Origin of the sequence: Streptomyces sp. NPDC045470, assembly GCF_040646595.1 — a bacterium.
Taxonomy (GTDB): domain Bacteria; phylum Actinomycetota; class Actinomycetes; order Streptomycetales; family Streptomycetaceae; genus Streptomyces.
In genome coordinates, this window is record NZ_JBEZAN010000017.1 from 114,937 (window position 1) to 170,659 (window position 55,723).

Sequence of the window (55,723 nt, forward strand, 5' to 3'; positions counted from 1 at the left end):
GCGGCCAGCACGACGGGCAGGGTCCGCGCGCGCCGCAGCCGGGACGCACCCGTGGAGCCGCCGGTGCCGGGGGTGTACGCGGCCTTGTACGAGAGGTGCAGCAGGACCGGGACGAGGGCCACGTTGACGAGGACGGAGGCGACCTTGAGAGCACCGAGCGGGAGCCAGGTCGTCGGGATGAACAGCAGGGCCGCGAAGGGCGGGTAGGTCGCGGGGAGTTTCCACTCGGTGACGGTGAAGCCGTACAGGTCACCGCCGGTCGCCGCGGCCTCACCTTCGGCGCGGTAGACCGCTATGTCCGACATGGACAGGCTCACCAGCCGGAACACGGCGGCCAGCCCGGCCAGGGACAGCAGGAGCAGTACCGCTGCGGCGATCGTCTTCTTGTCCGGGCGCGTGAGATGCCGCGTCCACGGCCGTCTGTGCGGTAGCGACCGCGTCCCCTCGGCGGCAGACACTTGTTTGGCCCCTCCTCGTCGCCGGACGCACGCTGTCTGCGGCGACGCTAGTCGATCGAGACCGACTGTTTGTAACGGTTTCCGGTCGTCCGGATGCTGGTTGGGTATCGGTCGGGTGCTGGAGCGGGCCCGGATTCGGAAATCCCGGCGTACTCGTGGTCCGGGCTCAGTCCTCCGCGTACTCCCCGAGGAGGACGACGCTGACCGCGGCGGCGGCGAAGACCTTGACCGCGCGGAAGACGTTGCCGACGATGTGCCGCTGCTCGTGGGTGTGCTGCGCGTGGCCGGCGTCCGCGCCGAGGGCGGTGGCGCCGTGGGTCGGGTGCAGAGTGCCTGGGGTGATGGTTGCGCTGCTCATGTCTCCATGATGGTTTTCGCCAGGAGCCCGCACATCGGCCCACGGGTCCATCCCTGACCGGCCTTTGGTCAGTCCCAGGGCCGATCCCGCCCCCTACGGGAGATGGACGGGGCCGGGCGGAAGGTCAGGGGTCCGCCGGGCGGAAAGCCGGGGGCGGGACGGCCGGGCGACTGCCGGGCACGCCCTCGTCACCGCCGGCCGTCCCGCCGCGGAAATCCGTTGGCGCCCCGGATACCTGCTGGCTACAATCGCCGGTCTGCCCGCCTCCCTCAGAGCCTGAGCGGAGTGCCGCCGGCCGCACGGAAACCGGCCGGCTTCCCGCTTCACGCATCTGAACGCATCTGACACGCATCTGCAGACGCCCAGGAGTACGGACGAGTACGAGTACGCCGTCCCGTACCTCCGTGGCCGGATCCGCCGGAGGCAACACCGTGCCCTCGCACGCCCAAGACCAGGCAGCCGCCCACCCCGACCCGCTGGAGCGCGAACGCGCCCACCTCGCCGCCTCCCGGGCGGCGCTGCGCGCCATGCGCGCGGACGCCGAGGCGCTCAACATCGCGGACGTCACCGCGAACTGGGTCAACGCCGAAGTGCTCCAGGGCGAGGTCGACGCCCGCATCAAGGCGCTCGCCGACCTGGCCCACACCCCGCTGTTCTTCGGCCGCCTGGACTACCTGCACGCCCCGGGCGTGGACGCGGCCGAGGGCGCGGCGGGCGAGAACTTCTACATCGGCCGCCGCCACGTGCACGACGCCGACGGCGACCCGATGGTCATCGACTGGCGCGCGCCGGTCTCGCAGCCGTTCTACCGGGCCTCGAAGAAGGACCCGATGGACCTCGAACTGCGCCGCCGCTTCGGTTACACCGGCGGACGGCTGACCGCGTACGAGGACGAGCACCTGACCGACCCGGCCGAGGCGGAACAGCACAGCAAGCTGCTCCAGACCGAGATCGAACGGCCGCGGGTGGGGCCGATGCGCGACATCGTGGCGACGATCCAGCCGGAGCAGGACGAGATCGTGCGCGCCGGGATCGGCGGCACGGTCTGTGTCCAGGGGGCGCCGGGCACCGGAAAGACCGCGGTGGGCCTGCACCGGGTCGCCTACCTGCTGTACGCGCACCGCGAGCGGCTGGCCCGCTCCGGCACGCTCGTCATCGGTCCGAACCGTTCGTTCCTGCACTACATCGAGCAGGTGCTGCCCGCGCTGGGCGAGTTGGAGGTCAAGCAGGCCACCGTCGACGACCTGGTGGCGCACGTCGAGGTGCGGGGCACGGACGACGCGGCGGCGGCGACGGTCAAGGGGGACGCGCGGCTGGCGGAGGTGCTGCGCCGGGCGGTGTGGTCGCAGGTGCGGGCGCCGTCCGAGGCGTGTGTGGTGGTGCGCGGTTCGCGGCGCTGGCGGGTGCCGGCGTACGAGATCGAGGAGATCGTCGAGGAACTGCGGCGCCGCGACATCCGTTACGGGGCGGCCCGGGAGGCCCTGCCGCAGCGCATCGCGCACGCGGTGCTCGTACGGATGGAGCAGGCGGGCGAGGCGCCGGACGACCGGGTGCAGGACGCGGTGGCGCGCAACGCGGCGGTCAAGGCCGTGGTCAAGGAGGTGTGGCCGCCGGTCGATCCGGCGAAGCTGGTGCTGCGGCTGCTGTGCGACGCGGAGTTCCTGGCCGCGCAGGCGGAGGGCATCCTGACGCCGGAGGAGCAGAAGACGATCCTGTGGGCGAAGCCGGCCCGCAGCGTGAAGAGCGCCAAGTGGTCGGCGGCGGACGCGGTGCTGATCGACGAGGCGGCGGACCTGGTCTCCCGTACGCACTCCCTGGGGCATGTGGTGCTGGACGAGGCGCAGGACCTGTCGCCGATGCAGTACCGGGCGGTGGGGCGGCGCTGCTCGACCGGTTCGGCGACGATCCTGGGCGACATCGCGCAGGGCACCACGCCGTGGTCCACGGACACGTGGGAGGAGGCGCTGGCCCACCTGGGCAAGCCGGGCGCGCGGATCGAGGAGCTGACGCTCGGCTTCCGGGTGCCGCGCGAGGTGATCGCGTACGCCTCCCGGCTGCTGCCCGCGATCGCGCCCGACCTGACCGAGGCCACCTCGGTCCGTGAGTCCGCGGGGGACTTCGCGGTCCGCCCGGTGCCGTCGGCGGAGCTGGACGACGCGGTCATCACCGCCTGCCACGAGGCGCTGGCCAAGGAAGGATCGATCGGCCTGATCGCGGCCGAGGCCCGGCTGCCCGCCCTGCGCGCGGCGCTGGAAGCGGCGGAACTGACCGTTCTGGCGCCCGGCGAGGAGACCTCGGCCGAGGCCCGTCTGACCCTGGTCCCGGCCACGCTCGCCAAGGGCCTGGAGTACGACTACGTGGTGGTCGACGAGCCCGCCGCGATCGTCGACGGCGAGCCGGACGAACGCACCGGACTGCGCCGCCTGTACGTCTGCCTGACCCGCGCGGTCTCCGGGCTGACGGTGGTCCACGCGGCGGACCTGCCGGAGCGGCTCGGCGCGGCCGCCGGGTGAGCCGGTCCCCGTACCGGCCCGAGGGCGCCCGTGACCGGTTTCCGCACCGCTCCGAGGGCGCCTGAGGCCGGTCCCCTCACTGCGCCGAGGGCGGCGTGGACGCCAGGAGCGACTCCACGGGTCCGGGGAACCGCGCGTCGAGGCCGGCGCGGCGCAGCCGTACGGAGCGGTTGCGCCCGACGGCCCGGGGCGAGGCGAGTCCGGCCTCGCGCATGATCCGCATGGGGTGGGAGACCGTCGACTTGTGCAGGTGGTCCAGGCCCAGCCGTTCGGAGGAGCAGTCGCACTGCTCGCCCGTCGCGTAGCCCCGGAAGAGGCCCGCCGGATGGCCTTCCCCGCCCCGGCCGACGCGCCCCTGCTGCGCTCGCTCAACAGCCGTGCCCGGTACCTGGGCACTGCCGCGGGCGACGGCCGCGACGGCTGCCGCGGTCCCGGAGGAGGCGCCGGAGGAAGCACCGGAAGGGGTGCAGGAAGGAGCACCGGAAGGCGCACAGGCGCTGCGGCCCCGTACGGAACCGCAGCGCCCGTCCCCGGCCCGGCTCTAGACCGGCACCCCCTCCAGCGCCTCCCGCCACGCCGCCACGGCCCCCGCGTCCACCGGTGCTTCCCAGCCGGAGGGGCGGGCGGCGCCGCCGATGTGGAAGGCGTCCACCCCGGCCGCCAGCAGTTCCGGCAGGTGCGCGAGCACCAGCCCGCCGCCGATCAGGAGCCGCGGCCCGTAGCCGGGCTCTCCCTCCGCCGTACGGGCCCGCTCGGCCAGCAGCGTCGGCAGCCCGTCCTCGACACCGGCCGGCGATCCCGCCGTCAGGTACGTGTCGAGGCCGGGCAGCCCGGCCAGCTCCTTGCGCAGCGCGTCGCGGTCGGCGGCCCGGTCGATGGCCCGGTGGAACGTCCACCGGCAGCCGTGGACCGCGGCGGCCAGTGCCTGGACGGCGGCCAGGTCGGGCCTGCCGTCCGCGTCCAGGAAGCCGAAGACGAACTCCTCCGCCCCTTCGGCCCGCAGGGCGGCGGCCGACGCGCACAGGGCGTCGACGTCGCCCGCCGCGAAGCCGTCGGCCGCCCGCAGCATCACCCGTACGGGGATGTCGACGGCCGCCCGGACCGCCGCGACGGTCCGCGGCGACGGGGTGAGGCCGTCGGCGGCCATGTCGCTGACGAGTTCGAGGCGGTCCGCCCCACCGGCCTGGGCGGCCACCGCGTCGGCGGCATCGAGCGCGATCACCTCCAGGAGTGCGCGCTTGGTCATGGGTCCCCATTCCTTCGACGTGACGACTTCAGCAGGACTGGACGGGATGCCGACACGGACAGCGAGAGGACGACAGGTCTAGTCCAATATCCAGGGTACGGGCCGACCCGCCCACCGGGACCACAACGCCCCGGTACTCGACCGGAAACCCCCTCTTGACCTCCACCCGGGCACAATGGGCCGTATGGCTCGCACGACACCTCCGTCCGGTACGGCCCACACCCACTTCGGTGGCGGCGCCGACCCGTTCCCGGATCTGCACCACCGCTGGGCCACCGCCATCGCGGGCGCCCGGGGCGGCAGCGGCCCCGCCGACCCCGACCCGGCCCCGTACGCGGACAACCTGCTCGGCCGCTGGTCGGAGCCGCAGCGCCGGTACCACACCACCGGTCACCTCATCGCCGTACTGGACCGCATCGACGAGCTGGCCGTGCACGCGACCGACCTGGACGCCGGCGTCCCCGTGGACTGGGACACCGTCCGCCTCGCCGCCTGGTTCCACGACGCGGTCTACCGGCCCGAACGCTCCGAGAACGAGGAGCGCAGCGCCGCCCTCGCCGAGCGCGCGCTGCCCGAGCTGGGCATCGACGACGCATGTACGGCCGAGGTCGCCCGCCTCGTACGCCTCACCGCGGGCCACGACCCGGACCCCGACGACCACAACGGCGCGGCCCTGTGCGACGCGGACCTGGCGGTCCTGGCAGGAGCGCCCGAGCAGTACGCGGCCTACGCCGCCGCCGTCCGCGAGGAGTACGGGTTCGTGCCGGACCGGGAGTTCCGCGCCGGGCGCGCCGAGGTGCTGCGGCACCTCCTGGACATGGCGAGCCTGTTCCGGACGCCGTACGGCAAGCAGCAGTGGGAGCGGGTGGCCCGCCGCAACCTGACCACCGAGCTGGAGCTGCTCACCACCGGCTAGCGGCGGTCGCCGTCGCGCCGCGCGGCGCCGGCCGGTCCGTGCGCCGCGCGCGCCGCAGCGCACGGCCCTCGGCCCGGTACCAGCGGCACGCCACGACGGCCGCCAGCGCCAGCTCGACGGCATCGCCGCCGTAGTACATGACCTGCGAGGCCAGGTGCAGGTCGGCGGTGCCGAAGGAAGTGCCGGGCGGGCCCACCGCGTACAGGGACTTGGCGAGGACGGCGTGCGCCGCGCCCGCCGCCAGCAGCACGGCTGCCCGCAGGGGCATGCCGGGGCGGTGGCGTACGGGGTCCAGGGCGAGCAGCCCGAAGGAGAACAGGACACCGGCGAGCAGGATGTGCAGGTGCACGGCCGCGTTCAGCCAGGCGCTGTGGTGGCTGACGGACAGCAGCGGGGTGCGGTACAGCAGCCACAGCCCGCCGAAGTCGAGCAGGGCCGCCACCGGCGGTAGCACCGGGACCGCCGCCCAGCGCGAGCGGGTCAGGGCCACGAGCCCGCGGCGTACGGGCACGGGCGCGGTGCGCAGGGTCAGCGTCAGGGGACGGCCGAGGACCAGGAGCAGCGGCGCCACCATGCCCACGCACAGGTGCGTGAGCATGTGCGCGGTGAACGGCGGCGCGGCGCCCCAGGGCTCGGCCACGCCTGCCACCAGCACCGCACCGCCCGCGCAGAACAGCGCGTCGCGCCCGTACGGCCAGGCGTCCCCGCGGGCGCGCAGCCGGGCCGCGGCGGCCAGGTAGGCGAGGCAGCCGAGGACGGTGACGGCGGTGACGGCCGCGGCGAAGTGCGGGGGCAGGGTGGCGGACGCGCCGGACATGGCGAATGTGGATGGGGCAGAGGTGGCGGGCATGGCGGGCGTCATCGGCTGCGGGTGGTGGGCGCGGCGCGGCGGGACGACGTGGCGCGTGGAGTCGTGCGGGAGGCGCGCACCAGCAGGAGTGCGCCGGCCACCAGGAGCAGGACGGCGATCCCGTTCCACGTCCAGTCGTACGGCGCCAGGTCCACGCCGTACCGGATCTGGTGGATGCCCAGCCCCTTGTGCTGGAACGTTCCGTCGTAGAGCTGGAACCCGCCCAGCCCCAGACACAGCCCGCCCCACCACGCCTGCGGCACCAGCGTCCCGCGGCGCCGGACGTCCGCGTACAGGACCAGGCCCGCCACCATCGCGAGCCAGCTGCCCGCGTGGAACAGGCCGTCGGAGACCAGACCGACGTCCGTGGTGGACTTGTCGTAGAAGTGGTGCCAGTGCAGCAGTTGGTGGAACACCGTCTCGTCGAGGAACGCGGCCGTGCCGATGCCCGTCAGCACGCCGCTGACCACCGTCCTCGTACGCCTCATACGCACCTCCTCGCCGGACACCCCATACGGGCCTCCTCGCCGTCGCGGACCGGGCGGAGCCGCCGGGGTACCCCGGGCCGAGGGGGCAAAACGCCGTGGGGACGCGACCCGGCCATCCGTCCGGAACCGCCCGGTACCGTGCCGGGACCGGCACCGTGGCCGGGAATGTCATGGGCGTCAGCACTGTTCGTGCGTGACATGCAAGACCATCCCGATCGCACCCGCATGCCCCTGGCCGTCTACGTCCTCGGCCTCTCCGTCTTCGCCCTCGGCACCAGCGAATTCATGCTGTCGGGCATCCTCCAGCCCCTGGCCCGGGACATGGGGGTGACCATTCCCCAGGCCGGTCTCCTGGTCTCCGCCTTCGCGATCGGCATGGTGGTCGGCGCGCCGGTGCTCGCCGGCGCCACCCTGCAACTGCCCCGCCGCACCACGCTGATAGCCCTGCTCACCGTCTTCGGGCTCGGGCAGGTCGCGGGCGCGGTGGCACCGTCGTACGGCGTGCTCTTCGTCTCCCGCGTGGTCAGCGCGCTCGCCTGCGCCGGGTTCTGGGCGGTCGGCGCGGCCGTCGCGGTGTCGCTGGTGCCGGTCACGGCACGGGCCCGCGCGATGGCCGTCATGGTCGGCGGGCTGAGCATCGCCAACATCGCGGGGGTGCCGGCCGGCGCGCTGCTCGGGCAGCACGCGGGCTGGCGGTCCGCCTTCTGGGCCGTGGCGGCCCTCTCGGCGATCGGCCTGGTCGGCGTGATCGCGCTGGTGCCGCGGACGGCCGTACCGACCGGTGACGAGCGCCCCGTGCTCCGCCGCGAGCTGAGCATCTACCGCGACAAGCAGGTCTGGCTGGCCCTGATCGGCACCGCGCTGAACGGCGCCGCGGTCTTCGCGCTGTTCTCCTACCTGGCGCCGCTGCTCACCGACACGGCCGGGCTGGCCGAAGGCAGCGTGCCGACCGTACTGGCGCTGTTCGGTGTCGGCGCGCTGATCGGTACGTTCGTCGGCGGACGGACAGCGGACGCGCACCCGTTCGGGACGATCATCGGCGGTATCAGCGCCTCGGCCACCGTGCTGGCGCTGCTGGCCCTGACCGCGCACCACTCCGTCGCCGCCATCACACTCTCCCTGCTGCTCGGCATCACCGCGTTCGCCACCGCACCGGCCCTGAACGCCCGGATGTTCAACGTGGCGACCGCCGCGCCGACGCTGGCCGGCGCGACCACCACCTCCGCCTTCAACCTGGGCAACACCATCGGGCCGTGGCTCGGCGGGCTCGTCATCGGCGCGGGCTGGGGCTACCCGGCCGTCGCGTGGACGGCCGCGGCGCTCGCGGCACTGGGCGTCGCCACCACCCTCGTCGCCCTGCGGCTGCACCGTGCGAAGAGCACCTCCCGCCTGGTCGCCTCCTCGGCGGGCACGCCGCAGCACACGGCCGGAACGGTGGAAGCGGCGCACCCGGCCGAGACCGCCAGGACGGTGGAAGCGGCGGGGACGATGGAGGCGGCAGACCGGAGCTGAGGCACACCGCGTCCAGCACGCCTCCACCAGGCCCGTCCGGCATCCCGGGCGGGCCTTCGCCGTATCCGGACCCGGAGCCGACGGGGTGCCGACGCGGCACCCGCCCTCTGGCCCCTTACTCCCTCACTCCCCTACTGCCCCACCGCTCCGCTCTCCCGGCTCTTCGGGCGGCGCAGGCCCGCCGCGCGCAGGCGGCGGACCAGCTCCTTGCTGCCGATCTCCAGCGCGCCCGCGCGCACCGCGTCGGCGTGCCGCTCCGCCGGTATGTCGTAGTGATCGCCGTCGAACGCCTTGCGGGGGCAGCCGATGCGCTCCGCGAAGGCGTGCAGTTCCTCGAAGGAGGTGTCGCTGACGAGGTGGGACCACATCCGGCCGTGGCCGGGCCAGGTCGGCGGGTCGATGTAGAGCGCCACGTCAGCCTCCCCCGGTGGCGCCCAGCGAGCCGACCCGGGCCACCGAGACCGCCGTCTTGGGGCAGACCCAGTGCGGGTCGGGCCCCAACTCGGGCTCGACGTCGAGGGCGTGCGGGTCGCCGCCGTGCAGGCACACGGGGCACAGCGGCCAGCGGCCGTACCGCTCCAGGAGCGCGTCCTGGACGTCCTGCGCTATCAGCCCGGCCACGAACTCGGCGCCCTCGGGCCACTGCTCCACCCACCATCGGCGGTGCGTCACGGAGTCCTCGACCAGCGAGACGATCTCCGCGTCGGCGACTTCGCCCGCCACCAGGTCCGCGAGGACCAGCGCGCGGGCCGCGTGCAGTGCCTGTTCGAGCTCCATGCCCCCCATTCTCTCCCGCACCACCGACAACCGCTCCGGCTGCCCGCGCCGACGGCCGGCCGGCACCCGACGCCGATGCCGACACCCGGCACCCGACGCCGGCGCCAGACACCCGACACCCGGCGCCCGGCGCCCGGCGGGTATTGACGCGGACCGGCGCTGAAATTACTTTTCAACCGTGAGCCCCGACCTGAAGGAAACTTTCAAGGACTCCGGCGCCGCCGGCCGGGCCGCCCCGAGCCCGCCCGCCCCCGCGGCCCTGGCCGCCAAGGTGCGCACGCTGGCGCCGTCCATGACCCGTTCCATGCAGCGGGTCGCGGAGGCGGTCGCGAGCGACCCGGCCGGCTGCGCCGCGCTCACCGTCACCGGCCTCGCGGAACGCACGGGCACGAGCGAGGCCACCGTCGTACGGACCTCGCGCCTGCTCGGCTACCCGGGCTACCGCGACCTGCGCATCGCGCTGGCCGCCCTCGCCACCCAGCAGGCCACCGGCCGCGCGCCCGCCGTCACCGCCGACATAGCGGTCGACGACGCGCTCCCCGACGTGGTCGCGAAGCTGGCGCAGGAGGAGCAGCAGTGCCTGGCCGACACCGCGGCCGGACTGGACCTGACGCAGTTGGAGGCCGCGGTCGGCGCGCTGGCCGCGGCCCGGCGCATCGACGTGTACGGCATAGGGGCCTCCAACCTCGTCGGCCAGGACCTGGTCCAGAAGCTGCTGCGGATCGGCCTGATCGCGCACGCCCACTCCGACCCGCACCTCGCCGTGACCAACGCGGTCCAGATGCGCGCCGGTGACGTGGCCATCGCGATCACCCATTCGGGTCGTACGACCGACGTCATAGAGCCGCTGCGGGTGGCCTTCGACCGGGGCGCGACGACCATCGCGATCACCGGCCGCCCGGACGGCGGCATCGCCGCGTACGCCGATCACGTCCTCACCACGTCCACGGCGCGGGAGAGCGAGCTGCGCCCCGCCGCCATGTCCTCGCGCACCAGCCAACTGCTGGTCGTGGACTGCCTTTTCGTGGGCGTGGCGCAGCGTACGTACGAGACCGCGGCGCCCGCCCTGTCCGCCTCCTACGAAGCGCTCGCCCACCGCCACTCACCCCGTACGCCCCACCGCTGACCCACCGGCCGTACCGGATCCCGCCGGCCCGCCGCCTCCGCGCCCCCGTACAGAGCCGTACGCGCCCGTACCGAGCCGTACGCGCCCGGAAAGAGCCGCCACCGCCATGTCCTCCCCCGCCGAGTACGCACAGCTTCGCGCCCAGCTCGACACGCTCACCACCGAAGCCTTCCGGCCCGAACTCGCCGAGATCGACCGGCTGTCCACCCTGGAGATCGCCCGCACGATGAACGGCGAGGACACCACCGTCCCCGCCGCCGTCGCCGTCCGGCTCCCCGAGATCGCCGCCGCCATCGACGCCACCGCCGAGCGGATGGCCCGCGGCGGTCGGCTGATCTACGCGGGCGCGGGCACGGCCGGCCGGCTCGGCGTACTGGACGCGAGCGAGTGCCCGCCCACCTTCAACACCGATCCGTCCGAGGTCGTGGGCCTGATCGCGGGCGGCCCCACCGCCATGGTCGCCGCCGTCGAGGGCGCCGAGGACAGCAAGGAGCTGGCCGCCGCCGACCTGGACGCACTGGGCCTGACCGCCGACGACACGGTGGTCGGCGTCTCCGCCTCCGGCCGCACCCCGTACGCGATCGGTGCCGTCGAACACGCCCGCGCGGCCCGCGGCGCGCTGACCGTCGGCCTCTCCTGCAACGCGGACTCGGCGCTGGCCGCGGCCGCCGACCACGGCATCGAGGTCGTCGTCGGGCCCGAACTCCTCACGGGCTCCACCCGGCTGAAGGCCGGCACGGCGCAGAAGCTGGTCCTCAACATGCTGTCGACCATCACCATGATCCGGCTGGGCAAGACCTACGGGAACCTGATGGTGGACGTCCGCGCCTCCAACGAGAAGCTGCGGGCCCGCTCGCGCCGCATCGTGGCGCTGGCCACCGGCGCCGGTGACCCGGAGATCGAGGCCGCGCTCGCCGCCACCGACGGGGAGGTCAAGAACGCCATCCTGGTCGTGCTGGCCGGGGTCGACGGGCCGACGGCAGCCCGGCTGCTGGCCGACTCCGGCGGCCACCTCAGGGCCGCGCTGCACACCGCCCTGCACACCCCGCCCTTCGAGAGCGGCTGACCCGGCCAGGCGTCCCTCCACCACCAGTCCGTTCCGGCCAGCCCACCCGCACAGCAAGGCACCACCATGTCCGATGAGAAGAACCGCGCCACCGCCGTCGCGATCCTCCCCCTGGTCGGCGGCGCCGCCAACGTCACGTCCGTCACCCACTGCATGACCCGGCTGCGCCTCGGCGTCGCGGACCGCTCGCTGGTCCAGGACGACGCCCTGAAGGCGCTGCCCGCCGTCCTGGGCGTGGTGGAGGACGACACGTACCAGATCGTGCTGGGTCCGGGCACGGTCGCCCGCGTCACCCCGGAGTTCGCCGCCCTGGTCGACGCCGGACGCGACGCGTCACCCGCCCCGGAAACGCCGCCCGCCACACCCGATCCCACCACCACCGGTTCCACCGACTCCGCCCCCTCCCCCGCCGAAGAACTGGCCGCCCGGGGCGCCGCCCTCAAAGCCCGCCAGAAGGCCAGGAACGCGACCCCGGTCAAACTCTTCCTCCGCCGGATCGCCGACATCTTCGTCCCGCTGATCCCCGCCCTCATCGGCTGCGGCATCATCGCCGGACTGAACGGCCTGCTGACCAACTTCGGCGTGCTGCCCGCCCTCGTCCCGGCGCTGGCCGCCATCGCCTCCGGCTTCATGTCCCTGATCGCGGTCTTCGTGGGCCACAACACCGCGAAGGAGTTCGGCGGTACACCCGTCCTGGGCGGCGCGGTCGCCGCGATCATCGTGTACGCGGGCGTCGCCCAGGTGAGCGCCTTCGGCCAGCAGCTCTCCCCGGGCCAGGGCGGGGTGCTCGGGGCCCTGGGCGCGGCGCTGCTCGCCGTACAGGTCGAGAAGGCGTGCCGCAGGTACGTCCCCGAGGCGCTCGACGTCCTGGTCACACCCACCGTGACCGTGCTGGTCTCCGGCCTGGTCACGCTCTTCGGCCTGATGTTCCTGGCCGGCGAGGTCGCCACCGCCATCGGTACCTGCGCGAACTGGCTGCTGGCCCACGGCGGCGCCGCGGCCGGATTCCTGCTCGGCGGCCTCTTCCTCCCGCTCGTCATGCTCGGTCTGCACCAGGCCCTGATCCCCATCCACACCACGCTGATCGAGCAGCAGGGCTACACGGTCCTGCTGCCCATCCTCGCGATGGCCGGCGCCGGCCAGGTGGGCGCCGCCCTCGCGGTCTACGTCCGTCTGCCCGGCAACCGCTCGATCCGCAGGACCGTCAGGTCCGCGCTGCCCGCCGGTTTCCTCGGTGTCGGCGAACCCCTCATCTACGGCGTCTCGCTGCCGCTGGGCCGCCCGTTCGTCACCGCCTGCGTGGGCGGCGCGTTCGGCGGCGGCTTCGTGGGCCTGTTCCACCAGCTCGGTACGACGGCCGGCTCCACCGCCATCGGCCCGTCGGGGTGGGCCCTGTTCCCCCTGCTCAAGGGCGACCGGCCGCTCGGCGCCACCCTCGCCGTCTACGCCCTGGGCCTGCTCGTCGGCTACGCGGCCGGCTTCCTCGCGACGTACTTCTTCGGCTTCGGCAAACAGGCCCTGCCGGACCTGAACGCCACCACGGGCCCGTCGGTGGACGGCACCCAGCACCTGACGAGGGACGGCGCCGGAGGCTAGGGCGCCCCCGACCCCGCCCCCACCGTCTCCCGGCGCTCGGGCGCCGTCGGCGTGTCCGGCCAGCACTCCACCCCCGTCAGATCCGGCATCCGGGACCGGGTGAACACCGGGTCGAGGCCGGACCGGCGCTGGGCCGTGTAGTCGTCCAGGAGGCGGAAGGCGATGGCCGAGAGGGGGATGATGGCCAGGAGATTGATCAGGGCCATGAGGCCCATGAAGACGTCGGCGAGGTTCCAGATGACGCCGACCGAGCCCAGCGCGCCGAGGAAGACGACCGCGAGGACGAGGGCGCGGTAGACGGGCAGGACCCAGGCGCGCCGCGTCATGAAGCCGATGTTCGACTCGCCGTAGTAGTAGTTCCCGATCATGGAGCTGAAGGCGAGCAGGAAGACCACGGCCGTCAGCACGTGACCGGCCCAGCCGCCGAGCGTGTCGGTCAGCGCGGACTGGGTGAGGTCGGCGCCCTGCCGCCCGCTCAGCTCCGGGGTGGTCGTCAGGATGATGAAGGCGGTCATCGAGCAGATCAGCAGGGTGTCGAAGAAGACGCCGAGGGACTGCACGAGCCCCTGCTTGACCGGGTGGGTGACTTCGGCGGCGGCGCCCGCGTTGGGCGCCGAGCCCAGGCCCGCCTCGTTGGAGAACATGCCGCGCCGTACGCCCTGCTGGATGGCCGCGCCGATCCCGCCGGCCGCCAGCTCCTTGAAGCCGAACGCGCCGCCGACGATGTCGCCGAAGACCCGCGGCAGGTCGCCGAGGTTGAGAAGGACGACGGCGGTGCCCAGCAGCAGGTAGACGACGGCCATGACCGGTACGAGGACGGTCGTGACGGAGGTGATCCGGCGGACGCCGCCGCAGATCGCGACGCCCAGCAGTACGGCCAGCAGCAGGCCGACCGCCGGGGCGAACCACGACGCACCGCTGCCGGCGACGGACCCGGAGGCGACCGAGGTGATCGTGTTGGACTGCACGGCGTTGAAGACGAACCCGAAGGTCACGGTGATGGCGACCGCGAAGAGCACACCGGGCCAGCGCTTTTCGAGCCCACGCTGCATGTAGTAGGCGGGCCCGCCCCGGTACGTACCGGAGGCGGCGCCGTCGGGCTCCTTGCCGTCGCGGACCTTGTAGAGCTGGGCCAGCGCCGACTCGACGAACGCCGAGGCGCCGCCGACGAGCGCCATCACCCACATCCAGAACACCGCGCCCGCGCCGCCGAGGGTGATGGCGGTGGCGACGCCCGCGATGTTGCCCGTACCGACCCGGGCGGCCGCCGAGATGGTGAAGGCGCCGAAGGACGAGACCGGCTTGGAGCCGTCCGCCCTGGGCTGCGACTTGTCCTTCAGCACGCGCAGCATCTCCGGGAAGAGCCGCAGTTGCACGGCCCTGGAGCGGACCGTGAAATACAGACCGGCGCAGACCACCAGCGGTATCAGCAGGTAGGTCCAGAGACCGTCGTTGACTTCGACGATCAGGGAATCGAGCGTGCTCATGGGCGTCCTAGCGGGGCGTCCGGGGTACGGGGACGGCCATCGCGGAAGATCACCTTCCGGGGAGGCTCCGGAAAGTATGGCCGCCATGCCCATACCAGGACCAGCGCCGCCTTACATGCCGTATCTCACAGAAAACGACATAACGCCGGCGCGTTCCGACGACCGTCCGGCCCTCACATGGCGCAGCCGTGCAGCCCGCCGTCCACCACCAGGTCCTGCCCGTTGACGTACGACGCCTCACCGGACGCCAGGAAGGCCACCGCGTCGGCGATCTCCTCGGGCCGCGCGAACCGGCCCGCGGCCGTCTGCGCCCGCAGCTTCTCCGCCTCCGCCACATCGATGTCCGAGTCCACGAACATCGGCGTCTCGACGTAGCCGGGACTGACCGAATTGACACGGACGCGGCGCCCGGCGAGCGCCGCCGCGAGCGTCCGGGCGAGGTTGAGCGCGGCGGCCTTGGTCGCGGAGTGCAGGGTGGCGTCCGCCTGCCCGCGTTGCACGAGCGACGAGGCGTTGATGACCACCGCGCCGCCGTCCCGCAGCAGCGGGAGCGCCCGCTGGACGGTGAAGAACACGCCCTTGAAGTTCACGCCGACCGCCCGGTCGAAGTCGGCCTCGGTGATCTCCTCGAAAGGCGCGGCGGCGTACCGGCCCGCGTTGGCGAAGATGATGTCGAGGTGCCCGAAGCGGTCGCGTACCGCTTCGACCGCGGCGTCCAGGTCGGCGACGGAGGCCGTGTCGGCCCGTACGCCGAACACCCGGTCCGCCGCGCCACCGGCCGCCCCCGGGCCCGTCGCCGTCGCATCCGCAACGGCCGCCTCGCCGCCCGTCACCGCCTCCCGCGCCCGCTCCCTCAAGTGCGCCACGGCGGCGTCCAGGCGGCGCTCGTCGCGGCCGCACACCACCACCCGCGCGCCGTCCGCGAGCAGCCGCCGCGCGGCTGCCAGGCCCACTCCGCTGCTGCCGCCGGTGATCAGGGCGACGGTGTCCGCGGGGAACCGGTCCGGTCGGGCGGTCTGCCCGTTTCGAGTCGTCATGGGGCGATCGTGCCCCGTCGGGCCGGGGTCAGTGCAAGGACCGCCGTACGGAATCGGCAGCGGTGCGCCCCGGCCGTACGGAAGGCCGTACCGGTGACCGCTCGGACGGCCGTACCTGGAGGCCGCGCGGACGGCCGTACCGGAATGCCCCCGAAACGCCGCCGGGGCGGCACCCCCCTGGGAGGAGGAGTGCCGCCCCAGCGATCTGAGGACAGATGATCCGGGAGGATCAGAAGTCCATGTCACCGCCCGGCATGCCGCCCGGAGCGGCCGCGGCGGCCTTCTCCGGCTTGTCGGCGATGACGGCCTCGGTGGTCAGGAACAGCGCGGCGATCGACGCGGCGTTCTGCAGCGCGGAGCGCGTGACCTTGGCGGGGTCGATGATGCCCTCGGCGATCATGTCGACGTACTCGCCGGTCGCGGCGTTCAGACCGTGGCCGACGGCCAGGTTGCGCACCTTCTCCACCACGACGCCGCCCTCAAGACCGCCGTTGACGGAGATCTGCTTCAGCGGAGCCTCCAGCGCCAGCTTCACAGCGGCGGCACCGGTGGCCTCGTCACCCTCCAGCTCCAGCTTCTCGAAGACCGAGGAGGCCTGCAGCAGGGCGACGCCACCGCCGGCGACGATGCCCTCCTCGACGGCCGCCTTCGCGTTGCGCACGGCGTCCTCGATGCGGTGCTTGCGCTCCTTGAGCTCGACCTCGGTGGCGGCACCGGCCTTGATGACGGCCACGCCGCCGGCCAGCTTCGCCAGACGCTCCTGGAGCTTCTCGCGGTCGTAGTCCGAGTCGCTGTTCTCGATCTCGGCGCGGATCTGGTTGACGCGGCCCTGGACCTGCTCGCTGTCACCGGCACCGTCGACGATGGTGGTCTCGTCCTTGGTGATGACGACCTTGCGGGCGCGGCCCAGCAGGTCGAGACCGGCGTTCTCCAGCTTGAGGCCGACCTCCTCGGAGATGACCGTGCCACCGGTGAGGATGGCGATGTCGCCGAGCATGGCCTTGCGGCGGTCGCCGAAGCCCGGGGCCTTGACGGCGACGGACTTGAAGGTGCCGCGGATCTTGTTGACGACCAGGGTCGACAGGGCCTCGCCCTCGACGTCCTCGGCGATGATCAGCAGCGGCTTGCCCGACTGCATGACCTTCTCCAGCAGCGGAAGGAGGTCCTTCACGTTGGAGATCTTCGAGTTGACGATGAGGATGTACGGGTCGTCGAGCGACGCCTCCATACGCTCCATGTCGGTGGCGAAGTACGCCGAGATGTAGCCCTTGTCGAAGCGCATACCCTCGGTGAGCTCCAGCTCCAGACCGAAGGTCTGGGACTCCTCGACGGTGATGACGCCTTCCTTGCCGACCTTGTCCATGGCCTCGGCGATCAGCTCGCCGATCTGGGTGTCGGCGGCGGAGATGGAGGCGGTCGAAGCGATCTGCTCCTTGGTCTCCACGTCCTTGGCCTGCTCCAGCAGGGCGGCGGAGACGGCCTCGACGGCGCGCTCGATGCCGCGCTTGAGGGCCATCGGGTTGGCGCCGGCGGCCACGTTGCGCAGGCCCTCGCGGACCAGGGCCTGGGCCAGGACGGTCGCGGTCGTCGTGCCGTCACCGGCGACGTCGTCCGTCTTCTTCGCGACCTCCTTGACCAGCTCGGCGCCGATCTTCTCGTACGGGTCCTCGAGCTCGATCTCCTTGGCGATGGACACACCATCGTTGGTGATCGTGGGGGCGCCCCACTTCTTCTCGAGGACGACGTTGCGGCCCTTGGGGCCAAGGGTGACCTTGACGGCGTCGGCGAGCTGGTTCATCCCGCGCTCGAGACCGCGCCGTGCCTCCTCGTCGAACGCGATGATCTTGGCCATGTGAAGTGGTCCTCCCGGACTGGGGGTCCCCCCGGACTGCGTCTGGGGGAGGGTGGATACTCCGGACCGCGCTGGCGCCCGCGACGGACGGTTCGTGAGCTGGTGGTTCCTTGCCCCACCTGCCCGCGGACCTCACCGAGTCGGTCCTTAGCTGTCACTCTCACTCGTAGAGTGCTAACGCAATGATTAGCACTCGACCCATGAGAGTGCAAGCGGCTTGGCGGGAGCCATCCCCATGGGGGGCGGGTGCCAAACCAGGCGCGGGCGGACGACCCGCCCTCCCCCGGGACACTCCCGCCCGACCCACCCAAACACAGAAGGCCCGCGCCCCCACAGGGGACGCGGACCTTCGTACGCAGCAGTCGGTCGGCGCTTCAGCCGGCCACGCGGACCATGTCCGCCTGCGGCCCTTTCTGGCCCTGCGAGATCTCGAACTCGACCCGCTGACCCTCCTCAAGGGTGCGGTAACCGTCCATCTGGATCGCGCTGTAGTGGACGAATACATCCGCACCACCGTCGACCGCGATGAAGCCGTACCCCTTCTCCGCGTTGAACCACTTGACGGTGCCCTGAGCCATGCCTAACTCCCCTATTACTGGCCCTTGCACAGGACCGCACTCCGCGGACCCGGGTCAGACCTCACCCCCCGACAGGAGGGGGTGTGCGCCGGAACGCGTCGACCGCCGCTGAATGTATCTGTCCAACTGCCCAGCGCAACAGGTCAGTCGGACGAGAATTCTTCTCGCGAACAATCGCAAATATACGGAGAAAAGCCCATACGGCAGGGCAAGTCGGGCCGGGCAAAGCTCACCAACACGACAAATCATGTCCACACTTCGCGCACAACTTGCCGGGCTCTCATATGCGTTCGGCACGCGCTGGACGAGGAATCACCCCAACTGTATCGCCTTTAACAACACGGAATCGCCCCGTCCGCTTCGTGGCGGACAGGGCGATTCCAGCCGTCGGGCCGGGGAAGGGCCGAAAAAGATCGTTACGGCGTCCCGGGCGACCGGCTCAGCAGCCGCCGGCCACCGCCGGGATGATCGAGACGCCCGCGCCGTCCGGCGTCGGCGTCGCCAGGCCCTGCTCGAAGCGCACGTCGTCGTCGTTGACGTAGACGTTCACGAAGCGCCGCAGCTTGCCGGTGTCGTCCAGGACGCGGGCCGCGATGCCGGCGTGGTTCTGCTCCAGGTTCTGGATGACCTCGGAGAGGGTCGCCCCCTCGGCGGGGACCTCGGCCTGACCGCCGGTGTAGGTGCGCAGGATGGTCGGGATGCGGACGTTGACGCTCATGGTGTTCTGCCTTCCAGCTCGCGGGAGGAGTGCGTAAGGGCGGCGGGCGTACCGGTGGCCGCGGGCGCGGACGGAGGTACGCCGGCGCGTGTCGTGGTGTGCGGACGCGTGCCGGTGTGTGCCGACGCGTACGGGTGCGCGCGACCGCGTACGGGTGTGTACGGCCGCGCGCGGCGGTCAGCGCGCCAGGCCGGCGGCGCGGAACGCCTCCAGGCTCGGGCGGATGGTGGCCGAGGGCCCGGTCGTCGGCGCCACGGCGTCCAGCGTCTTGAGGCCGTCGCCGGTGTTGAGCACGACGGTGGTCAGCGCCGGGTCGAGCAGCCCGTCCTCGATCAGCTTCTTCGTGACACCCACGGTCACCCCGCCGGCGGTCTCGGCGAAGATGCCCTCCGTACGGGCCAGCAGCTTGATCGCGTCGACCACCTGCTCGTCGTTGACGTCCTCCACCGCGCCGCCGGTGCGCCGGGCGATGTCGAGCACGTACGGGCCGTCGGCCGGGTTGCCGATGGCCAGCGACTTGGCGATGGTGTCCGGCTTCTGCGGCCGTACGACGTCGTGGCCCGCCTTGAAGGCGGTGGAGACCGGGGAACAGCCTTCGGCCTGGGCGCCGAAGATCTTGTACGGCTTGTCCTCGACCAGCCCGAGCGCGATCAGCTCCTTCAGCCCCTTGTCGATCTTGGTGAGCTGGGAGCCGGAGGCGATCGGGACGACGATCTGGTCCGGCAGCCGCCAGCCGAGCTGTTCGCAGATCTCGTAGGCGAGCGTCTTGGAGCCCTCTCCGTAGTACGGGCGCAGGTTCACGTTCACGAAGCCCCAGCCCTCGCCGAGCGGGTCGCCGATCAGCTCCGAGCAGAAGCGGTTGACGTCGTCGTAGGTGCCCTCGATGCCGACCAGCTCGCCGCCGTACACCGCGGCCATGACGACCTTGCCCGCCTCCAGGTCGTGCGGGATGAACACACAGGAGCGGAAGCCGGCCCGGGCCGCCGCGGCGCCGACCGCCCCGGCGAGGTTGCCGGTGGAGGAGCAGGACAGGGTGGTGAAGCCGAAGGCGCGGGCGGCCTCGACGGCGATGGCGACGACGCGGTCCTTGAAGGAGTGCGTCGGGTTGCCGGAGTCGTCCTTGACGTACAGGCCGCCGGTGACGCCCAGCTCACGGGCCAGGTTGTCGGCCTTGACCAGCTTGGTCAGGCCGGGATTGAGGTTGGGCTTGGCCGCGACGTCCGCCGGGACGGGCAGCAGCGGCGCGTACCGCCAGATGCTGTGGGGGCCCGCCTCGATCCGCTTGCGCAGGCCCTCGGGGTCGCCGGCCGGCAGGTCGTACGCCACCTCCAGCGGCCCGAAGCAGGACCCGCAGGCGAAGATCGGTCCGAGGTCGAAGCGCTCGCCGCACTCGCGGCAGGACAGCGCGACGGCGGGGCCCAGGGAAACAGTGGCGGAAGTGGTGCTTTCGACGGATTGCACAGCCATGGAGGCGAGGCCCTTTCTCCTCATCTTCCTCGCGACGCACCTCGCCGCGAGACGGAATTGGCACCTTCCCGAGCCGGGAGCCTCGCGGGCCGCGTACGTGCGCGGCGACGGAGACCGGCTGGAGGGTTGCCGGGGCTTCAACGGGCCGTGTCCCTCTGCCCCTCTGGATGAGCGGTATGGCGCCGGGCCGGAGCCCAGGCGTTTGTCGCGCCGACCCCGGCATGTCCGGGGCGATCGCGTTGTTCAAGACTGTAGCCGAAGGGCCGGGCGGTTGAGACAGCCGTCCGCACCGCGAGATGGATCACATCGCTGGTCCGGGAACGAAGGAGACGCGCACGTGCTGGAAGAGGTGGAGCGCTGGCTGGCCAGCCGGTCCTGGTCGGCCGCGGACCGCCCGCTCGACCGGCTGCTGGCCGCGAAGCGCGAGACGGGGCAGACGGTCTCCGTCGTGCTGCCGGCGCTCGACGAGGAGGCGACGGTCGGCGCGATCGTCGAGGCGATCCGTACGGAGCTGATGACCCCGTCGGCGCCGCTCGTCGACGAGCTGGTGGTGCTCGACTCCGGCTCCACGGACGGCACCGCCAAGGTCGCGGCCGACGCGGGCGCGCGGGTGGTCCACCGGGACGAGGTGCTGCCCCGGCTGCCCGCGCTGCCCGGCAAGGGCGAGGTGCTCTGGCGCTCCCTGCTGGCGACCGGCGGCGACATCGTCTGCTTCGTCGACGCCGACCTGCGCGAGTTCGACGCGGGCTTCGTCTCCGGGATCGTCGGTCCGCTGCTGACCGACCCGGACGTGCAGTTCGTCAAGGGCATGTACGACCGTCCGCTGGGCGAGGCGGCGGGCCAGGGCGGCCGGGTCACCGAGCTGGTCGCCCGGCCGCTGCTGAACCTGCACTGGCCGCAGCTCGCCGGGTTCGTGCAGCCGCTCGGCGGGGAGTACGCGGCCCGCCGGTCGCTGCTGGAGCGGCTGCCGTTCCCGGTGGGCTACGGCGTCGAGCTGGGCCTGCTGGTCGACGCGCTGCACACGGTGGGGCTGGACGCGCTGGCGCAGGTGGACATCGGGGTGCGCAAGCACCGCCACCAGAGCGGCCAGGCGCTCGGCAGGATGGCGGCGGCCATCTACCGCACCGCGCAGCTACGGCTGGCCCGCGGCCATCTGGTGCGCCCGCGGCTGACCCAGTTCGAGCGCGGCGAGACCGGTTTCGTACCGCGCACCTGGGACGTGGACACCGAGGAGCGGCCGCCGATGGCGGAGATACCGGAGTACGCGGAGCGCCGGGCGGCCTGAGACGGCCGGTGGGCGGCCCGCGGCGCCCGGCCCGGGCCACGCTCCGGACGCTGCGTGGCCCGCTCCGGACGCCGCGTGAACCGTGACGTTCCGCCTCCGCTCCGCACGTTTGAGCGGATGGGTGGCGGGCTAGTCTCGCAACATGGTCTCCGAGCGTTCTGGTGCCAAGGTCCTCGTCGCGTCCAACCGCGGCCCGGTCTCGTACACGAAGGGGGACGACGGCACGCTGACTGCCAAACGGGGCGGCGGCGGGCTGGTCTCCGGACTGTCCGCGATCGGCCCGGACGCCGGTGCGGTGTGGGTGTGCGCCGCCCTCGGGGACGGCGACCGCGAGGCCGCCCGGCGCAGCGGCGGCCATCTGGACCCCGCCGACACGGGCGACCAGCACGTACGCATGCTGGACATCCCCGCCGACGTCTTCACCGACGCCTACAACGGCATCGCGAACTCCGTGCTGTGGTTCGTCCACCACCTGCTCTACCAGACGCCGCTGGAGCCCTCCTTCGACGACGGGTTCCGCGCGCAGTGGGCGTCGTACGAGGCGTACAACGCGGCCTTCGCGGACGCGCTCGCCGACGAGGCGGCGCCCGGCGCCGTGGTGCTCGTGCAGGACTACCACCTCACGCTGGTGCCGGGACTGCTCCGCGCCCGCCGCCCCGACCTGCGCATCGGCCACTTCTCGCACACGCCGTGGGCGCCCGCCGACTACTTCCGGATGCTGCCGGACGACGTGGCCGAGGCGGTGCTGCGCGGCATGCTGGGCGGCGACCGCGCCGCGTTCCTGACGCGGCGCTGGGCCGAGGCGTTCGCGGAGTGCTGCGCGGCGGTGCTGGGCGCCGAGGTGACGCACGGCGCGGACGGCGGACTGAGCGTCGTCCACGAGGGCCGGACGACGCGGCTCGGCGTGCACGGCCTGGGCGCGGACGCGGAGTTCCTGCGGGAGCGGGCGCACCAGCCCGACGTGGACGAGCGGCTGGCGGCGCTGCGCGAGCAGATCGGCGGGCCGGACCGGAAGACGATCGTGCGGGTGGACCGTACGGAGCTGTCCAAGAACATCGTGCGCGGGCTGCGCGCCTACCGGGCGCTGCTGGCCGACCGGCCCGAGTGGCGCGAACGGGTCGTGCACGTCGCGTTCGCCTACCCCTCCCGCCAGGACCTGGCGGTCTACCGCGCCTACACGGACGAGGTCGGGCGGCTGGCCGCGGAGATCAACGAGGAGTACGGCACCCCGGGCTGGCAGCCGGTCGTGCTGCACGTGAAGGACGACTTCGCGCGGTCGCTGGCCGCCTACCGGATCGCCGACGTGGCGCTGGTCAACCCGATCAGGGACGGCATGAACCTGGTCGCCAAGGAGGTCCCGGTGATCTCCGAGGCGGGCTGCGCGCTGGTGCTGTCCCGGGAGGCCGGGGCCTACGCGGAGCTGGGCGAGGACGCCGTCTGCGTCAATCCGTACGACATCTCGGCCACGGCGCGCGCGCTGCACGAGGCGCTGTCCATGGAGGACGGCGAGCGGGCCGAGCGCACGAAGCGGCTGGCCGCCGCGGCCACCGCGCTGCCGCCGGACCGGTGGTTCCTCCAGCAGTTGCGGGCGCTGGAGGAGTAGCGGCGCCGGGGCCCCGGGAGGGTCCCGGCCGCATCCGTCAGGCGGGCGCTCCCAGCCGGTCCGCGAGGGCGTGCAGCAGCGCGACGACGCCCGTCGGGCCGTCGACGACCAGGTCCGCCCGGCCTGCCAGCTCGGCGACCTCCGCGCTGCCGCTGCACACCAGCACCCCGGCCAGGCCGTCCGACCGCAGCTTGTCCACGGCGGAGTAGGCGGCGAGGTCGCCGAGGTCGTCGCCCCCGTACAGGACGGTGGTGGCGCCGGTCTCCCGTACGTACTCGGCGAGGGCGACGCCCTTGTCCATACCGGGCGGTCGCAGTTCGAGGACGTACCGGCCGGGCTCGACGATCAGGCCGTGCCGCTCGGCGAGCGCGTACAGGGGCTCGCGCAGCAGCTCGAAGGCGGCCTGCGGATCCTCGGCACGGCGGGTGTGCACGGCGATGGCGCGGCCCTTGTCCTCCACCCAGGAGGCGTGCCAGGCGCCCAGTTTGTCCAGGACGCCGGGGAGTTCGGCCTGTACGGCGGCGACGCCGGGCGGGGGCGCCGGCGCCCGTACCGTGCCGGTGGCCGCGTCCCAGCGCTCGGCGCCGTAGCCGCCGAGGACCACCAGCCGCTCCAGGCCCGGCGCGTCCGTGAAGCCGCCGAGGCGGACCGCGACGCCGGCCGGACGGCCGGTGATGACCACCAGGGAACACAGCCGCGGCGCGAGGCGGGCCAGCGCGGCCACGGCGCCGGGGTGGGCGCGGGCCTTCTCGGGGTCGGGCACGATGTCGGCGAGCGTGCCGTCGAAGTCGAGCGCGAGGACGGCGCGGCCGGGGCTGTCCAGCAGCGCGGCGAGACCGTCCCGGCCCGCTTCGGTGACCGGCGTCGGCAAGGAGTTCGGGGGGCTGCCCATGGTGACGACATTACCGGTCGCGCGCGGGCGGGTGCCGGGTACGGGGTATCAGCGCCGGCGCGGCTTCGGCGGCGGGTGCCGGGCACCGGCCGGATACGGGTGTGCCAGCGGCGGCGCGCCCCTCGGCGGCCTCCGCGGGCCCGCGGCCACGGCTGACGCTCAGCGGCGGCCGCGCCGGGCCTCGCGGACGCGGCGCAGCCGGTTGACCGTGACCGGGTCGTGGGCGAGCGCCCGCGGGTCGTCCAGCAGCGCGTTCAGCAGTTGGTAGTAGCGGGTGGGCGAGATGCCGAGCCGCTCGCGGATGACCCGCTCCTTGGCGCCCGGCCGGGGCCAGGAGCGGCGCTCGACGCCGAGCACCGCCTCGTCCTGGGGGGACAGTTCTCCTATGCCACCGCCTCCGGTGCCGCCGTCGGTGCCGTCGCTCGTCATCACCCGTCCACGATAAGGCCGCGGTACGACAATCCCCCGCCACCGGTCCGGGGGCGGGGGTGCCGGGTTGTGCGGCGGCTCACTCGGCGGTGTTGTCCGCCTCGTTGGCCGTGTTCTGGATGTCGCCGAGCACGCCGGCCGGGTTGCCGTTGGCGCCCACCGCCTTGCCCATCTTCGCCTTGACGGTCTTGCTGACCAGCGGCCAGGAGGTCTTGTCGGCGGGGTAGAACACGGCGTTGTCCAGCTGGCGCAGGAAGCTGTGCAGCTTGGCGTACTTGCTGTCGGCGAGCATCGCCTGGGAGCCGGAGGTGGTGACCGGCAGCAGGCCGTAGTGGCCCGAGAAGTCCATGACGTTCTTCTCGTCGTAGACGAAGTCGAGGAACTTGCCGACCTGGTCGCGGTGGCCGTTCTGCTTGAACGCCGTCATCCAGTCGGCGACGCCCATGGTGGCCTTGGCCTTGCCGGTGGGGCCCGGCAGCTCGACGGTGCCGTACTCGACGCCCTTGGCCTCGGCCTGCTTCATCAGGGTGGGGTGGCCGTTGAGCATGCCCACGTCGCCGGCCGCGAAGGCGTCGAACGCGTCCTGGCGGTTGAGCTTGGCCGGGTCGCCGCCGGTCAGCCCCGGGGCGACCAGGTCCTTCTTCAGCCACTCGAAGGTCTTGATGTTCTCCTTCGAGTCGATCGTGTACTTGCCGATGCTGTCGGTGTAGCTGCCGCCGCCGCTGAGCATCCACATCAGCGTCTCGGCCTGCGTCTCCTCCGGGCCCAGCGGCAGCGCGTACGGCATCTTCACGCCCTTGGCCTTGAGCTTGGCCGCGTCGGCCGAGACCTGTGCCCAGGTCTCGGGCGGGTCGGTGATGCCCGCCTCGGCGAAGAGCTTCTTGTTGTAGAAGAGGCGTCGGGTGCTGGAGCCGAAAGGCATCCCGTACTGCTCGCGCCCGTACTCCCCCGCCTCCGCGAGGGCGGGCACGAAGTCGGCCTGCACGGGGATGGAGAGCACGTCCCTGGCCTTGTAGAGCTTGCCTTCGGCCGCGTAGTCCGCGTACGCGCCGATCTGCGCCATGTCCGGAGCCTTACCGGACTTGACCAGGTCCTCGACCTTCTTGTCGACGTCCGTCCAGCTGTATACCGAGACGTCCACCTTGATGCCCGGGTTCTTCTTCTCGAAGTCCTTGACGAGCCTGTCCCAGTAGTGCCGGGAGGAGTTCGCCGCGTTGTCGCCGTAGTCCGCCGCGACGAGCTTGAGCGTGACGTCGCCACCGCCGCCCACGCCGCTGCCGCAGGAGGACAAGGAGAGCGTCATGGCCGTGGTGAGTCCCGCTGCCGCCAGGCTCAAGTACCGCCGCTGCACTGCCATTACCGCCTTTTGTCCCGAATGTTCCGTGCTTGCCGGGGAATGCCCGGTGGCTTCAGAGGTCCACCCTCAACCGACATGAACGACGAGTCTCCCCCGTTTACCCACACAAGGTCTACACCACCCCTCATTTCGCTGGCGTATCGCCTGTCACACAAGCAGGTCACGATGGCAGGGCAGCGGCCGTACGGAGCGGAACCACCCCGTCCCGGCGGGCGGGACCTCCCCGCCCCGGCCGGCGGCATCACCCCGTCCCGACCGGCGGAATCCCCCTTCCCCGGGCCCGAGCACGCCCTTCGCACGAGCGGAACCACGCCATCCCCGCGAGTGGACTAGACCTTTCGCGGCCGATCGCGCGAAACTGTTCCCGTGAGACACGTCATCGCCCTTGATGTGGGCGGCACCGGAATGAAGGCCGCCCTGGCAGGCGCGGACGGCACGCTGCTCCACGAGGCACGGCGCCCGACCGGCCGCGATCGCGGCCCGGAAGCGGTCGTCGCCTCGATCTTGGACTTCGCCGAGGAACTGCGCGAAACCGGACGGCAGCGGTTCGGCAGCACCGCCGCGGCGGCCGGCGTCGCCGTCCCCGGCATCGTCGACGACGCGCGCGGCATCGCCGCGTACTCCGCCAACCTGGGCTGGCGCGACGTCCCCCTGCGCACGCTGCTCTCCGAGCGCCTGGGCGGCGTCCCGGTCGCCCTCGGCCACGACGTCCGCACCGGCGGCCTCGCCGAGGGCCGCATCGGCGCGGGCCGCGGCGCCGACCGCTTCCTGTTCGTACCGCTCGGCACCGGCATCGCCGGCGCCATCGGCATCGAGGGCCGCATCGAGGCGGGCGCGCACGGCAGCGCGGGCGAGATCGGCCACATCGTCGTACGGCCCGGCGGCCCCGAGTGCGGCTGCGGCCAGCGTGGCTGCCTGGAGACACTGGCCTCGGCCGCCGCCGTCGGCCGCGCCTGGGCCGAGGCGTGCGGCGATCCGCAGGCCACCGCCGCCGACGCCGCCAAGGCCGTCGAGTCCGGTGACGCCCGCGCGCGGGCCGTCTGGCAGGACGCGGTGGACGCCCTCGCCGACGGCCTGGTCACCTCGCTCACCCTGCTCGACCCGCACACGCTGATCATCGGCGGCGGGCTCGCCGAGGCGGGCGACACGCTGTTCGAGCCGCTGCGTGCGGCGGTCCGCTCCCGGGTGACCTTCCAGCGGCTCCCCCTGATCGTTCCGGCGGCGCTCGGGGACGCCGCCGGCTGCCTGGGCGCAGGTCTGCTCGCCTGGGATCTTCTCTCCACGGAGGTAACTGCCTGATGCCGCTGCAACAGTCCGGGGACAGCGCCCCGAGCCCCCGGCGCACCGTCCTGACCGGCGCCCGGGTCGCCCTGCCGTCCGGTGTGGCCGACGCGGGCCTGGTGGCCTTCGAGGGCACCCGTATCACCGACGCGGCGGACGCCGCCGGGGCGACCGCCCCGGCCCCCGGCGACCAGGTGATCGACCTGACCGGCCACCTCGTCGTCCCCGGCTTCGTCGACATCCACGTACACGGCGGTGGCGGCGGCTCCTTCTCGTCCGCCGACGCCGAGGAGTGCCTGACGGCGATCGGCACCCACCGGCGGCGCGGCACCACCACCCTGCTCGCCTCTACCGTCACCGGCGACCTCGACGACCTGGCCCGGCAGGCCGCCGTGCTGTCCGAGCTGACCGAGCAGGGCGACCTGGCCGGCATCCACTTCGAGGGCCCGTTCATCTCCCCGCACCGCTGCGGCGCCCACCAGCCCGGCCTGCTGCGCGACCCCGACCCGGCGGACGTGCGCAAGCTCGTCGACGCCGCGCGCGGCACCGCGAAGATGATGACCCTGGCGCCCGAGCTGCCCGGCGGCCTGGACTCCGTGCGGCTGCTCGCCGAGGCGGGCGTGATCGCCGCCATCGGCCACACCGACTCCTCGTACGACGCGACACGTGAGGCCATCGACGCGGGCGCGACCGTCGCCACCCACCTGTTCAACGCGATGCCGCCGCTCGGGCACCGTGCGCCGGGCCCGATCGCCGCACTCCTGGAGGACGAGCGGATCACCGTCGAGTTGATCAACGACGGTACGCACCTGCACCCCGCCGTCCTGGAGATGGCCTTCCGGGACGCGGGCGCGGACCGGGTCGCCTTCATCACCGACGCGATGGGCGCGGCCGGCATGAACGACGGCATGTACCCGCTCGGCCCGATGACCGTCGAGGTCAAGGACGGTGTCGCCCGCATCGCCGACGGCCCCACCGCCGGTTCCATCGCGGGCTCCACCCTCACCCTCGACCTCGCCTTCAAGCGCGCGCTCACCATCGACGGGCTCACCGTCGCGCAAGCCGTACAGGCCCTGTCCGGCAACCCGGCCCGGCTGCTCGGCGTCGCCGACCGCACCGGCTCGATCGAGGCGGGCAAGGACGCGGACCTGGTCGTCCTGGACGCCGCGTACGACCTGGTGGGCGTGGTGCGGCGCGGGGAATGGGTGGTGCGGCCGGCGGGGGTGTGAGGGGACGTACCGGACAGCGGGGCGGAGCGCCTGCGCCCGCGTGACGTGCGACAGGGCCGAACGGGCCCCGGCACGTGCCACATGGCCGGTTCGGGGTGCCCGGACCGGTGCAGACCGTGCGGCGGTCGGCCCAAGGGCTGGGCCAACCACCGCTCGCGATGGCATGATCGCTGCGCACTCGCGCACCAGCGCACCGGTCCGTCCCGTACGGACCCACCGGCCACCGGCCCGGTGTGCCGCCGTATGTCCACGTACGTTCCGGGGAGGGGGAACCATGATCCTCACGGTCACGCTGAACGCAGCCCTCGACATCACCTACCGCGTGCCCCGGCTCCAGCCGCACTCCACCCATCGCGTCACCGAAGTCTCCGAGCGCCCGGGCGGCAAGGGCCTGAACGTCGCCCGGGTCCTGACCGCGCTCGGCCACCGGGCGGTCGCCACCGGCTTCGCGGGCGGCGGCACCGGCGACGCGCTGCGCTCGCTGCTCACCCAGGAGACCTCGGTGACCGACGCGCTGGTCCCGGTCGGCGGCGCGACCCGGCGCACCGTCGCCGTCGTGGACGAGTCCACCGGCGACACCACCCAGCTCAACGAGCCGGGGCCGATCGTCACACCCGCCGAGTGGGACGCGTTCATGTCCACCTACCGCGAACTGCTCAACGGCGCGCAGGCGGTGGCCCTGTGCGGCAGCCTCCCGCCGGGCGTCCCCGTCGACGTCTACGCACGGCTGACCCGCGCCGCCCGTACCGCGGGCGTGCCCGTCCTGCTGGACACCAGCGGCGAACCGCTGCGCCGCGGCCTGGCCGCCCGCCCCGACCTCGCCAAGCCCAACGCCGACGAACTGGCCGCCCTCACCGGCTCCACCGAACCCCTGCGCGCCGCCCGCGACGCCCGCCGCCGCGGCGCTCACACGGTGGCCGCCTCGCTGGGCGCCGACGGCATGCTCGTGGTCACCGCGGACGGCGCCTGGCAGGCCGCCCCGCCCCGCCGGATCGCCGGCAACCCGACCGGCGCCGGTGACTCCGCGGTGGCCGGCCTGCTCTCCGGCCTGGTGGAGGACCTGCCCTGGCCGGCCCGCCTGGCGCGTGCGGTGGCCCTGTCGGCGGCGACCGTACGGGCTCCGGCGGCCGGGGAGTTCGACCGGGGCACGTACGAAGAGCTGCTGGGGCGCGTGACGGTGACGGAGCATCCGGTGGCGGCGTAGGGGCCGTGGCGGCCCGGCCCTTCCGGGTACTGCCGAGTACTGCTGCGGGCCGCGGCTCAGCGCTGCACGTGCCCCGCCTTGAGGTAGACCCGGTCGAGATTGACCTCGCACTGGTCGCCCTGCTCGCAGGAGATCTTGAGCGTGTTGGTGCCCTGGTTGAGGGTGATCCACCGGTAAGTGGTCGTCCAGCCCTTGTCCCAGGCGCCTTCGGCGGCGTGCGCGAAGTTCGACATGTTGATCTTGTCGGGCTGCCCGCCGTTCACCCCGAGCGACGCCTTCATGTCCTTCCCCGGCACCCCGTAGTCGATGAGCAGGGTGTACTCACCGCTCTTGGGGACGTCGACCGACCAGGTGGCGGAGGCGCCGACCTTGTTCAGCGACACGTAAGCGCCGTTCGCCGCCTTGGCACCCGGCACCGACTTGTCGGTGCTCGCCTCCGGGCTGAGCGAGAGCGACGCCGCGGCCTCCTTCGGCAGCGGCCCCTGGGACGGCTTGCCGGACGGCTTGTCGCTGGGCTTGACGGACTCCCCGGCCGTCGGGGTCGGGTCGGCGCCGCCCGCTTCGTCCTTCTTGTCGCCGCTCTTGTTGGTGATCATCGCCACGCCGATACCGATGCAGACCACCGCGACGACCGAGACCGCGCCGATCAGCAGGCCCTTGTGGTTGCGCCGGGGCGCGCCGCCGTCACCGTGACCGGGGGGCGGGCCCTGGCGGGCGCTGTCGGCGCCCGGGAGTGTCTCGGGGGCCGCGTAGTGGGCGTTCTGCTGACCGTACGGCTGCTGGTTCTGCTGCCCGTACGGCTGCTGCGGGGGGACCTGCTGCTGGCCGTGCGGCCGCTGCCCGTACTGGCGCTCACCGACCGCGCGCACCTGGTTGTACGAGGCACGCGGTACGCCCGGCCGGCGCGCTGCCGAGCCGCCGCCCGCCGCGCCCTGCGCGCCGCCCTCGCCGCCCTCGGAGCGGTAGAGGTGGGCGAACGGGTCGTCGTCCTCGGGCGTGCCCGCACCGTTGTTGCCGGCCGTCATTCCGTGTCACTCCCCAGCGGTCTGTACGAGGTGGCTGCGCTGATCTTCGGGCCCCCGGCGGCGGCCCCGCCGCATCGGCGCAGCCTACCCCGTTCGAGCGATGGCACGCGGAGCCGGAACGGCCACAGGGTCGCTACAGAAACATGCGGCGGAGGTCCTGTCGGGGCCCCCGGGAGGCGCACTGCGGTGGTCAGGGGCGTACCAGGGCATCAGACCGCGCGTTCGGACAGCGCGCGCCCGCTCGCCCCCACTCCCGCTCGGTCCGCGCGCCCGTCCGCCCCGCGCGCCCGCTCGCTCCGCACTTCCGCTCGGCCCGCGCGCCCGCTCGGCCCGCACGCCGGCTCACCCCGCGCGCCGGCTCGCCTTCGAGCGGGACCGCTTCTCGACGTACATCCGCTGGTCCGCTGACTGCAGGACCTCCTCGGCCGACATCCCGCAGGCCGCCCACCCGATGCCGAAGCTCGCGCCGACCCGTACGCCGCGCCCGTCCACCCGGATGGGCGGGATGATGCCGTTGCGCAACCGGACCGCGAGGTCCTGCGCGTCGGCCTTGCCCAGGCCGTCCGCGAGCACCACGAACTCGTCGCCGCCGAGCCGGGCGACCGTGTCGCCGTCCCGGACCCCGTTGGTCAGCCGCCGGGCCACCTCGATGAGCACCGCGTCACCCGTGTGGTGCCCGAACCGGTCGTTGATCGACTTGAAGCCGTCCAGGTCGCAGAAGAGCACCGCGAGCCCCTTGGCCCCGTCGTCCTCCGGTCCGTCCGACGGCGCGATGACGTGGACATGGTGGTCGTACGGTCCGGACGGTCCCCGCTCCGGGCCGTCGGCGGCGTCGTACCCGTCGAAGACCTCGGGGCCGTCCGAGCCGAACCCGTGCGCCTCCTGGAAGGCGGCGACCGACGCGGCGGAGGCGGCCGAGGCGTACGCGTCCGCGTCCGAGCCGGGCGGGCGCGAACACAGCCGGGCGCCGAGCCGGGCCCGCAGCTCGGCGCTGTTGGGCAGCCCGGTCAGCGCGTCGTGGCTGGCACGGTGCGCGAGCTGGAGCTCGTGGCGCTTGCGCTCCTCGATGTCCTCGACATGGGTGAGCAGGAAGCGCGGGCCGTCGGCGGTGTCGGCGACGACGGAGTTGCGCAGCGAGACCCACACGTACGTGCCGTCGCGGCGGGCGAGCCGCAGCTCGGCGCGCCCGCCCTCGGCGGAGGTGCGCAGCAGGGTGCCGATGTCCTCGGGGTGTACGAGGTCGGAGAAGGAGTAGCGGCGCATCGCGGAGGCCGGGCGGCCCAGCAGACGGCAGAGCGCGTCGTTCGTACGGTGGAGCCGGCCGTGCTGGTCACCGCCCATCTCGGCGATGGCCATGCCGCTGGGCGCGTACTCGAACGCCTGCCGGAAGCTTTCCTCACTGGCACGCAGGGCCTGCTGCTCGCGCTCCAGGCGGACCAGCGCGCGCTGCATGTTGGCGCGCAGCCGGGCGTTGCTGATCGCGATGGCGGACTGGAACGCGTACATCTGCAGCGCTTCCTGCCCCCACGCGCCGGGGCGGCGGCCGTTGCGCGGCTTGTCGACGGAGAGCACGCCGAGCAGCTCGCCCCCGCCGTTCGCGGCCGTGTACATGGGCGCGAAGAGGCGGTCCATCGGATGCCACTCGTCGGGGAAGCGCGGCTCGGGTCCGGCGGCGTGCCACTGCGGCACATCGTCGTCGTCCAGCACCCAGCCCTCGGTGTGCGGGATGAAGCACAGGCCGCCCCAGCGTTCGGCCATGTTCAGCCGGCGGTCCCACGAGCCGCGGGAGCCGACCCGGCCCGCCATGAGGGCCTCGGCACCGGCGCTGCCGGCCACCGCGGCCACCACGAGGTCACCGTCCGGCCGTACGAGGTTGACCGCGGCCAGCTCGTACCCGAGCCCCGTGATCACTCCGTCGGCGACGGTCTGCAGGGTGTCTGCAAGGCTGCGTGCGGTGTTCAGCTCGGCGACCACTTGGTGCAGCTGCCTCAGGGTCGCAAGACGGACGTATGGCTCCGACTCGGTCTCCATCGCTCGCTCTCCCCGAGACCTCGACAGCAACTCCAGGATTCTGTGTCGTCCGATTGCCACGGCCACTGAATCACAGTGAGCTGTTCACTCGGTACACAGGGTCAACAATTACCGGCTGCTGTGACTCAAGTCACAGAGCGTGGTGACCGTTTGGCGATCTTCACAGAGGTGCCACTGGAGGCACTTCTACAATTCCTGAACGCAAATCCGGACGCACGACACGCTCGGCCGCCGGACCTAGGCCGCGTCTGGTCCCCGGGCCCGATGCGAGCAGCCTACGGCCCCCGTTAGCGTTCATGGCGTGTTCACGAAAACCTCCGCCGCCACGCCCGGTGATCACCCCGCGGCGCCCGTCACGCCACTCTCCGCGCCCGGTGAAGGGTCGATCCCCCATCCTGGAGGGGTGAGTGACGACGAGTTCCGCGCCGCCCTGTCCCGGCTCGCCGCCGGGGTCGTACTGATCACCGCACACGATCCGGAGGACGGACCGCGCGGCGAGGACGTGGGCATGACCGCCACGGCCTTCATGTCGGTGTCGCTCGAACCGCCCTTGGTGATGGTGAGCGTTCGCAACGACTCCCGCATGGACGACCTTCTGGAGCGCCAGCCCCTTTGGGCAATTTCGGTGCTGTCGCAGGGGCAGCGGCACATTGCGGGCCGGTTCGCCATGAAGAACCGCATCAGCGACCGACTGCTCTTCGAGGACATTCCTACGGAACGGGGCGAACAGGCCGGAGCCCCTCTGATCGGCGGCGCCCTGGCCCACCTGGAATGCCGTACGGAACAGCGGGTCGTGGCCGGCGATCACACCCTGGTGATCGGGCGCGTCCTGGCGGCGGACGTGGCCGGGGAGGACAAGGGGCCGCTCGCTTACTTCCGGGGGAAGTACCGGCATCTGGGGTGAGGGGGGCTCGGGGTGAAAGGAGGTGCGACTCGGGGTAAAGGGGGCGGCTCGGCCAAGGGGGGCCGGGCTGGAGAGCGGGGGGGGGCGGAGGGTACGGGGGTACAGGGCGCGGGGGTACGGGGGCCTGCGCGGTCCGAAGGCCGCTGCCGAGGAGGCGGCTTCAGCCCCAGTCGCGACCGGAGCGACCCCGCTTGACGTCGCCGCGCTGCTTCTTCTCCCGCAATCGGCGTTCGTTGATGCCGCGCGGTATCCGGCTCTTGCGCCGGGGCTTGGGCGGCGGCGCGGTGACCTCGGCGAGGAGCGAGGCGAGCCGTACGGCGGCGGTCTCCCGGTTGCGCCACTGGGAACGGTGCTCGGAGGCTCGTACGGACACCACTCCGCCGTTCAGCAGGCGGCCGCGTTCGGCGAGCCGCTGGAGGGCCCGCTCCTTCCAGACCTCGGGCAGCGCATCGGTGGCCGCGACGTCGAAACGCAACTCCACCTGGCTGTCCGACGTGTTGACGTGCTGCCCGCCGGGCCCCGAGGAACGCGTGAATCGCCACACCAGCTCGGCCTCCGGAAGAGCGACCGAACCGCGGATGACATAGGGCCCTGACATGCCCCCATGATCCCGCGTCCACCCGCTCCCGTCACCTTCTTTTGCCGCATCCTCCCGGCCGCCCGCCTTCGCCCGTGGCCTCTTCCCGCCCCCCGGCATCAGGAATTGGCAAAGAAAGTAAAGGGAGCTGGAACCCGACGGTCCCTTCGTGGCGTTGTGCAGGGTGACGGTAGCTTCGTCCGCAGTACGGAGCCCGACGATTCGACGAGGAAAGGGACATCCCCATGGCTGTAAGCCTGTCCAAGGGCGGCAACGTCTCGCTCACCAAGGAGGCACCGGGCCTGACCGCCGTCACGGTCGGCCTCGGCTGGGACGTCCGCACCACCACCGGCACGGACTTCGACCTCGACGCGAGCGCCATCGCGGTCAACACGAGCGGCAAGGTCTACTCGGACCAGCACTTCGTCTTCTTCAACAACAAGGTCACGCCGGACCAGTCCATCGAGCACACCGGTGACAACGTCACCGGTGAGGGCGAGGGCGACGACGAGCAGATCAAGGTCAACCTGGCCGCCCTCCCGGCGGACATCGACAAGATCGTCTTCCCGGTCTCGATCTACGATGCCGAGAACCGCAGCCAGAACTTCGGCCAGGTGCGCAACGCCTTCATCCGCATCGTCAACCAGGCCGGCGGCGCCGAGATCGCCCGCTACGACCTGAGCGAGGACGCGGCGACCGAGACCGCCATGGTCTTCGGCGAGCTCTACCGCAACGGTGCCGAGTGGAAGTTCCGCGCCGTCGGCCAGGGCTACGCCTCCGGCCTGGTCGGCATCGCGAAGGACTTCGGCGTCAACGTCTGACCCCGAACCCCCTTCCCCGACGCAGCCCACCCCTGACGGACCTGCGCCTCGGACAGCCACACACCGCCCCCGCCAAGACCGAGGTCTTGGCGGGGGCGGTGCTTTGGGTGGGGGTGCTTGGGGCGGTGGGGGTGCTTGGGGCGATGAGGGGCTTGGAGTGTGGAGAGAGCGGGGGGGGCGCTTGGGGTGGTGTGGAGAGCGGGGTGAGGTGCTTGGGGTGGGGTGGGACGCTTTGGGGGGCGGGCGCGGGGCTTGGGGTGGGCGCGGGGCTTGGGGCGGAGAGAGGTGCTTGGGACGGGCTCGGGGGTGGGGTGGGGCGGGGCTTGTGTGTGGGGGGGGGACGGTACTTGGGGCGGGGTGAAGTGCTTGGGGTGGGCCTGGGGCGGGGACGAGACTTGCTGCGGGGCGCGGCGTATGGGGCCCGGATTGTTGACCGTACGGCACGCCGCTCAGGCGGGGCGGCAAGGTTTACGGGAGCGCGTCGCTTCGGGCAGGGGCGGAGTTTGCGGTGATACCCGGTACTGGCGGGGACGCGGCTGCTCCCGCCCCTCGAAGAGACACTCTCCCCGCAAGTGGGCGGCCCCCTGGCTGGACGGTTCCCTGGCCGGGTGGTCCCGCGCGGCCGGGCTGCCCGCGCGGGGCCGGGGTGCCCCGACAGCGACGACAACCTGGCGTTGCGTTCGTAGTGGTCCCCGAGCGGACGGGGTTGACCTCCGCATGGCGGCCGACAGCATGGATACGTCTCGTGGTCCCCGGGCGTACAGGATTGGTTTCAGGACGGAACGGCGTCGCGATCCGATGCCCGGTGACCACCGCGCACCGGTTGGTCACGGATCCCACGGCGGCCGGCCTGTCTTGCGGCGTGGCATGTCGTGACGCGGTGATTCTGAGCGAGCGGGCGTGGGAGGCGCGAGCGGCGGGTGGGAGTCGGTGAGCCGGTGGGATGGTCGGGACACGCGGCAAGCGTGAGCAGTGAACGTGAGCACCGAACGGATCCGGTGGGCTCTGGCAGCGGCCCTGGGCTTGATGGTCTGTACGAGGGACCGCGGCGGTGAACACCGACCGCTCGTCCACCTACCTGTCGCCCCTCCCCCCTCGCGCCCCTCGCCCGCCGGCCCTTCGAGGCCGTAGCCATGGGTGTGACTGCGGGCGTGGGTGTGACTGCGGGCGTGGCTGTGGGCACGGCCGTGGCTGTGGGCATGGCCGTGACCGTGTGGCTCTCTCGTGGCTACGGCCGTGAGGTGTTGCCAGGCCCACCACCCGGCGCGGTCCACCCCCCTCAAAAACCGGGCGGCTGTCCGTAGCGCGTGGCCATGGGGCTACGGGCCATGATCCTTCTCAAGTTGCCGCAGACGAGTTGAGGAACGAAGAACATGCCTGAACACCGACACCGACACCGCATCGACCGACGGGCGCTACTGGCTACGGCAGTGATCGCAACGGGAGCACTCCTCGCCCCCGTGACAGCCGAAACCGCCCAAGCTTCTTCCTCCGCCGCTCCCCTCACCATCGCCCCCATCCCCTCTGCCACCTCGGCCGGCTCCGCCGCCCCAGCCCACACAGAACGCCCGGCGCGCAACCCGGTTCCCGCGCTGGAGCGAGCAGCCCATCCGCTGCGCTCGACCGAACCGGGCGGAGACACGTCCGACCTGCGCGCCTTGTCCACCATGGTCGGCAACGCCAAGGTCGTCGGCCTCGGTGAGGCCACCCACGGTTCCCACGAGTTCTTCACCATGAAGCACCGCGTCTTCCGCCACCTCGTCGAGGAGAAAGGATTCACCACCTTCGCCCTGGAGCTGAGCTGGTCCGCGGGGCTCCAGATCGACGAGTACCTCCAGACCGGCAAAGGCGACGCCCGCCAGGTCGCCAAGCAGGCCCTGGCCAACTCTCCATGGGACCGCGAGGAGTTCGTCAGCCTCATCACCTGGATGCGCGACCACAACCGTCGGCACCCCGGCCGTACCGTCCACTTCATGGGCGACGACATCGGCGCCCCCAGCATCAACGACGAGTTCTTCGACCGCGTGACCGGCTACGTACGACGGAACCACCCGCAGTCGCTACCGAAACTCGACAAGCTGTACACCGGCCTGCGCCCGATCAACGACGTCTTCGCCTACCTGCGCAAACCGCCCCCGGAACGCCAACGGCTCGCCGTCAAGGCTCAGCAGGCCCTGGACCTGATCAGCGGCCTGAAGGGCTCCGGCGGGGACGCCTTCGACTGGGCCGAGCAGAATGCCCGCTCCATCGCCCAGACCACCAAGTTCCTCACCATGGACGTCACCGACCCCGCCTCGGTCTCCGCCTCCCAGCGCTACCGCGACCAGGTGATGGCCCAGAACATCACCTGGTGGCAGCGCCGAACCGGCCACAAAATCCTGCTCTCCGCACAGAACGACCACGTCGGCTACGTCGCCGGGGACCGCACCACATACCCCAAAACGCAGGGCTCCTTCCTACGCGACGCGCTGGGCAAGAACTACACACCCATCGGCTTCACCTTCCACCAGGGTTCCTTCCTGTCGAAGGACGCGGCCCTCACCGGCGACTGGAAGAAATTCACCGTGGGCGCCCCCGATATCGACATGAACGAGCACACCCTCGACAAGGTCCGCCACCGGAACTTTTACTTCGACGTCCGCCGCACCTCACCCACCGCACACGCCTGGCTGAACGTCACCCGCCCCACCCGCAACATCGGCACCCAGCACCCCCACCCAGACGCCCACGTCGCCATCGCCCGCTCCTTCGACGTCCTCATCCACCTCCACACCATCCACGAGGCCACCATCCCGAAGCCGTAACACCCGCCCTCAGCCCGACACGGCTCAGCGCGGCTCGGGCACAGCGCGGCTCGGCACGGCTCGGGCTCGGCACAGCGCGGCTCGGCCCTCGCAGGGCCCGCCCTCCCTTCCCTACTGCACCGCACGCGCAGTCCCGCTCGTCCACCCGTCCACCCATCTCCCCGACCAGCCGCGCCACCCTCCCGGCCGTCCGGCCGCGCCACCGAGCCCCGGCCGCACGGACTCAAGCGGCCACGGTGAAGAAGACCGGCCTCGGCGTCCGCCCCGTCTCGATCTCGCACAGCATCTCGGCGGAAAGCCCCCCGTCGCGTCCGCGACCACACTGCGGCCTCCGTGGCCACGAGCGACGGAGGACCAACCATGGTGGAGATCACCACAGACGCGGCACTGGATGCGATGCGTGTGGCCGGACGCGTGCCGGCCGACGCGCTGGAGTCGGTACGGAGTGCCGCCTCCCCGGCATGCAGCTACGCGAACTGGACGACGTGGCCCGTACGGTCCTGCACAAGCCCGGCGCCGCCTCCCCCTCCTCGGACCCCGCCCGCAGTCCGCCCCCGCCCCCTTCCCTGCCGTCCTCTGCATCCCCGTCAACGACGCCATCACGTACGGCCTCCCCGTCCCGTACCGGCTGCACGACGGCGACCTGATCAGCGTCGACTGCGTCGTGACCATGGACGGCTGGGCAGACGAAGCGGTCGTCAGCTCCACCGTCGCCACCGAGCCGCGAGCCCGGCGAGCCCGGTGGACCGGAAGCTGATGGACACCACCCGGCAGGCACTGGAGGCGGGCATCACCGCGGACATCACCGCGGCCGTCGCCGACGCCCGTGTCGGGGACGTCACCCACGCGGTCGGCCGCGATCGAACCGATGTTCCTGACGGACGGCGGAGACGACTACCACCCGGCCGCCGACGGCGGAACGCTGCGCACCACGTCCACCACCGCCGGCAGCCGAGCCGCCCACTTCGAATACACCGTGCCCATCACGGACACAGGCCCCGTGTACTGCCCCCGGCCGTAACCACCGCATGCCCGGCCTGTCCCGACCCGCCCCGGCGAAGCCGCGACCATCGACTGCCAGTCCTGGCCGCCGAGCGGCCAAGCAGCCAAACAGCCGCCCCGTCGGCCCTCCTCCTTACAGCTCGTCCAGGTCGACCGCCTCCGCCATGGCGCGGTACCCCGCGTCGCTCGGATGCAGGTGATCGCCGACGTCATAGGCGGGGGCCAGGCGGTCCCGGTCGGCCGGGTCGGCCAGGGCCCGGTCCAGGTCCGCGACCTCGTCGTACTCGCCGGAGGTGCGTATCCACTCGTTGAGCGCGTCCCGCTTGGCCTCGCCCCGCTCGGAGTAGTACGCGGCGCCCTTGAACGGCGTCACCGTCGCACCGATCACCTTCACTCCCGCCGCGTGCGCCTGGCGGATCAACGAACGGTGCCCCTCGATGAGCTGGGCGAGCGATACGTCCGGGGCCGGGCCGCCGGGCCAGTCCGGCGAGGCGCTGGCGCCGATGTCGTTGATCCCCTCCAGCACGATGACCGTGCCCACGTTCGGCTCACCGAGTACGTCGTGCCGGAAACGGGCCACGCCCTTCTCCCCGGCCCATGTCGAGTCCGCGGTGACCCGGTTCCCGCCGATGCCCTGGTTTAGTACGCTGCGCGGATGCCCGGTGGCCGCCAAGCGCTCCGCCAGCGCGTCCGGGTAGCGGCGGTTCGCGTCCACGGTCGAGCCGTAGCCGTCGGTGATGGAGTCACCGAAGGCCACCACCGCGCTCCGGCGGGCGTCGTCCTTGCCGCCGGTGACCTCCACCCCCGACAGGTAGTACCAGGACTGGGACTGTTCGGTGAAGGCCGCGCCCCCGGTGTCCGCACGGTGATCACCCGCCGCGCGGTAGGTCGTGGCAAAGGACGACTGATGGAAGGTGGCCGGTCCGGTGGGTCCGGCCAGGTACAGCGTCACGGTCAGGGACTCCAGCGCCTTGACCTTCATCGGCAGCCCGTCACTGCGTACCTCTCCGCCTGCGGGCACGGTCACCGACTGCTGCCGCCCGAAGAGCAGCTTCCGTACGGTCCCGTCCTGCACCGTCGCTCCCTTGCCCGCACGGGCGACGGTCGCGCCGGTCACCGTCAGCGGCGTACGGCCGTAACGGTTGGACAGCTCGATACGGGCCTGGGTGCCACCCGTACTGACCCGCACCACCTGCCGGACCGTCTGATCGGTGAAACCCTGCGTCGACCAGTTCGGGCTCAGCGCGTTCGGTGCCTGCACGGAGGTCGCCCAGCCGCCTCGCCATCGCTGCCCGTGGCCGTGGCCGTCGCCACCGTTGCCGTAACCGCTGCCGTGAGCTTCCGCGAAGCGCCCGGTGCTCCCCTCACCCGAGCCCGCCGCCGTCCCCGATATCCCCGACGCCCCTGCGACCCCCGCCACGGGCGCCGACGCGGCCACCGCGGCCGCCTCCCGCTCCGTACCGAGCACGGGAAGTGCCGCCAGTACCGCGGCGGCGAACAGTGCGACGCCCGAACGTCTGGTCATGGAACCCGTCATGATCCTTCCCCACCCTCTGCCTTGTTGTCCCGCTCGTCCGCTGCCCTGTCCGTTGGTTCGTTGTCTCGCTGCTTGACCACTTCGATGCTGACTACTGCGGTGCTTCGCTACATCGCTACATCAGTCCGTCGGTCCGTCACTGCTCTTTCACCGGCAGGTCGGCCGATCTGTCCGGCCCCTCCACTCGCTGGGACGACCGCGACGGCGCGGCCGAACGTACGAGCGTGACACCATCAAGAACGTGATCGACCTCGGCTATTCCCTTTCCCGCCGTTTTCCGGACCCGCCGCAGACGGACTACCGGACCGCGGACGTGCGGGCCCTGCGCCACGACCTCTTCTGCGGCGATGTCTACCTGGCCGACACCAAGGAGGACCGCGAGGTCCAGACGTCCTGGGGCTGGGTGCCGGTGCTGGACTTCGCCTGGGCCCTGTGCGACATCGTCGAACGGATCGACCGTGACCCCCTCGGCAACCGCGCCGCGCAGCCGCAGTTCGCGGAGCTGGATTTCACCGAATCGGCGGACCGGATGTACTTCGAGCGCCGCTTCGGCTGGGTGGACGTCGACGCCGACTGGATGCCGGCCGACGAAGCCCCGCTCACCTTCCAGCACTCCGCCTTGCGCCGCGAGGCCCGTGACTTCCTGCACGACCTGATCGCCGACCTCACCGACCTGCACGACGGACTCGGTGACAACCCGGCCGTATGGGACCTCCAGGCCCGCTTCCCCCGTGTCTGAACGTTCGCCGCTGCGCGCCTCGACCACTCCGCTCGCGCGCTCCACTCACCCGTGCCACTCCGCAGTCCCCTCCCCGGCCGGTCCGCCGCGCCTCCGACGTTCAGACCACTCCCTGTAATCCACTCCCCATGACTTACTCCCCGCCGCACCCTCCGCTCACTCCACCCGCACCCCTATCTCCGCCGCGAAGGCCGGCGCCAGGTCCATCAGCTGCGCCGAGCTGATCACCGCGCCTGCCAGCCGGTCGATCCCCCGGGCGATGTCCAGCCGGGCCACCCCGCGCAGGTCCACATCCCGCATCCGTACGCCGCTGAAGTCCGCCCGGGTCAGCGTGCAGTCGTCGAAGCTCACCCGTTCCAGCTCCGCGCCGGCGAAATCCGCCTCGACCAGTACGCACCCCTCGAAGGCGACATCTCTCAGCTTCGCCTTGCGCAGATTCAGGAAGTCGATCTTCCCGCCGCGCACCACCACCCGCTCCAGCACCGCCGCGTGCATCTGGACGCCGCCGAGCCGCGCGTCCAAGACCTCGACATCCCTCAGCGACACCTGCGACAGGTCCGTGCCCACCCCGCGCACTCCGTCCAGCACGCTGTCGATGAACCGCGCCCGGCTCAGGACCGCTTCGTCCAGCGCGCACCGCCGCAGAGCGCAGTCCATGAACCGGGCCCCGCGCCCCGACTGCCCCGTCAGGTCGGTGTCCGCGAACTCCAGCCCGTCGTAGTCCCCCTCGGTCTCCAACTCGGCGTCCGCGTACGCCTGCAACTCCGGCAACCGCACCGTCGGCCGTCGCACCTCCGGCACCGGCCGTGCCCCTCCGCCCTCCCGCACGGAACGCCCCGCTCCGTCCCGCCGCACCGGCCGCCCCGTCCCGCCGCCACGCTCCCTCACGCCGTCCACCGCCGTTCACCGCCGTCCTGATCTTCCGTGCCGAACCCACCTGCACGACCAACTGACCCCATCGTGAACCACCCCACTGACAATTCCCCGGACCAGCCAGTTGACCAGCGAAAACGTCACTCGGTTCACGCCCCCTCGCGCCAGCTCGCGCCGACCCGCTCCAGCTCCCGTCGGCACACGCACGCGATTTCGCGGCCCGGCCTTGACCTCAACCAAAGTTGAGGAAACAGAGTGAGAGCCAACGGCCCGCTCACCCGTCCCGCCGGCTCGCCCGGCGGGACGGCCATCGCCCTCACCTGGAGATCACCATGCACGCGATCCGGCTGCACGCCTTCGGCCCCGCCGAAAACCTCACGTACGAGCAGGTCGAAGACCCCTGCCCGGGCCCCGGGCAGGTGCGGATCGCGGTGGCGGCGGCCGGCGTCCACCTGCTCGACACAGCCCTCCGCGAAGGACTCGCCGGCGGCCCCGCCCCGCTCCCCGTCCTGCCGACCGTCCCCGGCCGGGAGGTCGCAGGCACGGTGGATGCCCTCGGCGAGGGCACGGATGCCGTATGGCTGGGCCGCCGGGTCGTCGCCCACCTGGGAATGAACCCGGGCGGTTACGCCGAGAAGGCCGTCGTCGACGCCGGCAAGCTCCACGACATCCCCGGAAATCTGGACGAAGCCCAGGCCGTAGCCATGATCGGCACCGGCCGCACCACCATGGGCATCCTGCTCTTCGCCGACCTCACCGCCGACGACATCGCGATCGTCCCGGCAGCGGCCGGCGGCATCGGCTCCCTGCTCGTCCAATACGCGAAGAACGCCGGCGCGACCGTCATCGGCCTCGCCGGCGGCCCGGTCAAAACCGAACGCGTACGAAAGCTGGGGGCCGATCTGGCCGTGGACTACAAGGAAGCCGACTGGCCCTCCGAGGTACGCGCCTTCCTGGACGGACGGGACGCCCCCGGTGCCACCCTCGTCTTCGACTCCGTGGGCGGCGCACCGGGCCGCGCCGCCGTGGAACTGCTCGCCCGCGGCGGACGTCACCTCGTCTTCGGCTGGTCCTCGGGCGGCCTGCTGACCGGCGGACCGTTGGAGTTCGCCGAAGGTGAGCTGGCCGAACGCGGCATCACCTCGGAACACGTACTCGGCCCGGCGATGATGGCCAAGGCGGGCGGCGACCAGCCGATGCGCACCCTGGAGACCGCGTCCCTCGCCGAGGCGGCGGCCGGCCGGCTCGTACCGGATGTGCAGCGTTTCCCGCTGGCCGAGGCGGCCGCCGCGCACCGCGCCCTGGAGAGCCGCGGCACGATGGGCAAGGTCGTCCTGATCCCGTAGTCGCAAACCCGAAGCCCGAAGCCGAGAGCCGGAAGCCCATAAACAGACGTCCGTAGCGCCCAGCCCGCCCCTCCCTGCCCCCTTCAGCCCTTCACCGCCCCCTCCCCCTCACCATCTCCTCCCTCTCAACCATCTCCCCTCACTCCACCACCCTCAACGCCCGCTCACTCGCGTTCAGCCACCGCCCGCCCGTCTCCGTACACGTCACGATGTCCCCGATCCGCACGCCGAAGCGTCCAGGAAGGTAGATCCCCGGCTCGACCGAGAAGCACATTCCCGGGGCCAGCGGTAGTTGTTCGCCCTCGGCCAGGTACGGCGGCTCGTGGGGGAGGGCGCCGATTCCACGGCCCGTACGGTGGGTGAAGTACTCGCCGTAGCCCGCCGCCTTGACGACCCGCCGGGCCGCCCGATCGATCTCCTGGCAGGCCACACCCGGGCGGACCGCCTCGAAGGCGGCCTGTTGCGCCTCCCGTACGACGCCGTGCACCTTGCGGTCCTCGGGCGACGGCGGCCCTACGTGCACGGTCCGCCCGGTGTTCGAGCCGTACCCGTCCCACAGGCCGGCGAAATCGAGCACCACCATGTCGCCGCTGGTGACGACCCGTTCGCCCGCCTCGTGCCGCGGGTCGGCGCCGTTGGGCCCCGACCCGACGACCGCGAAAACGACCACCTCGTGACCGTTCTCAGCGAGCAATCGGGCGATGTCCGCAGCCACTTCGCTCTCCCGCCGCCCGGCGAAACGCAGGCCGAGGACCGCCTCGTACACGGCGTCCGAGGCCGCCGCCGCGGCTGCCAGCCGTTCCACCTCGAAAGCGTCCTTGACCGCACGCAACATCGGCAGCGCCTCCGTCACCGCGACGTACGAGATTCCCGGCGCGGCGCGCTGCAACGCCAGCAGGTCACGGGCCCACGTCATGTCCGAAACGCCGTAACGTCCCCCCTCCCCCAGCCATTTCGCGACAAGGCCATACGGGTCCGCGCCTTCCGCCCAAGCGGCCACCGACAGCGCGCCCGCCCCTGCGGCCTGCTCCACGACGGCCTCCTCGTCCGCCGGTACCAGCAGTCGCGGCTGCCCCTGCGCGGTGACGACCAGCGCGGTCATCAGCCCCCTGAAGCGCGCCGGCGTGTAGCCGCACAACCACTCCATCAACGGCCCTGGCGTCACAATCATCCCCGCCAGCCCCGCGTCCTCCGCCGCGCGGGCGGCCCGCGTCAACCGGCGTCCGTAGTCCTCGGCCCTCATCGACGTCGCCATGGCGAGAACCTACGCCGCTACGCCCGTTTCCCACCCCCACCAACACGCCGCCCCAAAGCCACAGTCGGCGTCCGGCCCCAGCCCGCCTCCTACCTCGCACCCGACCGAACCGGACCAGACCGAACCGGACCCGAGATATCGGGTGCGGAACCATGCAGTCTTCCTACCGTCATAGGCGTAAGAGAAGGAGACCGGAGTGCTGGAACCGCTGAACGAGGCCCTGGATCACATCGAGGCACAGATCCGCCGACGAATCGAGGTGGCCGAGCTGGCCAGAATCGCCATGACGTCGGAATACCACTTCCGCCGTATGTTCTCCGCGCTCGCCGGGATGCCGCTGTCCGAATACATCCGCCGTCGGCGGCTCACGGTCGCGGGAGCCGAAGTGCTCTCCAAGGACCGGACACTGCTGGATATCGCGGTGCGGTACGGATACGGCTCAGGGGAAGCGTTCGCGCGGGCGTTCCGGGCCGTACACGGTGTGGGACCGGGCGAAGCACGGCGGGACGGTGCTCCGCTGCATGCCCAACCCCGGATGTCCTTCCGTCTCGTCGTCGAAGGAAGCAGCAGTATGCGCTACCGGATCGTGAAGAAGGAACAGTTCCGCGTCGTAGGCAAGAAGGCACGGGTCCCGCTCGTCCATCAAGGAGCGAACCCGGCGATCGCGGAATTCGTCCGGAGTATCGACCAGGAGACGATGCAGCGGATCACCGCGCTCTCCGACCAGCAGCCGGAAGGACTCGTAGCCGTGTGCGACGACCTCGATCCGAGCCGCGCGGAGGGCACCGAACTCGACTACTACCACGGTGTGGTGACCCGGTCGGGCCCGCTGGACGATGCGCCCAACGCGCCCGACCAGGACGACCTGGAAGACCTGGACACGCTCGTCGTCCCGCCGGGCACCTGGGCAGTCTTCGAGAATTCCGGACCGTTCCCGGAAGCGCTGCAGATTCTGTGGCGCGACGTGTTCACGCAGTGGTTTCCGTCCAACCCGTACCAGAGCAGGCCGGGGCCCGAAATCCTCCGCACCCGCCTCTCGGAAAACGGAAACCAGGCGGACGCGGAACTGTGGATTCCTGTGGAGCGGGTACCCGTTTCCGACTGACGCGGCCCGTCCGGCCACATCGTCCTATGCGTCGGCGGCGATGGTGTCGGCGCCGGAGCCCGGGGCGGCCTGAGCGCTGTGCACTGCCGAGAGGAAGTAGGCCGCGGCCACCGGTTTCTCGGCAAAGGGCGGCTCCAGCCGGGCGGCCCTGATGAGCAGCCCTACGGGGGACTCCCGTTTGTACAGCATGACGTCCTCGGCCTCCCGGGACGGCATCGGCGACGGCAGATGGGCTATGCCGTCGTCGATGAGCCACTTACTGATTTCGGCGGCCCGGCCGATGCTGAGACGACCCCATTCGGCGTTGTACTGCTCACGCAGCCAGCCCATGGAGACGGCTGCCACCCCGTTGCCGTTGTCCAGTTCGCGCCAGACGGCTTCCCGGTCCCGCATAGTCCCCTCACCCTGATGTTACGGATGACGGGATTGTCCCACCAGTGCCCTCCGGCACTGGACGGGGGCAGGGACGGGCCCGCCCCGGGGCCGTGCGCGTCACGCGTTAGCGCAGCGTTAGTCGGACAACGGCGAAAAGGTAGCGGTGGCCGACAACCTTGTTCTCACCAACCGACGCCGAACGGGGAGAAAAAGCATGTCGCACCTCACCACACTTGGTCACGTACGCAAGGCTGCCGCCGCCGTGGTCATCGCCGCCGCCGCATTCGGTCTCACCGCCTGTGGCCAGGACGGCGGCACCAAGGCCGCTTCCTCGCCGTCGACGTCCTCCTCCGCCTCCTCGTCGTCGGCCTCTTCGTCGTCTGCCTCCGACGGTGGCCGGCAGGCACCCGCCACCTCGACCAAGACCACCCCGAAGACCTCCCACGGCGCTTCGTCGAGCGCCTCCAAGGAGACGGGTGAGCGCTGCACGAACAAGTTCGACTACGCAGACGACCCGAGGTCCAACGCCGAAATCAACAGCATCGGCGCAGAAACCGGCCACTGCCCGACCCCCAAGAAGAAGAACGCCACGCCGCCCGGCACCCCCAAGAAGCCCGGCGTCAGCTGCACGAACCAGATCAACTACGCGGGCGACCCCAGGTCCAACGCCGAAATCAACACCCTCGGCGACAAGACCGGTTACTGCCCGCCGATCAAGCACTAATGGGCTCTTGCCGTACCCGCCCCACTCCCAGCAGGACATGTCCATCTCCACTGGGCTACTCATCACAGATGACGACACAAAAGACGAAAACCGGCGCGTTCGCGGTCGCAACCTGAGTCACCATCATCCTGATCCTGCAGTACGAGACAGAAATGTCCTGGGCCCGCTCCGCCCTGTGGGGGCCCAGGACACGGCCGCGGAGGCCAACCTCCTCGGCATCCAGTAGAGCGCGCTGGTGACTCACATCAGACGTACGTACATCTCGGAGGACGGCCAGCCGGTCGAGACGGCGGACATCGTCGTATCGGCCGCGTACTGCGGGATCGTTTACGAGGGCCCGATCGAGCACCATGCATAGGGTGATCCGATCCGCACGCCGGCTCACCTTCTCCGGGGACTCAGGTGCCGTCGCTCCTCACGCAGTTCAAGCTCGATGAGGCCGAATCCGTCTTCGAAGTGGCTGCTCAGCCGCTGTCGGACGTCCTCAGCCCCGAGGAGAACACCCGCGCGAGGGTGTTCAAGGTTGATAAGGAGGGGACTGAAGGATTCGTTGTACGGGGGATGGTCCCGCTGCTCGACCAGTTTCGGCCCGACGCGGAGCTGGCCATCGAGGTGACGCCGCAGCGGATGCTCGAATTAAGGGAGTCGGCCATGGAACACCTGGGCGCGCTACAGGCAAACGGGTTCCACATGTATCGCCTTCGGAACGACTGCACCGCCAGCCGCTACTCGGCAAGCCTTGCGACACGGATCAGAGATGCCGATCCGGTGGCGGGAGCCGACTACCGAGGAGGGCGAAATGCTCTTCTCCCGCATCGACACTGAATACGTGCCGTAGGCCCGGGGGGCGGTGAAGCGTTCGCGTCGGCACAGCAACACGACAGCTGCTCAACTCCGTCAAGGTCTCAGCCGAAGGGTGTCGCGGGTTCCGCACCATCAGCATGGTGTTGGCTGGTCGAGGGGGTTGTTGGGGAGCCCATGGGCGTCCTCGGTGAGGTGGGCTGAGGGCTTCCCTGAGGGAACGTCTGGTCCGGCTCGTCGAACGTCACGCTGTTCAGCAGTGCCACGATGTCGGAGCAGTACGCGTCCCAATGGCCCTCGCACGGCGTCGTGAGGTTGAAGGAGACGAGACACTGCTCCTGACCCTCCCCCCCTTCCGGCACCGGCAGGTACACCTGTATTTCTGCCATCGGCAGATTCAGCTCTTCCCCGGATGCGGAGGTTTCAGCGGGGATGTGGAAACTGTTCACGCCCGTCAGCACCGCCGCAGGTCCGACCGGGGTGCCGAGTACCGTTCCTGCCCAAGAATCTCCCCGCGCGGCGATCAGAGCGCGCGCCATTCCGTCTGCCGCAACTGCCGAATCCCCGAATGCGAAGGGCGTCACCGTGACAAGCAAGGTGCCGAGGGACAGTTCACCTTCGTAGGAGCGCAGGCAGGTTCCGGCGTACAGCGCCCCGGACTCTTCGAGCGCCTGCGACACCTTCTGCAGGTTGCTCACAAGGTTCTCGTAGGCTGCGGGCCTCGCTTCGAGAGCTTCCCGGGACACGCGAGTGATGAGTTCCTGTCGCGCTTCTTCAACGCTCATCCCTAGGGGAATTTCCGTGAATCCCGCAGGTACGTTGAATTCCAACTCTAGCTCCCCCTCTGGTTATGGTGCGGCCCCGCGGGAGGGGAAGGTGAGGAAGGCGGCGGGACGGGGAGCTGGGCTGCCTGCTGACGGCGGAAGCGCTCAAGCAGTTGCAGGTTCTCTCGGTGCCAGCGTCTCGTGTAGCGCGGCCCGAGGACGGCCCCGACCAGGCACAGAAGGCCGACGAGGCAAGAGCCCACTGCGGTCGGCACCGTCTCACGTACGGCCCACGCCAACGTGAAGAAGCCGACGGCGAAGACGCAGCACACGCTGATCAGCCGCGCCGGATGCCACCCCTCATAGGCTTTGGCCTGCCTCTGTGCCCGCGCAGCACGCTCCGGATGGATCAGCGGAGGTGCAGTGGCCGCCGACGGATTGTGGGGAACAGCTCCTGGCCAAGGCTGAGTGGCGGCGCTCCACGAGCCGGCCGCCTGCACGCGCGCCAGAGTCGCCTGGGCACGCCGCCGGGCCCCCGGGCTGTCGTCGCGAGTGAAGAGCAAACGGCGCTGCCCTCGTCCGTAAGGTTCATCCGCGCTGAGCGCATAGCCCAACTCCGCGCCGATCCAGGTAACCCGATCAGCGCGCATCGCCCCGAACCCGGTGAAGACGACTTCAACAGTCGGGCGTCCGTCGAAACCTGCTGCTACCGCCGCCTCGTCCGCGTCTTTCATGCTCGTCTCTCACCCGCCGTCGTTGCTGTCCTGGTCTTTCGCGCTGCCCTTCTTCCACGCGTTCTCCATAGCGACCAGCAGAGGGCCGGCACCGGGAACTCCCATCTCCATGGCCTGACGGCGGTCTGTCGGCTTGAAGTTCTCGAAAACGGACGGATCCCCGAACAGGCCTGCCCAGGAGTCGACCAGTCCGAAGTTGGACGCCGCGTCCGCCACACGGCTCTTGAATATCGCGGTGCCCAGCTTGCCTCCGACGCGAACTGCGCCCCCGAACGGGACCGTGCCCAGCGCGTCCTGCGCCAGCGTCCGGTTCGACACGACGTCTTCGCCACCCGCCATACGAGCGGTTCCGTGCAGCACGAGCGCTCCTGCCGCGAAGCCGGACGATGTGACCTCCAGGCCCGCAGCCAGTGGTCCAAGAACGATCTCAGAGGGCGGGAAGACGAGGCCGAGAGCAGCGATTCCTACACCGGCTGCGCCGAGTATGGCGCTGACCGTCGACAGGACATCACCGACAGCAGCGATGGCATGGGCGTGGTTCTTCACCCAATCCCAGGCTTGGTGCGCCAGAAGGGAGTTTGCCTCGGCCAGCGACTTGATGGCGTCGCCGATTCGATCCAGCAGCCCTGGTTCGTCGGGAGCTTCTTCCGAGGCTTTGCGTACGGCCTCGGCGATCTTCTCCGCAGCCTCGTCATGCTGATGCTTGAGACGTTTCGCGTCCTGGATGAGAGCATTGAGGGCATTCCTGGCAGCATCAAGCTCTTTCACTGCCCGGTTCAACCGCTGTTCGGCACTGTGCAGCTCTTCATCGGTGTCGAATGTCTGCCCCGCCAGTCCCAGGTTCGGGTTCCCCTCCGCGTCCCGCACACGAGACCGGGCGGTTACCGCGCGAGCCTCCAGGTCTGCCGACCGGGACTTCATGCCGCTCAGCTTCGCGGACCACTCGTTCAGCTGGAAGCCACAGTCATAGAAGCTTTGCGTCGCGGAGTCGACCAGCTTCGGCAGTTCCTTCACCTGCGCGGAAAACGCGTCTGCGGCAACGCCCTCCCAGGCGCCTCCGCCACGGGTTATGGAGTTCAGAGTCTGCCAAACTGAGCTCAGGTTTCTGTGCGCCTCGAAAGACTGATCCGAGAGTGCACGCACCGCCGAGAGACTTCCGGGTGCCGGATCGAAGCCGAGGCCCGGGAAACCCGCAGCCTCGGAAGGTATCTTCCCGCCGCCACTCATGACCCCTCCCCACCCGCCTACCCGAAGACCCGGGACGTGGCATCGGATGCCGATGCCGAATGCGGCGACGAAGAACCGGGGGGACTTTCCTCAAGGCCCTTGGCGAACGCTTGCTGAATTCCCGTCTCGCAGGCTCGGTACGATTCCGCAGTGGCATCCACTGATCCGCGTATGGAGTTCGCCAGCCCGGCGATCTGCCCGATTCCGTACTTCCACTTCGACTGAAAGTCCGAGCAGGCGGAATCCAAGGAGTCGTGTCCCAGCTGTCCTGCGGTGGCTTGGTCCATCTTGCGCGTCACGGTCCGCATCCCGGTGACGCTCTCGTCGAGCTTTCGCGAGATGGAGCCGAGTTCGTGCACATCGACTGTGAAAGTCCCCGGCAAGAGAGCCCTCCCCTTTTCTCCTGCGCCTATCTGCCGTACGGGCAGAGCAGCCTAACAGCGACAAGATCCCGGCGCGGCGGGGAGGACCAACCATGACCACGCCTTAACGGAGGTGGTGGCGCGGCTGAGACCATGGTGCAGCTATCCAGCCTGGCTCCGAGCACCGTTCACCCGCCACCGCGAGATGGCATTGTCGTGTCAGGATCCGGACTCGGCGGGCCAGATAGCGAAGAGCGGCTGCAAGGGGGCTTCGGCACCCCACAGCCGCTCTCAAGTCGTGACTGTGCGGCCCCGTACCGCCAATCATTCATCGCCGCCAGAACCCGAGCGCGCGCCTCCACAACCGCGAACCGCGCCTCCCGCTCACCTTCCTGAATCCGGGCTGCCTGGCTGGTCGCCGCCCAGGCCACTTGCAGTACAGCAGCCCCATCTCGGCGGAGAAGTGGCCGCGGCTGACTGCGTTCAGCGCCATCAGGAGACCCGTGTCCTCGCTAGAGGCTGCCCCGAACCGTGCGCCAAGAACTGCACAAAGCAAGCCGGTGCTTGTCCGGAACGGAAGGGCGGTGGACTGTGGACTGATCTGCACGCCTCCGAAGAGCAAGAAGAGAGAGTCAACGTCCCCTGGACATCCCACCGCCCCTTATGCCGTTCTTGCGTGAGCACAAAGCTCGGCAGGGGGCCGAGCGTGCTCAGGCGGGCGCCTTCTGGGAGGAGCACGACCTCGTATTCGCCCGACCGGAGGGGCACCCGATCGACCCGCGCGACGCCTGGGAAGAGTGCAAGGAGACCCCGGCCGAGACCGGTATCAGTGATCGCCGACTGCACGACAGTAGCCGCCACACGGGCGGGACGATCCTGAACGAGCTGGGCGTCGGCATGCGCACCTGGGCTGAGACCACGAATCCCAAGGACGCACGCGCCCGGCGTCGCCGCTGGATCAAGTAGCAGCAGAAAGCCCCAGGCCACCACCGGTGACCTGGGGCTTTCCCTCTCTGAGCCCCCTGTCGGATTCGAACCGACGACCTACGCTTTACAAGAGCGTTGCTCTGACCAGCTGAGCTAAGGAGGCGTGCCTGGTGCAGTGTACCCAGGCTCGCAGCCTACCTGGCGCCGCTATTTCGTGACCCGCGGGCTACTGACACCGGGCGTCGGCCCGGGTACCGTCACGGACAGTTCACAGCAGTGGACTACACCACTCCTTTTACTCGGATCGTCCGGCACGTTCCTGCCGGTGAAGGGACACACCATGGCTACGGTCACGTACGACCAGGCGACCCGCATCTACCCGGGTTCCGAGAAGCCGGCCGTCGACAAGCTGAACATCGAGATCGAGGACGGCGAGTTCCTCGTCCTGGTCGGGCCCTCCGGGTGCGGGAAGTCCACGTCGCTGCGGATGCTGGCGGGGCTGGAGGACGTCAACGACGGCGCGATCCGGATCGGGGAGCGGGACGTCACCCACCTGCCGCCCAAGGACCGGGACATCGCCATGGTGTTCCAGAACTACGCGCTGTACCCGCACATGACCGTCGCCGACAACATGGGCTTCGCGCTCAAGATCGCGGGCGTGAACAAGGCGGAGATCCGGCAGAAGGTCGAGGACGCGGCGAAGATCCTGGACCTGACCGAGTACCTGGGGCGCAAGCCGAAGGCGCTCTCCGGTGGTCAGCGGCAGCGGGTCGCGATGGGCCGGGCGATCGTCCGGGAGCCGCAGGTGTTCCTCATGGACGAGCCGCTGTCCAACCTGGACGCGAAACTGCGCGTGCAGACCCGTACGCAGATCGCCGGTCTGCAGCGCCGCCTCGGAATCACCACCGTGTACGTCACCCACGACCAGGTCGAGGCCATGACCATGGGCGACCGGGTCGCCGTCCTCAAGGACGGGCTGCTCCAGCAGGTCGACTCGCCGCGCAACATGTACGACCGGCCCAGCAACCTCTTCGTCGCGGGCTTCATCGGCTCGCCGGCGATGAACCTGGTCGAGGTGCCGATCACGGACGGCGGCGTGAAGTTCGGCAACAGCGTCGTGCCGGTCAGCCGGGAGGCACTGGCCGCGGCCGCCGACAAGGGCGACCGTACGGTCACCGTCGGCGTCCGGCCCGAGCACTTCGACATCGTCGAGCAGAACGGCGGCGCCGCGAAGTCCCTCACCAAGGAGGCCGCGGACGCCCCGGCGGGCCTGGCCGTCACCGTGAACGTCGTCGAGGAGCTCGGCGCCGACGGGTACGTGTACGGGTCCGCGGTCGTCGGTGACGAGCACAAGGACCTGGTCGTGCGCGTCAACGGGCGGCAGGTGCCGGAGAAGGGCACCGAGCTGCACGTCGTGCCGCGGCCGGGCGAGACGCACGTCTTCTCCACGTCGACGGGTGAGCGGCTGAGTGAGTGAGGGAGTAGCTGAGCTGCCGCCGAGTCGCTGAGCTGCACAACGGTCGAGCCCACAGAGCCGGCCGGTGAAGCCGGTGAAGCCGGTGACGCGCTCAGTGGATGAGCGGGGCACCGGCCGTACGGCGACCTGACGCCTTCTGTACGCGGCGGTGCCGGTCCTTCGGGGCCGGCACCGCCGCTTTCCGTAGGGGGCGGGACACCGCGCGGGTCAGCGATACGCCCGGACATCGCACGGGTCACCGTACGCTCCGTGTCGACAAATACCCCGGCAGAGCCGTCATTTCGAGCCTGTACGTCAACATCACGCACGCACTTAGGAGGAAAAGATCCCTCGATTCGGTGACTAAATGTCGCCAAATCATCACTACTCGCTACCATCGCCCCGTGAACTCCGCAGCCCGCCGTATCGGCCGAACCCTCGCCCTTGTCCTTCCCGTCGTGCTCGTCCTGTCCGGGACGCTCGCGGTCACCCGCGTCCCGTGGGCGTCGCCGGGTACGGACTCGCAGATGCTGACCGCGTCCTCCGAGAACGCCTCCACCAAGGCGGGCTCCCGGGCGCCGCAGGACGTGCTCCGCGACCGGCTCCTGGTGGAACTCCAGGAGAAGAATCCCGGTGTCGCGCTGACCCACCTCCAGGAGGAGACCACCAAGCGCCCCTCCCTGGCCAAGCACTGCGTGGCCATCGCGCGCGCCCTCGGCCGTGCCGCGGTCGCCAAGTACGGCGGCGCCGCGCACCGTGCCCAGGCATGGTCCCGACCGGTCTGTGACACGTCGTTCGCCACCGGTGTCGCCTCTGTCCAGTGAGCCCGGCTCGCACCGCATAGGGTGCGAACCATGACAGCCCCGTACCCGCACCCCACGCAGGCCGTGATCCTGGCCGGAGGCCAGGGTTCGCGACTCCGCCCGTACACCGACGACCGTCCCAAGCCGATGGTCGAGATTCCCGGCACCGGAACCCCGATCATCGGCCACCAGCTCGCCTGGCTGGCCGCCGAGGGCGTCACGGACGCGGTCGTCTCCTGCGGCCACCTCGCCGAGGTGCTCCAGGACTGGCTGTCCCAGGCACAACTCCCCCTGCGTGTCACGACCGTTGTCGAGACCGAACCACTCGGTCGCGGTGGCGGTCTCAAGTACGCCGCCGCCTCGCTGCCCCGGCCCGAAGAGCCCTGGTACGCGACCAACGGTGACATCTGGACCCGCTTCTCGCTGCGCGAGATGGCGGACTTCCACCATGAGCGCGGCGCCGACGCCACGCTCGCGCTGGCCCGGCCGCGCATTCCCTGGGGCGCCGTGGAGACCGACGAGTTCGGCCACGTCCTCGACTTCATCGAGTCGCCGCCCTCGCCTTATCTGATCAACGCCGGTGTGTATGTGTTCTCCGCCGCCTTCACCGGGCTGCTGCCCGCGCGCGGGGACCACGAGCGTACGACGTTCCCCCGTCTGGCCCGGGAGCGGCGACTGGCCGGCTTCCCGCTGCCGCACGGCGCGTACTGGCGCGCCATCGACACGGCCAAGGACCTCACCGAGGCCGCCAAGGAGCTGCGCTCTCAGCGGGATTGAGCCACACCGGTGAGCCATCCCCACGGGTGACGCGTTCGGGCAGCGCTCATGAGGGCGCATCGGAGGAGTGCCGCATCCGATCGACAGCCGACGCAAGGAACCGCCCCCATGGCCGATGCCATGGGGGCGGTCCGTTCGTCTGTGAGGGTCTCACGGGGCTCCAGGGGCCTTGCTGCGCCCCAGGAGCCCCTCCCCTACCCCAGGAGGCCGCCCAGCGTGCCCCCGCGCCCCCTGCCACTGCTGGAGCTGCTCGAACCGCTGTCGCTCGCGCCGCCGTTGGTGCCGCCGGCGGTGCCGCCGACGGACGGTGCCTGGGGTGTCGTCGCCGGGGCCCGCGTCGGAGCGGTCTGCCGCGGCGGGGTGCCGCTGGAGGAGCGGCCGGAGTCCGGTGCCGATCCGCTCACGCTGCCGGTGGCCCGGGCCGTGCCGGGGGCCGAGGCGGAGGGGGTCTTCGACTTCGGGGAGCCCGCCTTGCGCGAGGCGCCCGCCGACGGCTTTCCGGGGTGCTTCGGCGACTTGCCGGGGTGGCCGGGGCCGTGCTGCGCCTTCGGGCCGCCGGGCTGCGACTGCTGCGGCAGCGGCGAACCGGGGAGGTTGTTCGTCGCGGGCTCGCCGGGCTCCGGTACGGACGGTACCTGGGCGGACCGTACGGCTCCGCCCAGCAGCGACCCGACCAGCAGCGTCAGTCCGGCGACCACCGCCGTCAGGACGGCGCCGCGGCGCAGGACCCGGCGGCGCAGGTCCCACAGCTCGACGCGCGGGCCCAGCCGCCGCCACGCCTCGCCGGCGAGCCGGGCGTCCATCGAGTAGACCGGCGCGCCCGCGATGAGCAGCGGGCTCCAGGCGGCGAGGTAGATGATGTCGGGCGCGTCGTAGACGGGCACGGTGCGCCAGCTGACCGTCATCAGGAGGGTCGCGGAGAGCAGGGCGCCGAACGAGGCGGCGACCCGCTGCCACAGTCCGCACATGGTCAGTACGCCCACCACGACCTGGAGGAAGGCCACGGTCAGGCCGGCCCCCACGGGGTGCGAGAGCGCGAAGTCGCGCAGCGGCGCGACCAGCGACCACGGGTGCAGCGACTGGAGCCACTTGACCATCGAGCCGCGTTCGCCGCCGTCGAAGTAGACGGGGTCGCAGAGCTTGCCCATGCCCGCGTACACGCTGATGAAGCCGAGGAAGACGCGCAGCGGCAGCAGGACGACACCGAGGTTCATCCGGCGGCCGGGGTAGTACGCGTGCCGGATCGTCGGGTCGCCGCCGCGCCGCCTGGCCGCGTCGCCGTACCGCTCGTACGCCGCCGTCTCCTCGTCCGAGTACGGCGGTTCGTCGTCGTAGTGGTCGTAGGCGCCGGTGGTCGGGCGCACGCCCTTGAGCAGGGTGGTGTCCGCGTCCACGGGGCCGCGCTGCTGGCCGACCATGGTGGGGGCCG

General features: G+C 71.3%; 50 protein-coding genes, 1 tRNA gene, 3 pseudogenes and 1 riboswitch (2 of these 55 running past the window's edge). Of the genes and pseudogenes, 25 read left to right on the forward strand and 29 right to left on the reverse strand.

Features of this window, described 5'->3' with window-relative positions; translation table 11 throughout:
• A protein-coding gene (locus AB0A97_RS33195; protein ID WP_361157151.1) for a glycosyltransferase 87 family protein crosses the window boundary here: on the reverse strand, positions 1–305 show its beginning. The gene continues 880 nt to the left of window position 1, outside the view; the window shows 305 of its 1,185 coding nt (coding positions 1–305); it begins with the start codon at positions 303–305; its stop codon lies beyond the left edge, outside the window.
• Positions 306–624: 319 nt separating this feature from the next.
• Positions 625–816, reverse strand: a complete 192-nt coding sequence (locus AB0A97_RS33200; RefSeq protein WP_361157019.1) for a hypothetical protein — start codon at positions 814–816, stop codon at positions 625–627.
• Positions 817–1,247: 431 nt separating this feature from the next.
• Between AB0A97_RS33200 and AB0A97_RS33205 the strand changes: the two genes are divergently transcribed.
• Positions 1,248–3,329 carry an AAA family ATPase gene (locus AB0A97_RS33205; protein WP_361157153.1) on the forward strand — a complete coding sequence of 694 codons (2,082 nt, stop codon included), beginning with the start codon at positions 1,248–1,250 and terminating at the stop codon, positions 3,327–3,329.
• A gap of 76 nt (positions 3,330–3,405) precedes the next feature.
• Here the strand turns inward: AB0A97_RS33205 and AB0A97_RS33210 are convergent, their stop codons facing one another.
• Positions 3,406–3,552, reverse strand: coding sequence for an ArsR family transcriptional regulator (locus tag AB0A97_RS33210; RefSeq protein WP_361157021.1), 147 nt, complete (start codon positions 3,550–3,552; stop codon positions 3,406–3,408).
• Positions 3,553–3,870: 318 nt separating this feature from the next.
• On the reverse strand, positions 3,871–4,575 hold the full coding sequence (locus tag AB0A97_RS33215; RefSeq protein ID WP_361157023.1) for a copper homeostasis protein CutC: 705 nt from the start codon (positions 4,573–4,575) through the stop codon (positions 3,871–3,873).
• Positions 4,576–4,759: 184 nt separating this feature from the next.
• Between AB0A97_RS33215 and AB0A97_RS33220 the strand changes: the two genes are divergently transcribed.
• A complete protein-coding gene (locus AB0A97_RS33220) occupies positions 4,760–5,491 on the forward strand; it encodes a hypothetical protein (protein WP_361157026.1) in 732 nt (243 codons plus the stop codon).
• Here AB0A97_RS33220 and AB0A97_RS33225 read toward each other — a convergent pair.
• Positions 5,478–6,308, reverse strand: a complete 831-nt coding sequence (locus AB0A97_RS33225; protein ID WP_361157029.1) for a cytochrome c oxidase assembly protein — start codon at positions 6,306–6,308, stop codon at positions 5,478–5,480. The genes AB0A97_RS33220 and AB0A97_RS33225 overlap by 14 nt on opposite strands.
• A gap of 41 nt (positions 6,309–6,349) precedes the next feature.
• A complete protein-coding gene (locus AB0A97_RS33230) occupies positions 6,350–6,829 on the reverse strand; it encodes a DUF2243 domain-containing protein (RefSeq protein WP_361157031.1) in 480 nt (159 codons plus the stop codon).
• A 225-nt stretch (positions 6,830–7,054) separates the two neighbouring features.
• Here AB0A97_RS33230 and AB0A97_RS33235 point away from each other — a divergent pair, with 225 nt between their 5' ends.
• Positions 7,055–8,341: a Cmx/CmrA family chloramphenicol efflux MFS transporter gene (locus AB0A97_RS33235; protein ID WP_361157033.1), complete on the forward strand. Its 1,287-nt coding sequence runs from the start codon at positions 7,055–7,057 to the stop codon at positions 8,339–8,341.
• Positions 8,342–8,472: 131 nt separating this feature from the next.
• Here the strand turns inward: AB0A97_RS33235 and AB0A97_RS33240 are convergent, their stop codons facing one another.
• Entirely contained in the window at positions 8,473–8,754 is a 282-nt protein-coding gene (locus tag AB0A97_RS33240) for a DUF4031 domain-containing protein (RefSeq protein ID WP_361157035.1), read from the reverse strand.
• Position 8,755: 1 nt separating this feature from the next.
• Entirely contained in the window at positions 8,756–9,118 is a 363-nt protein-coding gene (locus AB0A97_RS33245; protein ID WP_361157037.1) for a hypothetical protein, read from the reverse strand.
• Positions 9,119–9,296: 178 nt separating this feature from the next.
• On the opposite strand from AB0A97_RS33245, the gene AB0A97_RS33250 reads away from it, so the two are divergent.
• The 3 genes from AB0A97_RS33250 (at position 9,297) to AB0A97_RS33260 (ending at position 12,906) form a co-directional block, all read left to right on the forward strand.
• On the forward strand, positions 9,297–10,244 hold the full coding sequence (locus AB0A97_RS33250) for a MurR/RpiR family transcriptional regulator (RefSeq protein ID WP_361157039.1): 948 nt from the start codon (positions 9,297–9,299) through the stop codon (positions 10,242–10,244).
• 106 nt (positions 10,245–10,350) lie between these two features.
• On the forward strand, positions 10,351–11,310 hold the full coding sequence (gene murQ / locus AB0A97_RS33255; RefSeq protein ID WP_361157042.1) for an N-acetylmuramic acid 6-phosphate etherase: 960 nt from the start codon (positions 10,351–10,353) through the stop codon (positions 11,308–11,310).
• A 66-nt stretch (positions 11,311–11,376) separates the two neighbouring features.
• On the forward strand, positions 11,377–12,906 hold the full coding sequence (locus AB0A97_RS33260; RefSeq protein WP_361157045.1) for a PTS transporter subunit EIIC: 1,530 nt from the start codon (positions 11,377–11,379) through the stop codon (positions 12,904–12,906).
• Here the strand turns inward: AB0A97_RS33260 and AB0A97_RS33265 are convergent.
• The 6 genes from AB0A97_RS33265 to thrC all read right to left on the reverse strand — a co-directional run bounded on the left by AB0A97_RS33265 (position 12,903) and on the right by thrC (position 20,045).
• Positions 12,903–14,393 (reverse strand): alanine/glycine:cation symporter family protein, encoded by a 1,491-nt coding sequence (locus AB0A97_RS33265; RefSeq protein ID WP_361157048.1) that lies wholly within the window; start codon positions 14,391–14,393, stop codon positions 12,903–12,905. The genes AB0A97_RS33260 and AB0A97_RS33265 overlap by 4 nt on opposite strands.
• Before the next feature lie 173 nt (positions 14,394–14,566).
• Positions 14,567–15,430: an SDR family oxidoreductase gene (locus tag AB0A97_RS33270; RefSeq protein ID WP_361157050.1), complete on the reverse strand. Its 864-nt coding sequence runs from the start codon at positions 15,428–15,430 to the stop codon at positions 14,567–14,569.
• A gap of 229 nt (positions 15,431–15,659) precedes the next feature.
• Positions 15,660–17,282, reverse strand: a complete 1,623-nt coding sequence (gene groL, locus AB0A97_RS33275; RefSeq protein ID WP_030022296.1) for a chaperonin GroEL — start codon at positions 17,280–17,282, stop codon at positions 15,660–15,662.
• Between the two features lie 374 nt (positions 17,283–17,656).
• Complete coding sequence (locus tag AB0A97_RS33280; protein WP_003986833.1) at positions 17,657–17,860, reverse strand: cold-shock protein; 204 nt, start codon at positions 17,858–17,860, stop codon at positions 17,657–17,659.
• A 439-nt stretch (positions 17,861–18,299) separates the two neighbouring features.
• The gene (locus AB0A97_RS33285; RefSeq protein WP_031001649.1) at positions 18,300–18,578 is read right to left on the reverse strand and encodes a MoaD/ThiS family protein; all 279 of its coding nucleotides are present in this window, start codon (positions 18,576–18,578) and stop codon (positions 18,300–18,302) included.
• A 177-nt stretch (positions 18,579–18,755) separates the two neighbouring features.
• Positions 18,756–20,045 (reverse strand): threonine synthase, encoded by a 1,290-nt coding sequence (thrC, locus tag AB0A97_RS33290; RefSeq protein ID WP_361157055.1) that lies wholly within the window; start codon positions 20,043–20,045, stop codon positions 18,756–18,758.
• A gap of 17 nt (positions 20,046–20,062) precedes the next feature.
• Positions 20,063–20,219, reverse strand: a riboswitch (SAM riboswitch).
• Between the two features lie 163 nt (positions 20,220–20,382).
• On the opposite strand from thrC, the gene AB0A97_RS33295 reads away from it, so the two are divergent.
• Positions 20,383–21,330: a glucosyl-3-phosphoglycerate synthase gene (locus AB0A97_RS33295; RefSeq protein ID WP_361157057.1), complete on the forward strand. Its 948-nt coding sequence runs from the start codon at positions 20,383–20,385 to the stop codon at positions 21,328–21,330.
• A gap of 142 nt (positions 21,331–21,472) precedes the next feature.
• Entirely contained in the window at positions 21,473–22,933 is a 1,461-nt protein-coding gene (locus AB0A97_RS33300) for a trehalose-6-phosphate synthase (protein WP_361157060.1), read from the forward strand.
• Positions 22,934–22,970: 37 nt separating this feature from the next.
• On the opposite strand, the gene otsB is transcribed toward AB0A97_RS33300, so the two are convergent.
• From otsB to AB0A97_RS33315, 3 genes are all read right to left on the reverse strand, one after another.
• Positions 22,971–23,825 (reverse strand): trehalose-phosphatase, encoded by an 855-nt coding sequence (gene otsB, locus AB0A97_RS33305; protein ID WP_030022302.1) that lies wholly within the window; start codon positions 23,823–23,825, stop codon positions 22,971–22,973.
• A 159-nt stretch (positions 23,826–23,984) separates the two neighbouring features.
• Positions 23,985–24,254, reverse strand: a complete 270-nt coding sequence (locus AB0A97_RS33310) for a DUF3263 domain-containing protein (protein ID WP_361157156.1) — start codon at positions 24,252–24,254, stop codon at positions 23,985–23,987.
• Between the two features lie 79 nt (positions 24,255–24,333).
• Positions 24,334–25,557: an extracellular solute-binding protein gene (locus tag AB0A97_RS33315; protein ID WP_361157063.1), complete on the reverse strand. Its 1,224-nt coding sequence runs from the start codon at positions 25,555–25,557 to the stop codon at positions 24,334–24,336.
• 420 nt (positions 25,558–25,977) lie between these two features.
• Here AB0A97_RS33315 and AB0A97_RS33320 point away from each other — a divergent pair, with 420 nt between their 5' ends.
• The 3 genes from AB0A97_RS33320 to AB0A97_RS33330 all read left to right on the forward strand — a co-directional run bounded on the left by AB0A97_RS33320 (position 25,978) and on the right by AB0A97_RS33330 (position 29,325).
• Entirely contained in the window at positions 25,978–26,910 is a 933-nt protein-coding gene (locus AB0A97_RS33320) for an ROK family protein (protein ID WP_361157066.1), read from the forward strand.
• Entirely contained in the window at positions 26,910–28,121 is a 1,212-nt protein-coding gene (nagA, locus tag AB0A97_RS33325) for an N-acetylglucosamine-6-phosphate deacetylase (protein WP_361157068.1), read from the forward strand. The genes AB0A97_RS33320 and nagA overlap by 1 nt, the downstream gene beginning before the upstream one ends.
• Before the next feature lie 274 nt (positions 28,122–28,395).
• Positions 28,396–29,325, forward strand: a complete 930-nt coding sequence (locus tag AB0A97_RS33330) for a 1-phosphofructokinase family hexose kinase (protein WP_361157070.1) — start codon at positions 28,396–28,398, stop codon at positions 29,323–29,325.
• 56 nt (positions 29,326–29,381) lie between these two features.
• Here the strand turns inward: AB0A97_RS33330 and AB0A97_RS33335 are convergent, their stop codons facing one another.
• Both AB0A97_RS33335 and cdgB read right to left on the reverse strand, forming a co-directional pair.
• Entirely contained in the window at positions 29,382–30,350 is a 969-nt protein-coding gene (locus tag AB0A97_RS33335; protein WP_361157073.1) for a carbohydrate-binding protein, read from the reverse strand.
• A 342-nt stretch (positions 30,351–30,692) separates the two neighbouring features.
• Positions 30,693–32,381 (reverse strand): diguanylate cyclase CdgB, encoded by a 1,689-nt coding sequence (gene cdgB, locus AB0A97_RS33340; RefSeq protein ID WP_125054776.1) that lies wholly within the window; start codon positions 32,379–32,381, stop codon positions 30,693–30,695.
• 385 nt (positions 32,382–32,766) lie between these two features.
• On the opposite strand from cdgB, the gene AB0A97_RS33345 reads away from it, so the two are divergent.
• A complete protein-coding gene (locus AB0A97_RS33345) occupies positions 32,767–33,285 on the forward strand; it encodes a flavin reductase family protein (protein WP_361157158.1) in 519 nt (172 codons plus the stop codon).
• A gap of 160 nt (positions 33,286–33,445) precedes the next feature.
• Here the strand turns inward: AB0A97_RS33345 and arfB are convergent, their stop codons facing one another.
• The gene (gene arfB, locus AB0A97_RS33350; protein WP_125045473.1) at positions 33,446–33,883 is read right to left on the reverse strand and encodes an alternative ribosome rescue aminoacyl-tRNA hydrolase ArfB; all 438 of its coding nucleotides are present in this window, start codon (positions 33,881–33,883) and stop codon (positions 33,446–33,448) included.
• A gap of 224 nt (positions 33,884–34,107) precedes the next feature.
• Between arfB and AB0A97_RS33355 the strand changes: the two genes are divergently transcribed.
• The 3 genes and pseudogenes from AB0A97_RS33355 (at position 34,108) to AB0A97_RS33365 (ending at position 38,508) form a co-directional block, all read left to right on the forward strand.
• On the forward strand, positions 34,108–34,683 hold the full coding sequence (locus tag AB0A97_RS33355) for a TerD family protein (RefSeq protein ID WP_030022317.1): 576 nt from the start codon (positions 34,108–34,110) through the stop codon (positions 34,681–34,683).
• Positions 34,684–36,143: 1,460 nt separating this feature from the next.
• Positions 36,144–37,487 (forward strand): erythromycin esterase family protein, encoded by a 1,344-nt coding sequence (locus tag AB0A97_RS33360; protein WP_361157077.1) that lies wholly within the window; start codon positions 36,144–36,146, stop codon positions 37,485–37,487.
• A 360-nt stretch (positions 37,488–37,847) separates the two neighbouring features.
• A pseudogene (locus tag AB0A97_RS33365) lies at positions 37,848–38,508 on the forward strand (M24 family metallopeptidase).
• A gap of 114 nt (positions 38,509–38,622) precedes the next feature.
• On the opposite strand, the gene AB0A97_RS33370 reads toward AB0A97_RS33365, so the two are convergent.
• The gene (locus AB0A97_RS33370) at positions 38,623–40,014 is read right to left on the reverse strand and encodes an SGNH/GDSL hydrolase family protein (protein ID WP_361157080.1); all 1,392 of its coding nucleotides are present in this window, start codon (positions 40,012–40,014) and stop codon (positions 38,623–38,625) included.
• 253 nt (positions 40,015–40,267) lie between these two features.
• Here AB0A97_RS33370 and AB0A97_RS33375 point away from each other — a divergent pair, with 253 nt between their 5' ends.
• Positions 40,268–40,765 carry a hypothetical protein gene (locus AB0A97_RS33375; protein ID WP_031004826.1) on the forward strand — a complete coding sequence of 166 codons (498 nt, stop codon included), beginning with the start codon at positions 40,268–40,270 and terminating at the stop codon, positions 40,763–40,765.
• A gap of 156 nt (positions 40,766–40,921) precedes the next feature.
• Here AB0A97_RS33375 and AB0A97_RS33380 read toward each other — a convergent pair whose 3' ends face one another.
• Complete coding sequence (locus tag AB0A97_RS33380) at positions 40,922–41,566, reverse strand: pentapeptide repeat-containing protein (protein ID WP_361157084.1); 645 nt, start codon at positions 41,564–41,566, stop codon at positions 40,922–40,924.
• A 404-nt stretch (positions 41,567–41,970) separates the two neighbouring features.
• Here AB0A97_RS33380 and AB0A97_RS33385 point away from each other — a divergent pair, with 404 nt between their 5' ends.
• Positions 41,971–42,984, forward strand: coding sequence for a zinc-binding dehydrogenase (locus AB0A97_RS33385; protein WP_361157086.1), 1,014 nt, complete (start codon positions 41,971–41,973; stop codon positions 42,982–42,984).
• Between the two features lie 139 nt (positions 42,985–43,123).
• Here the strand turns inward: AB0A97_RS33385 and AB0A97_RS33390 are convergent, their stop codons facing one another.
• Positions 43,124–44,239: an aminopeptidase P family protein gene (locus AB0A97_RS33390; RefSeq protein ID WP_361157089.1), complete on the reverse strand. Its 1,116-nt coding sequence runs from the start codon at positions 44,237–44,239 to the stop codon at positions 43,124–43,126.
• Positions 44,240–44,435: 196 nt separating this feature from the next.
• Here AB0A97_RS33390 and AB0A97_RS33395 point away from each other — a divergent pair, with 196 nt between their 5' ends.
• Positions 44,436–45,344 carry an AraC family transcriptional regulator gene (locus tag AB0A97_RS33395; protein ID WP_361157092.1) on the forward strand — a complete coding sequence of 303 codons (909 nt, stop codon included), beginning with the start codon at positions 44,436–44,438 and terminating at the stop codon, positions 45,342–45,344.
• A 24-nt stretch (positions 45,345–45,368) separates the two neighbouring features.
• Here AB0A97_RS33395 and AB0A97_RS33400 read toward each other — a convergent pair whose 3' ends face one another.
• Positions 45,369–45,737 (reverse strand): hypothetical protein, encoded by a 369-nt coding sequence (locus AB0A97_RS33400; protein WP_361157094.1) that lies wholly within the window; start codon positions 45,735–45,737, stop codon positions 45,369–45,371.
• 196 nt (positions 45,738–45,933) lie between these two features.
• Between AB0A97_RS33400 and AB0A97_RS33405 the strand changes: the two genes are divergently transcribed.
• The 3 genes and pseudogenes from AB0A97_RS33405 to AB0A97_RS33415 all read left to right on the forward strand — a co-directional run bounded on the left by AB0A97_RS33405 (position 45,934) and on the right by AB0A97_RS33415 (position 47,268).
• The gene (locus tag AB0A97_RS33405; RefSeq protein ID WP_361157097.1) at positions 45,934–46,443 is read left to right on the forward strand and encodes a hypothetical protein; all 510 of its coding nucleotides are present in this window, start codon (positions 45,934–45,936) and stop codon (positions 46,441–46,443) included.
• A gap of 190 nt (positions 46,444–46,633) precedes the next feature.
• Positions 46,634–46,801: pseudogene (locus tag AB0A97_RS33410) on the forward strand (GntR family transcriptional regulator); the annotation flags it as partial.
• A 44-nt stretch (positions 46,802–46,845) separates the two neighbouring features.
• The gene (locus AB0A97_RS33415) at positions 46,846–47,268 is read left to right on the forward strand and encodes a hypothetical protein (RefSeq protein ID WP_361157100.1); all 423 of its coding nucleotides are present in this window, start codon (positions 46,846–46,848) and stop codon (positions 47,266–47,268) included.
• Between the two features lie 80 nt (positions 47,269–47,348).
• Here the strand turns inward: AB0A97_RS33415 and AB0A97_RS33420 are convergent, their stop codons facing one another.
• The 3 genes and pseudogenes from AB0A97_RS33420 to AB0A97_RS33430 form a co-directional block, all read right to left on the reverse strand.
• Entirely contained in the window at positions 47,349–48,074 is a 726-nt protein-coding gene (locus AB0A97_RS33420) for a hypothetical protein (protein ID WP_361157103.1), read from the reverse strand.
• A gap of 677 nt (positions 48,075–48,751) precedes the next feature.
• Positions 48,752–49,969, reverse strand: coding sequence for a putative T7SS-secreted protein (locus AB0A97_RS33425; protein ID WP_361157106.1), 1,218 nt, complete (start codon positions 49,967–49,969; stop codon positions 48,752–48,754).
• Positions 49,970–50,645: 676 nt separating this feature from the next.
• A pseudogene (locus AB0A97_RS33430) lies at positions 50,646–50,848 on the reverse strand (glycosyltransferase family 2 protein); the annotation flags it as partial.
• A 155-nt stretch (positions 50,849–51,003) separates the two neighbouring features.
• Here AB0A97_RS33430 and AB0A97_RS33435 point away from each other — a divergent pair.
• Positions 51,004–51,297, forward strand: a complete 294-nt coding sequence (locus AB0A97_RS33435) for a hypothetical protein (protein ID WP_361157109.1) — start codon at positions 51,004–51,006, stop codon at positions 51,295–51,297.
• A 50-nt stretch (positions 51,298–51,347) separates the two neighbouring features.
• Here the strand turns inward: AB0A97_RS33435 and AB0A97_RS33440 are convergent.
• A tRNA-Thr gene (locus AB0A97_RS33440) sits at positions 51,348–51,421 on the reverse strand.
• A 177-nt stretch (positions 51,422–51,598) separates the two neighbouring features.
• Between AB0A97_RS33440 and ugpC the strand changes: the two genes are divergently transcribed.
• The 3 genes from ugpC (at position 51,599) to AB0A97_RS33455 (ending at position 54,294) form a co-directional block, all read left to right on the forward strand.
• Positions 51,599–52,735, forward strand: coding sequence for a sn-glycerol-3-phosphate ABC transporter ATP-binding protein UgpC (gene ugpC, locus AB0A97_RS33445; RefSeq protein ID WP_361157112.1), 1,137 nt, complete (start codon positions 51,599–51,601; stop codon positions 52,733–52,735).
• A 383-nt stretch (positions 52,736–53,118) separates the two neighbouring features.
• A complete protein-coding gene (locus tag AB0A97_RS33450; RefSeq protein ID WP_031004864.1) occupies positions 53,119–53,538 on the forward strand; it encodes a hypothetical protein in 420 nt (139 codons plus the stop codon).
• Positions 53,539–53,568: 30 nt separating this feature from the next.
• The gene (locus tag AB0A97_RS33455) at positions 53,569–54,294 is read left to right on the forward strand and encodes a nucleotidyltransferase family protein (RefSeq protein ID WP_361157114.1); all 726 of its coding nucleotides are present in this window, start codon (positions 53,569–53,571) and stop codon (positions 54,292–54,294) included.
• A 194-nt stretch (positions 54,295–54,488) separates the two neighbouring features.
• Here AB0A97_RS33455 and AB0A97_RS33460 read toward each other — a convergent pair whose 3' ends face one another.
• Positions 54,489–55,723: the 3' portion of a DoxX family membrane protein gene (locus AB0A97_RS33460; RefSeq protein WP_361157117.1), read on the reverse strand. Its footprint extends 469 nt past the window's final position; 1,235 of the gene's 1,704 nt are visible here — the last part of the coding sequence; the start codon falls outside the window, past its right edge — the gene reads right to left on this strand; it ends in the stop codon at positions 54,489–54,491.

What these genes read in the sequence shown, in the direction of transcription:
- AB0A97_RS33245 (WP_361157037.1), bottom strand. Translation starts at nt 9,118, where the DNA reads ATGGAGCTCGAACAGGCACTGCACGCGGCCCGCGCGCTGGTCCTCGCG.
- ugpC (WP_361157112.1), top strand. Translation starts at nt 51,599, where the DNA reads ATGGCTACGGTCACGTACGACCAGGCGACCCGCATCTACCCGGGTTCC.
- AB0A97_RS33225 (WP_361157029.1), bottom strand. Translation starts at nt 6,308, where the DNA reads ATGTCCGGCGCGTCCGCCACCCTGCCCCCGCACTTCGCCGCGGCCGTC.
- AB0A97_RS33300 (WP_361157060.1), top strand. Translation starts at nt 21,473, where the DNA reads ATGGTCTCCGAGCGTTCTGGTGCCAAGGTCCTCGTCGCGTCCAACCGC.
- AB0A97_RS33210 (WP_361157021.1), bottom strand. Translation starts at nt 3,552, where the DNA reads ATGCGGATCATGCGCGAGGCCGGACTCGCCTCGCCCCGGGCCGTCGGG.
- arfB (WP_125045473.1), bottom strand. Translation starts at nt 33,883, where the DNA reads ATGTCAGGGCCCTATGTCATCCGCGGTTCGGTCGCTCTTCCGGAGGCC.
- AB0A97_RS33215 (WP_361157023.1), bottom strand. Translation starts at nt 4,575, where the DNA reads ATGACCAAGCGCGCACTCCTGGAGGTGATCGCGCTCGATGCCGCCGAC.
- AB0A97_RS33425 (WP_361157106.1), bottom strand. Translation starts at nt 49,969, where the DNA reads ATGAGTGGCGGCGGGAAGATACCTTCCGAGGCTGCGGGTTTCCCGGGC.
- thrC (WP_361157055.1), bottom strand. Translation starts at nt 20,045, where the DNA reads ATGGCTGTGCAATCCGTCGAAAGCACCACTTCCGCCACTGTTTCCCTG.
- murQ (WP_361157042.1), top strand. Translation starts at nt 10,351, where the DNA reads ATGTCCTCCCCCGCCGAGTACGCACAGCTTCGCGCCCAGCTCGACACG.
- otsB (WP_030022302.1), bottom strand. Translation starts at nt 23,825, where the DNA reads ATGGGCAGCCCCCCGAACTCCTTGCCGACGCCGGTCACCGAAGCGGGC.
- AB0A97_RS33355 (WP_030022317.1), top strand. Translation starts at nt 34,108, where the DNA reads ATGGCTGTAAGCCTGTCCAAGGGCGGCAACGTCTCGCTCACCAAGGAG.
- AB0A97_RS33285 (WP_031001649.1), bottom strand. Translation starts at nt 18,578, where the DNA reads ATGAGCGTCAACGTCCGCATCCCGACCATCCTGCGCACCTACACCGGC.
- cdgB (WP_125054776.1), bottom strand. Translation starts at nt 32,381, where the DNA reads ATGGAGACCGAGTCGGAGCCATACGTCCGTCTTGCGACCCTGAGGCAG.
- AB0A97_RS33370 (WP_361157080.1), bottom strand. Translation starts at nt 40,014, where the DNA reads ATGACCAGACGTTCGGGCGTCGCACTGTTCGCCGCCGCGGTACTGGCG.
- AB0A97_RS33310 (WP_361157156.1), bottom strand. Translation starts at nt 24,254, where the DNA reads ATGACGAGCGACGGCACCGACGGCGGCACCGGAGGCGGTGGCATAGGA.
- AB0A97_RS33235 (WP_361157033.1), top strand. Translation starts at nt 7,055, where the DNA reads ATGCCCCTGGCCGTCTACGTCCTCGGCCTCTCCGTCTTCGCCCTCGGC.
- AB0A97_RS33405 (WP_361157097.1), top strand. Translation starts at nt 45,934, where the DNA reads ATGTCGCACCTCACCACACTTGGTCACGTACGCAAGGCTGCCGCCGCC.
- AB0A97_RS33230 (WP_361157031.1), bottom strand. Translation starts at nt 6,829, where the DNA reads ATGAGGCGTACGAGGACGGTGGTCAGCGGCGTGCTGACGGGCATCGGC.
- AB0A97_RS33280 (WP_003986833.1), bottom strand. Translation starts at nt 17,860, where the DNA reads ATGGCTCAGGGCACCGTCAAGTGGTTCAACGCGGAGAAGGGGTACGGC.
- AB0A97_RS33455 (WP_361157114.1), top strand. Translation starts at nt 53,569, where the DNA reads ATGACAGCCCCGTACCCGCACCCCACGCAGGCCGTGATCCTGGCCGGA.
- groL (WP_030022296.1), bottom strand. Translation starts at nt 17,282, where the DNA reads ATGGCCAAGATCATCGCGTTCGACGAGGAGGCACGGCGCGGTCTCGAG.
- nagA (WP_361157068.1), top strand. Translation starts at nt 26,910, where the DNA reads ATGCCGCTGCAACAGTCCGGGGACAGCGCCCCGAGCCCCCGGCGCACC.
- AB0A97_RS33260 (WP_361157045.1), top strand. Translation starts at nt 11,377, where the DNA reads ATGTCCGATGAGAAGAACCGCGCCACCGCCGTCGCGATCCTCCCCCTG.
- AB0A97_RS33335 (WP_361157073.1), bottom strand. Translation starts at nt 30,350, where the DNA reads ATGACGGCCGGCAACAACGGTGCGGGCACGCCCGAGGACGACGACCCG.
- AB0A97_RS33270 (WP_361157050.1), bottom strand. Translation starts at nt 15,430, where the DNA reads ATGACGACTCGAAACGGGCAGACCGCCCGACCGGACCGGTTCCCCGCG.
- AB0A97_RS33220 (WP_361157026.1), top strand. Translation starts at nt 4,760, where the DNA reads ATGGCTCGCACGACACCTCCGTCCGGTACGGCCCACACCCACTTCGGT.
- AB0A97_RS33265 (WP_361157048.1), bottom strand. Translation starts at nt 14,393, where the DNA reads ATGAGCACGCTCGATTCCCTGATCGTCGAAGTCAACGACGGTCTCTGG.
- AB0A97_RS33330 (WP_361157070.1), top strand. Translation starts at nt 28,396, where the DNA reads ATGATCCTCACGGTCACGCTGAACGCAGCCCTCGACATCACCTACCGC.
- AB0A97_RS33385 (WP_361157086.1), top strand. Translation starts at nt 41,971, where the DNA reads ATGCACGCGATCCGGCTGCACGCCTTCGGCCCCGCCGAAAACCTCACG.
- AB0A97_RS33315 (WP_361157063.1), bottom strand. Translation starts at nt 25,557, where the DNA reads ATGACGCTCTCCTTGTCCTCCTGCGGCAGCGGCGTGGGCGGCGGTGGC.
- AB0A97_RS33200 (WP_361157019.1), bottom strand. Translation starts at nt 816, where the DNA reads ATGAGCAGCGCAACCATCACCCCAGGCACTCTGCACCCGACCCACGGC.
- AB0A97_RS33400 (WP_361157094.1), bottom strand. Translation starts at nt 45,737, where the DNA reads ATGCGGGACCGGGAAGCCGTCTGGCGCGAACTGGACAACGGCAACGGG.
- AB0A97_RS33390 (WP_361157089.1), bottom strand. Translation starts at nt 44,239, where the DNA reads ATGGCGACGTCGATGAGGGCCGAGGACTACGGACGCCGGTTGACGCGG.